Consider the following 53,623-nt stretch of genomic DNA (forward strand, 5'->3'; position numbering starts at 1 on the left):
CGAGGACACCACCCCTCTCGCCGCCGAGACGGTCCCTCCGACGGCGGCCCCGGAGTACGCCGACCCCGGCCGCCCGACCCTGAAGGAACCCTTCCGGGGCTCCCCGGCCCTGCGCTGGGCCGACGGCGCGGCGGGCATCGAGCCGCCGGCGGCGAAGGCGACCGGCTGGATGTCGAAGTCCCAGGTCGAGGCCGCCCTGAAGCGCTCCAAGGACTTCCTGGTGGCGGCGAACCTGGACCCGGAGGTGCTCAGGGGCGGCAGGCCGGAGCGTGCGCTCGGCCTGCTCGACCCGAAGCAGCCGGACCTGGTGTCGGGCATGGAGAAGGCCCTCGCCAAGCCCTCGGAACGGGACGACCCCACGCTGCTCTTCAGCCGCTTCTCCCCGGCCGAGGTCCGGCCCGTCGGCACGGTCGTCAAGGTCCGCGGCCGGATGAGCGTCGAGAACGGCACGGGCGAGCACGCGGGCGAGGTGCTGATCCACACCGACTACACCTTCGTCTACCCCGTCGCGAAGGCCGGGCCGGGAGCCGGGGCGGTGACCCGCACGGTCGTCCGCCGGCAGATCACCTTCTCCCTGGCCGACCCGGCGCGGTTCCAGGCCACCCGGGGCAAGCTCGGCGTGAACGCGTGGGACGCGAACGTGGGCAACGACGCCTGCGACCGGCCCGAGGACGGCTATTTCCACCCCACGTTCGCCGAGGACCGCATCGCCGACCCGTCCGGCCCGGCGGTCGACCCGTACGACCGCAGCAAGGACCTCGACCAGCTCCCGAAGGAGTGCGGAACGGTGACCCGTGTCTGACGGTCGTCGTCGCACCCGCCTGCGTGCGGCCATGGTGGGCGGAGCGCTCGCCCTCGCCCTGCTCGGAGGTCTGGCGGTCTGGTCCCCGCCCGGAGCCGCGACGCGCTTCGCGGCCGGGGGGCCGCCCAGTGCCACCCAGCCCTTCCGCGGCTCTCCCGCCGCCTCGTGGGCCGACGGGGCCGCCGGCATCGAGCTGCCCGAGGCGCGGGCGGTGAGAGGGATGTCGGAGTCCCAGGTGGCCGACGCGCTGCGGCGGGTGAAGGAGTTCCTCGTCGCCACGAATCTGGGTCCCTCGGTGTTCCGGGGCGAGAACCCGCCGCCCGCGCTGTACATGATCGAGTCCTGGGACGGGCTCCGGGCCGGCTACCAGGACTGGCTGAACCGGCCGAGCGACGAGCGGGACCCCCTCACGCTCTTCACCCGGTTCGACCCGGACGAGGCCCGCCCGGTCGGCGGGACGGTCAAGACCCGGGGAAAGATGACCTTCGAGGCCGGCGACGAGCCCGGCATCGTGCGGATCAGGGCGGAGTACGCCTTCGTCTACGCGATGGCGGACGCGATGCCCGGCCGTGACCGGGTGGCGCGGGTGGTCATGCGTCGCGACATGATCTTCGAGGTGTACGACCCCGAGGAATGGGACACGCTCCCCGGCACCCTGAGCCCCGTGCAGCACAGGTACTTCGTCTCCAACATCGACTGTGGTGCCTTCGACGGGGTCGTCCACCCCTGGTTCCAGGGAGGGGCCGCCGACGACTCCGGTGGCGGCGTCGATCCGTACGCGGCCGATCTGGATCTCGCCGACCCGTCGGAGGACTGCGGGACACTGTCGCGCACCTGAGCGCCGACGGAGGGGCACGTCCACGTCCGGGCGTGCCCCCGTGGTTACCGCGGCGTGACGTGGGGTACAGTCTTCGCCCCCGATTGGCGGCCGGTAGGTCCCGTATGGCAGACTGTCGGGGTTGCTCGGTTGAGTGCCGATGCTGCGCGCCTCCCGCCGGGAGGACCGGAAGCGAGTCCCACAGTACTCGTCGCCCCTTCTCAGGGGCGGACGTACGGGAATCTTCCGGGAAGCGTCAGCGGGGTGCCGACCAGGCACCCGGTGGGTGTTCCGCCCCCGGCTTCGCGGGTTTGTGGGCCCGCACCCCCTTGGTTGGGAAATCCTTCGGGACTTCTTCGTAGAGGGAGTGCGACACGCCCGACCGCGTGGGTCGGAGGAGGAGTCAGGAGAACCCCCGGGTTCCAGAGCGTTACGAGAGACAGGACTACTGAGTAGCCATGGCGGGACAGAAGATCCGCATCCGGCTCAAGGCCTACGACCACGAGGTCATCGACTCCTCGGCGAAGAAGATCGTCGAGACGGTGACGCGCACTGGTGCGTCGGTCGCGGGCCCGGTGCCGCTGCCCACTGAGAAGAACGTGTACTGCGTCATCAAGTCGCCGCACAAGTACAAGGACTCGCGCGAGCACTTCGAGATGCGCACGCACAAGCGCCTCATCGACATCCTCGACCCCACGCCGAAGACGGTTGACTCGCTCATGCGCCTCGACCTGCCGGCGGGCGTCGACATCGAGATCAAGCTCTGAGGTGACGCGCGAGATGGCTAAGAACATCAAGGGCATCCTGGGCGAGAAGCTCGGCATGACGCAGGTCTGGGACGAGAACAACCGGGTCGTCCCGGTGACCGTCGTCAAGGCCGGCCCGAATGTCGTGACCCAGGTGCGTACGAACGACACCGACGGCTACGAGTCGGTCCAGATCGCCTTCGGCGAGATCGACCCGCGCAAGGTGAACAAGCCCCTCAAGGGTCACTTCGCCAAGGCCGACGTCACCCCGCGCCGCCACCTGGTGGAGCTCCGCACCGCTGACGCCTCCGAGTACACGCTCGGCCAGGAGATCACCGCCGAGGTCTTCGAGGCCGGCGTGAAGGTCGACGTCACCGGCAAGAGCAAGGGCAAGGGCTTCGCCGGTGCCATGAAGCGCCACAACTTCCGTGGTGGCAAGGCGTCGCACGGTGCCCACCGCGTGCACCGCAAGCCCGGTTCGATCGGTGGCTGCGCCACCCCGGGCCGCGTCTTCAAGGGCATGCGCATGGCCGGCCGTATGGGCAACGAGCGCGTGACCACCCAGAACCTGACCGTTCACGCCGTTGACGCGGAGAAGGGCCTGCTCCTGATCAAGGGCGCGGTTCCTGGTCCGAACGGCGGCCTCGTCCTGGTCCGCACCGCGGCCAAGGGGGCCTGAGGATATGAGCACCATTGACATTCTGTCGCCCTCCGGCGACAAGACCGGGACCGTCGAGCTCCCGGCCGAGATCTTCGAGGCCAAGGTCAGCATCCCGCTGATCCACCAGGTCGTCGTCGCGCAGTTGGCCGCCGCCCGCCAGGGCACGCACAAGGTCAAGTCGCGTGGCGAGGTCCGCGGTGGTGGCCGGAAGCCGTACCGCCAGAAGGGCACCGGCCGCGCCCGTCAGGGTTCGACCCGCGCCCCGCAGTTCGCCGGTGGTGGCGTCGTGCACGGTCCCGTGCCGCGTGACTACTCGCAGCGGACCCCCAAGAAGATGAAGGCCGCCGCCCTCCGCGGTGCCCTCTCCGACCGGGCGAACCACTCCCGCATCCACGTCGTCACCGGCGTGGTCGAGGGTGGCATCTCCACCAAGGCCGCGAAGACGCTGTTCGGCAAGATCTCGGAGCGCAAGAACCTGCTCCTGGTCGCCGAGCGCTCCGACGAGGCCGCGTGGCTGTCCGCCCGCAACCTGCCCCAGGTGCACATCCTGGAGCCGGGCCAGCTCAACACGTACGACGTGATGCGATCCGACGACGTGGTCTTCACCCAGGCCGCCCTCGAGTCCTTCGTGTCTGGCCCCAAGGCCGATGAGACCGAAGGGAGCGAGGCCTGATGTCCGAGGCCACGATCACGAGCAAGACCTTCACGGACCCGCGTGACGTCCTCGTCAAGCCGGTTGTCTCCGAGAAGAGCTACGCGCTGCTCGACGAGAACAAGTACACGTTCATCGTCGCGCCGGGCGCCAACAAGACCCAGATCAAGCAGGCCGTCGAGGCGGTCTTCTCGGTCAAGGTCACCGGGGTCAACACGATCAACCGTCAGGGCAAGCGCAAGCGCACCCGCACCGGTTTCGGCAAGCGCGCCAACACCAAGCGCGCCATCGTGACCCTTGCCGAGGGCAACCGAATCGACATCTTCGGCGGCCCGACCGCCTGACGGCGGTCGAGTCGTCCGATATCGGACGAGGACTGAGAAATGGGTATCCGCAAGTACAAGCCGACGACGCCGGGCCGCCGTGGCTCCTCCGTCGCCGACTTCGTCGAGATCACGCGGTCCACGCCGGAGAAGTCGCTGGTCCGCCCCCTGCACAGCAAGGGCGGCCGTAACAACACCGGTCGTGTGACCGTCCGCCACCAGGGCGGTGGCCACAAGCGCGCCTACCGCGTGATCGACTTCCGTCGTCACGACAAGGACGGCGTGCCGGCCAAGGTCGCTCACATCGAGTACGACCCCAACCGCACCGCGCGCATCGCGCTGCTCCACTACGCGGACGGCGAGAAGCGCTACATCATCGCCCCGCGTGGTCTGGCGCAGGGTGACCGGGTCGAGAACGGCCCCACGGCCGACATCAAGCCCGGCAACAACCTGGCCCTCCGCAACATCCCGGTCGGTACCACGATCCACGCGATCGAGCTCCGTCCCGGCGGTGGCGCCAAGTTCGCCCGCTCCGCAGGTGCCTCCGTGCAGCTGCTCGCGAAGGAGGGCTCGATGGCCCACCTCCGCATGCCGTCCGGCGAGATTCGTCTGGTCGACGCCCGCTGCCGCGCCACCATCGGCGAGGTCGGCAACGCCGAGCAGTCGAACATCAACTGGGGTAAGGCCGGCCGCAAGCGCTGGCTGGGCGTTCGCCCGACCGTTCGCGGTGTGGCGATGAACCCGGTTGACCACCCGCACGGTGGTGGTGAGGGCAAGACCTCCGGTGGTCGCCACCCGGTGTCCCCGTGGGGCCAGAAGGAAGGCCGTACTCGTTCGCCCAAGAAGGCGTCGAACAAGTACATCGTCCGCCGCCGCAAGACGAACAAGAAGCGCTAGGAGCGGGTTTAGATGCCGCGCAGTCTCAAGAAGGGGCCCTTCGTCGACGACCACCTCATCAAGAAGGTGGACGCCCAGAACGAAGCCGGCACCAAGAACGTCATCAAGACCTGGTCCCGTCGCTCGATGATCGTCCCGGCCATGCTGGGCCACACGATCGCGGTGCACAACGGCAAGACCCACGTCCCGGTGTTCGTCACCGAGTCGATGGTCGGCCACAAGCTCGGCGAGTTCTCGCCGACGCGCACCTTCCGGGGTCACGTCAAGGAAGACCGGAAGTCGAAGCGCCGCTAAGGCGCGGATCGCAACAGACACGTAAGTAACTGGAAGGACAACCATGGAAGCCAGGGCCCAGGCGCGGTACATCCGCGTCACGCCCATGAAGGCCCGCCGCGTGGTGGACCTCATCCGTGGCATGGACGCCACGGAGGCCCAGGCCGTCCTGCGATTCGCCCCGCAGGCCGCCTCCGTGCCGGTCGGCAAGGTGCTCGACAGCGCCATCGCCAACGCCGCGCACAACTACGACCACACGGACGCCTCTTCGCTGTTCATCAGCGAGGCGTACGTCGACGAGGGCCCGACCCTGAAGCGGTTCCGTCCGCGTGCTCAGGGCCGTGCCTACCGGATCCGCAAGCGGACCAGCCACATCACCGTGGTCGTCAGCAGCAAGGAAGGAACCCGGTAATGGGCCAGAAGGTAAACCCGCACGGGTTCCGGCTCGGCATCACCACGGACTTCAAGTCCCGGTGGTACGCCGACAAGCTGTACAAGGACTACGTCAAGGAAGACGTCGCCATCCGTCGGATGCTGACGTCCGGCATGGAGCGCGCCGGCATCTCGAAGGTGGAGATCGAGCGCACCCGTGACCGTGTCCGCGTGGACATCCACACCGCTCGCCCGGGCATTGTCATCGGTCGCCGTGGCGCCGAGGCCGACAAGATCCGCGGCCAGCTCGAGAAGCTGACCGGCAAGCAGGTCCAGCTCAACATCCTCGAGGTCAAGAACCCCGAGGTCGACGCTCAGTTGGTGGCCCAGGCCGTCGCCGAGCAGCTTTCCTCGCGCGTCTCCTTCCGTCGGGCCATGCGCAAGAGCATGCAGTCCGCCATGAAGGCCGGCGCCAAGGGCATCAAGATCCAGTGTGGTGGCCGTCTCGGCGGCGCCGAGATGTCCCGCTCGGAGTTCTACCGCGAGGGTCGTGTGCCGCTGCACACGCTCCGCGCGAACGTCGAGTACGGCTTCTTCGAGGCCAAGACGACCTTCGGCCGCATCGGCGTGAAGGTCTGGATCTACAAGGGCGACGTCAAGAACATCGCCGAGGTCCGCGCCGAGAACGCCGCTGCCCGCGCCGGCAACCGCCCGGCCCGTGGTGGCGCTGACCGCCCGGCCGGCCGTGGTGGCCGCGGTGGCGAGCGTGGCGGTCGCGGTCGCAAGCCGCAGCAGGCTCCGGCTGCCGAGGCCCCCAAGGCCGACGCTCCCGCCGCCGCTCCGGCTGCTGAGAGCACCGGAACGGAGGCCTGACCGAAATGCTGATCCCCCGTAGGGTCAAGCACCGCAAGCAGCACCACCCGAAGCGCAACGGTATGTCCAAGGGTGGCACGCAGGTTGCGTTCGGCGAGTACGGCATTCAGGCCCTCACCCCGGCCTACGTGACCAACCGCCAGATCGAGGCCGCGCGTATCGCGATGACCCGCCACATCAAGCGTGGCGGCAAGGTCTGGATCAACATCTACCCGGACCGCCCGCTCACGAAGAAGCCTGCCGAGACCCGCATGGGTTCCGGTAAGGGTTCTCCGGAGTGGTGGATCGCGAACGTCAAGCCCGGTCGGGTGATGTTCGAGCTGTCCTACCCGAACGAGAAGATCGCGCGTGAGGCCCTGACTCGAGCGGCTCACAAGCTGCCGATGAAGTGCAAGATCGTTAAGCGCGAGGCAGGTGAGCTGTGATGTCGGCCGGTACCAAGGCGTCCGAGCTGCGCGAGCTGGGCAACGAGGAGCTTGTCGCCAAGCTCCGCGAGGCCAAGGAAGAGCTGTTCAACCTCCGCTTCCAGGCGGCGACGGGCCAGCTCGAGAACCACGGTCGGCTCAAGTCCGTCCGTAAGGACATCGCCCGGATCTACACCCTGATGCGTGAGCGCGAGCTGGGCATCGAGACGGTGGAGAACGCCTGATGAGCGAGAACAACGTGACTGAGAAGACCGAGCGCAACGCCCGCAAGGTCCGTGAGGGCCTCGTCGTCAGCGACAAGATGGACAAGACCGTCGTCGTCGCTGTCGAGGACCGCGTCAAGCACGCGCTGTACGGCAAGGTCATCCGCCGTACGAACAAGCTCAAGGCTCACGACGAGCAGAACCAGGCCGGCGTCGGCGACCGCGTCCTCCTCATGGAGACCCGGAAGCTGTCCGCCACGAAGCACTGGCGCGTCGTCGAGATCCTCGAGAAGGCCAAGTAATCCCTCCTAGGGGGACCCCCTAGGAACAGTTCCGCCAGGCTCGGCGTGGGGCCTCATGCGAATGAGGCCCCCGCCGGGAACCGGCAGACAATCAGGAGATAGACGTGATCCAGCAGGAGTCGCGACTTCGCGTCGCCGACAACACTGGTGCGAAGGAAATCCTTTGCATCCGTGTGCTCGGTGGCTCGGGTCGCCGCTACGCGGGCATCGGTGACGTCATCGTCGCCACCGTCAAGGACGCGATCCCCGGTGGCAACGTGAAGAAGGGTGACGTCGTCAAGGCGGTCATCGTTCGCACCGTCAAGGAGCGCCGCCGCCAGGACGGCTCGTACATCCGCTTCGACGAGAACGCCGCCGTCATTCTGAAGAACGACGGCGACCCTCGCGGCACCCGTATCTTCGGCCCCGTCGGCCGTGAGCTGCGCGAGAAGAAGTTCATGAAGATCATCTCGCTCGCGCCGGAGGTGCTGTAAGCATGAAGATCAAGAAGGGCGACCTGGTCCAGGTCATCACCGGCAAGGACAAGGGCAAGCAGGGCAAGGTCATCGCGGCCTTCCCCGCCGAGTCCCGCGTCCTCGTCGAGGGTGTCAACCGGGTCAAGAAGCACACCAAGGCCGGCCCGAACCAGGCCGGCGGCATCGTGACCACCGAGGCCCCGGTCCACGTCTCCAACGTCCAGTTGGTCGTGGAGAAGGACGGCAAGAAGGTCGTCACGCGTGTCGGTTACCGCTTCGACGACGAGGGCAACAAGATCCGCGTTGCCAAGCGGACGGGTGAGGACATCTGATGGCTACCACCACTCCGCGTCTCAAGACGAAGTACCGCGAGGAGATCGCGGGCAAGCTGCGTGACGAGTTCAAGTACGAGAACGTCATGCAGATCCCCGGCCTCGTGAAGATCGTGGTCAACATGGGTGTCGGCGACGCCGCCCGTGACTCGAAGCTGATCGAGGGCGCGATCCGCGACCTCACCACGATCACCGGTCAGAAGCCGGCCGTCACCAAGGCCCGCAAGTCCATCGCGCAGTTCAAGCTGCGCGAGGGTCAGCCGATCGGTGCCCACGTCACGCTCCGTGGCGACCGCATGTGGGAGTTCCTGGACCGCACCCTGTCGCTCGCGCTGCCGCGCATCCGCGACTTCCGCGGCCTGTCCCCGAAGCAGTTCGACGGCCGTGGCAACTACACCTTCGGTCTCACGGAGCAGGTCATGTTCCACGAGATCGACCAGGACAAGATCGACCGCGTCCGGGGTATGGACATCACCGTGGTCACCACGGCGACCAACGACGACGAGGGCCGTGCCCTTCTGCGTCACCTCGGCTTCCCGTTCAAGGAGGCGTAAGCGAGATGGCGAAGAAGGCTCTCATCGCGAAGGCTGCCCGCAAGCCCAAGTTCGGTGTGCGTGCGTACACCCGCTGCCAGCGCTGCGGTCGCCCCCACTCCGTGTACCGCAAGTTCGGCCTCTGCCGCGTGTGCCTTCGTGAGATGGCTCACCGTGGCGAGCTGCCGGGCGTGACCAAGAGCTCCTGGTAATTCCCCCTCGCCCGTAGGGCGTCAGGGAACCACAGGAGTCTCTCGGTAAGCAGAGGGTTGGCGGAGGCCCACCCCCGCATGGCTTAGGCTTGTGGGGTTGGGCGTCCGCCGCCCGTACGACTTACTACGCCGTAGGTCCACCGCACCGCACCCGCCCCGTCTCGGATCGGGGAGAGGGATGGTGCACCAGGAAACCCCGGCGAGAGAGGCCGAAGGCCAATTCATGACCATGACTGATCCGATCGCAGACATGCTCACGCGTCTGCGTAACGCGAACTCGGCGTACCACGACTCCGTGACGATGCCGCACAGCAAGATCAAGTCTCACATCGCGGAAATCCTCCAGCAGGAGGGCTTCATCACGGGCTGGAAGGTCGAGGACGCCGAGGTCGGCAAGAACCTCGTGCTCGACCTCAAGTTCGGTCCGAACCGTGAGCGCTCCATCGCGGGCATCAAGCGGATCTCGAAGCCGGGCCTCCGGGTTTACGCGAAGTCCACCAACCTGCCGAAGGTCCTCGGCGGCCTGGGCGTGGCGATCATCTCCACGTCCCACGGTCTCCTGACCGGCCAGCAGGCTCAGAAGAAGGGCGTGGGTGGGGAAGTCCTCGCCTACGTCTGGTAGTCGGGAACGGAGGAAAAGCCAATGTCGCGTATCGGCAAGCTCCCCATCACGGTTCCCGCCGGCGTGGACGTCACCATCGAGGGCCGCACGGTCACGGTCAAGGGTTCCAAGGGCACCCTGACCCACACCGTCGCCGCGCCGATCGAGATCGTCAAGGGTGAGGACGGCGTTCTGAACGTCACCCGCCCCAACGACGAGCGTCAGAACAAGGCCCTTCACGGCCTGTCCCGCACGCTGGTGGCCAACATGATCACCGGTGTGACCCAGGGGTACACGAAGGCGCTCGAGATCAGCGGTGTCGGTTACCGCGTGGCCGCGAAGGGCTCCAACCTGGAGTTCCAGCTCGGCTACAGCCACCCGATCCTGGTGGAGGCCCCCGAGGGGATCTCCTTCAAGGTCGAGTCGCCGACCAAGTTCTCGGTCGAGGGCATCGACAAGCAGAAGGTCGGCGAGGTCGCCGCGAACATCCGCAAGCTTCGCAAGCCCGACCCGTACAAGGCCAAGGGCGTGAAGTACGCGGGCGAGGTCATCCGCCGCAAGGTCGGAAAGGCTGGTAAGTAAGCCATGGCATACGGTGTGAAGATCGCCAAGGGCGACGCTTACAAGCGCGCTGCCAAGGCGCGCCGTCACCTGCGCATCCGTAAGAGCGTGTCGGGTACGGCGGAGCGTCCGCGCCTCGTCGTGACGCGTTCCAACCGCGGTATCACCGCGCAGGTCATCGACGACCTGAAGGGCCACACCCTGGCGTCGGCGTCCCACCTGGACGCTTCGATCCGCGGTGGCGAGGGCGACAAGTCCGCGCAGGCCAAGCAGGTCGGCGCCCTGGTCGCCGAGCGCGCCAAGGCCGCCGGCGTCGAGGCCGTCGTGTTCGACCGTGGTGGCAACAGGTACGCCGGGCGCATTGCCGCTCTGGCTGACGCCGCCCGCGAAGCCGGGCTGAAGTTCTAAGCCCCGGTTCCGGGACTAACGGACGTAACAGAGAGAGGTATTCCAATGGCTGGACCCCAGCGCCGCGGAAGCGGTGCCGGTGGCGGCGAGCGGCGGGACCGGAAGGGCCGCGACGGTGGCGCTGCCGCCGCCGAGAAGACCGCGTACGTTGAGCGCGTAGTCGCGATCAACCGCGTCGCCAAGGTTGTCAAGGGTGGTCGTCGTTTCAGCTTCACCGCGCTGGTCGTGGTGGGCGACGGTGACGGCACCGTGGGTGTCGGTTACGGCAAGGCCAAGGAGGTGCCGGCCGCCATCGCCAAGGGTGTGGAGGAGGCCAAGAAGCACTTCTTCAAGGTCCCCCGTATCCAGGGCACCATCCCGCACCCGATCCAGGGTGAGAAGGCCGCGGGCGTCGTCCTGCTCAAGCCGGCTTCCCCCGGTACCGGTGTTATCGCCGGTGGCCCGGTGCGCGCCGTGCTCGAGTGCGCCGGCGTTCACGACATCCTGTCGAAGTCGCTCGGCTCCGACAACGCGATCAACATCGTGCACGCGACCGTGGAGGCCCTCAAGGGCCTGCAGCGTCCCGAGGAGATCGCGGCCCGCCGCGGTCTGCCCCTCGAGGACGTCGCTCCCGCGGCTCTGCTCCGTGCGCGTGCCGGGGCGGGTGCGTAATGGCTCGCCTCAAGATCACGCAGACGAAGTCGTACATCGGCAGCAAGCAGAACCACCGCGACACGCTGCGTTCGCTCGGGCTCAAGCGCCTGAACGACGTGGTCGTCAAGGAGGACCGCCCCGAGTTCCGCGGAATGGTGCACACCGTCCGCCACCTCGTGACGGTCGAGGAGGTCGACTGACATGGCGGAGAACAACCCGCTGAAGGTCCACAACCTCCGTCCCGCCCCGGGCGCCAAGACCGCCAAGACCCGTGTGGGTCGTGGTGAGGCGTCGAAGGGTAAGACGGCCGGTCGTGGTACGAAGGGCACGAAGGCCCGCTACCAGGTTCCGGAGCGCTTCGAGGGTGGGCAGATGCCCCTCCACATGCGTCTCCCGAAGCTGAAGGGCTTCAAGAACCCCTTCCGCACCGAGTACCAGGTCGTGAACCTGGACAAGCTGGCCGCGCTCTACCCGCAGGGTGGCGAGGTCACGGTGGCCGACCTGGTCGCCAAGGGTGCGGTGCGCAAGAACCAGCTCGTCAAGGTCCTCGGCCAGGGCGAGATCTCCGTGGCGCTGCAGGTGACGGTCGACGCCGTCTCCGGCTCCGCCAAGGAGAAGATCGCCGCCGCCGGCGGCACCGTCACCGAGCTCGTCTGAGACGACTCGATGGCCTGAACATCCCACCGGGGATGCCTCCCAAAAGGGGCATCCCCGGTTGGTCGTTCCTAGGGGGCCATGGTCGCCGGTAAGGTGGCGTCCACTGTCTAGAGTGCGTGCGGTATGCCCGCGGGTGCTCGAGGCAGGCAACTCTCATCGTCGAACCTCAAGACCGTCACCTCTGACGCACGTGCGCGGGGGTCGCAGGAGGCACCGTGCTCACCGCGTTCGCCCGGGCGTTCAAGACGCCCGACCTGCGCAAGAAGCTGCTCTTCACGCTCGGCATCATCGTGCTGTACCGGCTCGGGGCACACATCCCCGTCCCCGGTGTCAGCTACGAGGCCGTCCAGCAGTGTGTGGATCAGGCGAGCCAGGGCAACAACAGCCTGTTCGGCCTGGTCAACATGTTCAGTGGCGGGGCGCTGCTCCAGATCACCATCTTCGCGCTCGGCATCATGCCGTACATCACGGCGAGCATCATCCTGCAGCTGCTGACCGTCGTGATCCCCCGCCTGGAAGCCCTCAAGAAGGAGGGGCAGTCCGGCACCGCCAAGATCACGCAGTACACGCGTTATCTGACGGTCGCCCTCGCCATCCTCCAGGGCACCGGCCTCGTCGCCACCGCCCGCACCGGCGCGCTCTTCAGCGGCTGCACGGTCGCGAACCAGGTCGTCCCGGACCAGTCGATCTTCGTCACCGTCACCATGGTCATCACCATGACCGCGGGCACCGCCGTCACCATGTGGCTCGGTGAGCTCATCACCGACCGCGGCATCGGCCAGGGCATGTCGATCCTCATGTTCATCTCGATCGCCGCCGGCTTCCCCGGCGCCCTGTGGGCCATCAAGGAGAGCGGCAAGCTCGCCAAGGGCTGGATCGAGTTCGGCACCGTCATCCTCATCGGCTTCGTCATGGTCGCCCTCGTCGTCTTCGTCGAGCAGGCCCAGCGCCGCATCCCGGTGCAGTACGCGAAGCGGATGATCGGCCGCAGATCGTACGGCGGTACGTCCACTTACATCCCGTTGAAGGTGAACCAGGCAGGTGTGATTCCTGTCATCTTCGCGTCGTCGCTGCTCTACATCCCGGCGCTGGTCTCGCAGTTCTCGAACAGCACCTCGGGCTGGAAGACCTGGATCGAAGCCCACTTCGTCAAGGGTGACCACCCCTACTACATCGCCACGTACTTCCTTCTGATCGTGTTCTTCGCCTTCTTCTACGTGGCGATCTCGTTCAACCCCGAGGAAGTCGCCGACAACATGAAGAAGTATGGTGGCTTCATCCCGGGTATCCGGGCTGGTCGACCTACTGCCGAGTACCTGAGCTTCGTGCTCAACCGGATCACTTGGCCGGGCTCGCTGTATCTGGGTCTGATCGCTCTTGTGCCGACGATGGCGTTGGCAGGCTTCGGCGGTGCCAATGCCAACTTCCCGTTCGGCGGGACGAGCATCCTCATCATCGTGGGTGTCGGGCTCGAGACCGTGAAGCAGATCGAGAGCCAGCTCCAGCAGCGCAATTACGAAGGGTTCCTCCGCTGATGCGAATCGTCCTCGTCGGACCGCCCGGGGCCGGCAAGGGAACGCAGGCCGCGTTCCTTGCCAAGAACCTGGACATCCCGCACATCTCCACGGGCGACCTGTTCCGTGCCAACATCTCCAAGGGCACGGAGCTGGGGCGCAAGGCGAAGGCGTTCATGGACGCCGGGGACCTCGTACCGGACGAGGTCACCATCGGGATGGCCAAGGACCGCATGGAGCAGGACGATGCCGCAGGCGGCTTCCTGCTCGACGGGTTCCCGCGCAACGTGGCCCAGGCCGAGGCTCTGGATGTGGTCCTCAAGGCGGAGGACATGCAACTGGACGCGGTTCTGGACCTGGAGGTCCCCGAGGACGAGGTCGTGAAGCGGATCGCGGGTCGCCGCATCTGCCGTAACGACTCCTCGCACGTGTTCCACGTGACGTACAACGCTCCGAAGACCGAGGGCGTCTGCGACGTCTGCGGCGGCGAGCTGTTCCAGCGCGACGACGACTCCGAGGAGACCGTCCGCCGGCGCCTGGAGGTCTACCACACGCAGACGGAGCCGATCATCGACTACTACCGGGCGCAGAACCTGGTCGTGACGATCTCGGCGCTCGGCAAGGTGGACGAGGTCACGGCGCGGGCGATGGACGCGCTGAAGAAGTAACCCACGGCTTGTGCGATACGGCCGCGGTGCCCGGGAGGGCGCCGCGGCCGTATCGTTGTTTCCGACCCCTTACGCGCAAGGAAAGGCCCCCGCCACGATGGTGCAGATCAAGACCCCCGAGCAGATCGCGAAGATGCGCGAGGCGGGGCTGGTCGTCGCGGCCATCCACGCGGCGACCCGCGAGGCGGCGGTGCCCGGCGCGACCACCCGGGACCTGGACGAGGTCGCCCGCAAGGTGATCGCCGACCACGGCGCGAAGTCGAACTTCCTCGGGTACGGCGGTTTCCCCGCCACCATCTGCACCTCGGTGAACGAGGTCGTCGTCCACGGCATCCCGGACGAGAAGACCGTCCTCAAGGACGGCGACATCATCTCCATCGACTGCGGCGCGATCGTCGACGGCTGGCACGGCGACGCCGCGTACACGGCCTTCGTGGGCACCGGCCACGCGCCGGAGCTGATCGAGCTGTCGCGGGTGACGGAGGAGTCGATGTGGGCCGGCATCGCGGCGATGAAGCTCGGCAACCGGCTGGTCGACATCTCGAAGGCGATCGAGACGTACATCAAGCGCCAGCCGCGCCCGGCGGTCGGTGACCACAGCCTGGGCCGCTACGGGATCATCGAGGACTACGGCGGCCACGGCATCGGCACCGAGATGCACATGGACCCGCACCTGCTGAACTACGTCTCCCGCAAGCGCGGCAAGGGCCCGAAGCTGGTCCCCGGCTTCTGCCTGGCCATCGAGCCCATGGTCTCCCTGGGCACCCCGAGGACCGAGGTCCTCGCCGACGACTGGACCGTCATCACGACCGACGGCACCTGGTCCTCCCACTGGGAGCACAGCGTCGCCCTGACCGAGCAGGGCCCCCTGGTCCTCACTGCGGTCGACGGCGGCAAGGCGAAGCTGGCCGAACTGGGCATCGAGGCGGCGCCGGACCCGCTGGGCTAGCGGGGGTGCCCCGGCGGCGTAACGATCTCCCCCGTTGGGCAGGCTCATCGGATTCGTCTTTTCCAGGGGCCTGACGTAGACTGATGCGTCGGCTCTCGTGTACCCGTGTGTCCGCATGCGGCGGCGAGAGTCGATCAAGGTAGCCGATTCGAAAGGCGAAGCGTGGCCAAGAAGCAAGGTGCCATCGAAATCGAGGGCACCGTGATCGAGTCCCTCCCGAACGCCATGTTCAAGGTGGAGCTCCAGAACGGTCACAAGGTCCTCGCGCACATCTCCGGCAAGATGCGGATGCACTACATCCGTATCCTTCCGGACGACCGGGTCGTCGTGGAGCTGTCTCCGTACGACCTGACGCGTGGCCGGATCGTCTACCGGTACAAGTAGATCTTGCCCGCACCCCGCCTCCGCGCGCGGGTGGTGGCACTGACCCGGAGAACCTCACATCCCATGAAGGTCAAGCCGAGCGTCAAGAAGATCTGCGACAAGTGCAAGGTGATCCGCCGCCACGGCCGGGTCATGGTCATCTGCGACAACCTGCGCCACAAGCAGCGCCAGGGCTGACGCACGCCGACCTACCTGCATCTCGCAGTTTCTTCGCGCGACGCACAGCAATACGTACATACGCAGAGCCCGCCCAGCCCAGACAGGGTCGGCGACACCTCCGGCGGGGGCCGGGGACCCGATTCGTACCTCGTACGGCGGTCGGGAGCGGTTCTGCGGCAGACCCCCGAGAACACAGGAGCCATTGAATGGCACGCGTTTCCGGTGTTGACATCCCGCGTGACAAGCGTGTGGTGGTCGCACTCACCTACGTCTTCGGTATCGGGCGCACCCGGTCCGAGGAGATCCTCGCCGCCACCGGCGTGAACCCGTCCACCCGTGTCCGCGACCTCGGCGAGGAAGACCTCGTCAAGATCCGCGAGTACGTGGACGCCAACCTCCAGACCGAGGGTGACCTCCGCCGCGAGATCGCCGCCGACATCCGCCGCAAGGTCGAGATCGGCTGCTACCAGGGTCTGCGTCACCGTCGTGGCCTGCCCGTCCGCGGTCAGCGCACCAGCACGAACGCTCGTACCCGCAAGGGCCCGCGTCGCGCCATCGCCGGCAAGAAGAAGCCGGGCAAGAAGTAGTCCACAGCGGACACCTGTCCACGGTCTTCGCTGTAGGACCGACCACCTCCCGTAGGAGAAATAGATGCCCCCCAAGGGACGTCAGGGCGCCGTCAAGAAGGTGCGCCGCAAGGAAAAGAAGAACGTCGCTCACGGCCACGCGCACATCAAGAGCACGTTCAACAACACGATCGTCTCGATCACGGACCCCTCGGGCAACGTGATCTCCTGGGCCTCCGCCGGCCACGTCGGCTTCAAGGGCTCGCGCAAGTCCACCCCCTTCGCCGCGCAGATGGCCGCCGAGTCGGCCGCCCGCCGCGCGCAGGAGCACGGCATGCGCAAGGTCGACGTCTTCGTCAAGGGTCCCGGCTCCGGCCGTGAGACCGCGATCCGCTCCCTCCAGGCCACCGGCCTCGAGGTCGGCTCGATCCAGGACGTCACCCCCACCCCGCACAACGGCTGCCGTCCGCCGAAGCGCCGCCGCGTCTGACGCACGGCGTCACGCAGGGTTTCCCGGGCGGTACGGCTCTTCGGAGGCGTGCCGCCCGTACCCTTGCACCATCCGAGGACGTCAAATAGCGGGCGTCCACGACTGAAGGAATCACAGACATGCTGATCGCTCAGCGTCCCTCGCTGACCGAAGAGGTCGTCGACGAGTTCCGCTCCCGGTTCGTCATCGAGCCGCTGGAGCCGGGCTTCGGCTACACCCTCGGCAACAGCCTCCGCCGTACCCTCCTCTCGTCGATCCCCGGCGCTGCTGTCACCAGCATCCGCATCGACGGTGTCCTGCACGAGTTCACCACCGTGCCGGGCGTCAAGGAGGACGTCACCGACCTCATCCTGAACATCAAGCAGTTGGTCGTCTCCTCGGAGCACGACGAGCCGGTCGTGATGTACCTGCGCAAGCAGGGCCCGGGTCTGGTCACCGCCGCGGACATCGCCCCGCCGGCCGGTGTCGAGGTGCACAACCCCGACCTCGTCCTCGCCACGCTCAACGGCAAGGGCAAGCTGGAGATGGAGCTGACCGTCGAGCGCGGTCGCGGCTACGTCTCCGCCGTGCAGAACAAGCAGGTCGGCCAGGAGATCGGCCGCATCCCGGTCGACTCCATCTACTCGCCGGTCCTCAAGGTCACCTACAAGGTCGAGGCGACCCGAGTCGAGCAGCGCACCGACTTCGACAAGCTGATCGTCGACGTCGAGACCAAGCAGGCCATGCGCCCGCGCGACGCCATGGCGTCCGCCGGCAAGACCCTGGTCGAGCTGTTCGGTCTGGCCCGCGAGCTCAACATCGACGCCGAGGGCATCGACATGGGCCCGTCCCCGACGGACGCCGCCCTGGCCGCCGACCTGGCGCTGCCGATCGAGGAGCTCGAGCTCACCGTTCGGTCGTACAACTGCCTCAAGCGCGAGGGCATCCACTCCGTGGGTGAGCTCGTGGCGCGTTCCGAGGCCGACCTGCTCGACATCCGCAACTTCGGTGCGAAGTCGATCGACGAGGTCAAGGCGAAGCTGGCCGGCATGGGCCTGGCCCTCAAGGACAGCCCGCCCGGATTCGACCCGACCGCCGCCGCCGACGCCTTCGGCGCCGACGACGACGCGGACGCGGGCTTCGTCGAGACCGAGCAGTACTGACCCGCGCAGTACTGATTGATAGCTGCCCGTAGGCATCCGCCTGCGGGGCCCTGACACCGGTACCTGATACGGCCGGTGCAGATCTCAAGGAGAAACACCATGCCGCGTCCCACCAAGGGCGCCCGCCTCGGCGGCTCCGCCGCGCACGAGAAGCTGCTCCTCGCCAACCTGGCGAAGTCGCTCTTCGAGCACGGCCGCATCACGACGACCGAGGCTAAGGCCCGCCGCCTGCGTCCGGTCGCCGAGCGCCTGATCACCAAGGCGAAGAAGGGCGACATCCACAACCGTCGCCTGGTGCTGCAGACGATCACGGACAAGGGCGTCGTCCACACGCTCTTCACCGAGATCGCCCCGCGCTACTCCGAGCGCCCGGGTGGCTACACCCGCATCACCAAGATCGGCAACCGTCGTGGCGACAACGCCCCGATGGCCGTGATCGAGCTGGTCGAGGGCGAGATTGCCAAGAAGGCGACCGTCGCCGAGGCCGAGGCCGCCACCAAGCGCGCCGTCAAGGAGGCCGACGAGGCCCCCAAGGCCGAGGAGACCAAGGCCGAGGACGCGCAGGACGCCTGAGCGTTCTGACGTTCCCGTCTCGTGTGCGGGCCCGCACCCTCCGGGGTGCGGGCCCGTTCCCGTGTGTTTGAGAGGATTTACGGCGTGACTGACCAGCGTGACGACGTGCGGCCCGGGTTCGTACGGGTACGGCTCGACCTGTCGTACGACGGCAAGGACTTCTCCGGCTGGGCCAAGCAGGCCCGCGGGCAGCGGACCGTCCAGGGCGAGATCGAGGACGCCCTGCGGACCGTCACCCGCTCCCAGGAGACCTACGAGCTGACCGTCGCCGGCCGCACCGACGCCGGGGTGCACGCCCGCGGCCAGGTCGCCCACGTCGACCTGCCGGTCACGCTGTGGGAGGAGCACCGCGAGAAGCTGCTCAGGCGGCTCGCGGGGCGCCTGTCGCACGACGTCCGGGTGTGGAGCGTGGCGGAGGCCCCGGCGGGTTTCAACGCCCGTTTCTCGGCGATCTGGCGCCGTTACGCCTACCGGGTCACCGATCACCCCGGCGGGGTCGACCCGCTGCTGCGCGGACACGTCCTGTGGCACGACTGGGCCCTCGACATGGACGCCATGAACGCCGCCGCCGAGCGGCTGGTCGGCGAGCACGACTTCGCCGCGTACTGCAAGAAGCGCGACGGCGCCACCACCATCCGCACCCTCCAGGAGCTGCGCTGGCAGCGCCGCCCCGACGGCATCTTGGAGGCCACGGTCAAGGCCGACGCCTTCTGCCACAACATGGTCCGCTCCCTGGTGGGCGCCCTGCTGTTCGTCGGCGACGGCCACCGCCCGGTGGAGTGGCCGGGCAAGGTGCTGGCCGCGGGCGTCCGCGACTCGGCCGTCCACGTCGTCCGCCCGCACGGCCTCACCCTCGAGGAGGTCGGCTACCCGGCCGACGACCAGCTCGCCGCCCGCAGCCGCGAGGCCCGCAACAAGCGGTCACTCCCCGGGAGCACCGGCTGCTGCTGATGCCTGGGCGCGGCCGCGGGCGTAGAGCTGGTTGAAGGCGAAGGTGCCCAGGTCGTCGGCGGTCTGGAAGACCGGCTTGTCGGCGGTGGTGGCCTTCTTGCCGTTGGTGAAGCCGGTCTGGGTCAGGTAGACGTAGCGGCCGATCGAGTTGGTGCGCCGCAGGCAGACCGTCTTGTGGCAGAAGTCGCCGACGCCCGCGCCCACGAGCGGGGCGATGCCGCCGCTCGCCTGCTGCTTCGCCTTCGTGGCCTGCTCGTCGGTGGGGAAGACGGCGACGCCGACGGTGACGGCGACGCCGTCCTTCACGTAGGTGGCGCGGATCACGCGCGTGCAGCCGTTGTTCTTCAGGACCGGGCCGAGGCCGCCCTGGGTGACCGCCGCGCAGTTGGTCGTGGAGGAGGTCGCGCCCTTCTTGTAGACGCGGTCGTTCATGGTCAGCTTCTGGCCCGGGAAGAGGCCCTCAGGGCTCAGCGGCGCCTTGTCCTTCTTCGCGTCGGAGATGAAGTCCATCGGGTCGGGCGGCGGCAGCGGGGCGACGGAGGAGAACGTGGGGGCCGGTTCGACGGTGTCGGTGGGGGCGGCCGAGCCGGTCGGGGTGGCGCCGCCGCCGTTCTTGGCCTGGTCGTTGTTCTTGTTGGTGGCGACGACGGCGGTGGCGACGACCGCGCCGACGGCCACCGCGGCGACGGCCGCGCCGACGATCATCAGCCGGCGCTTGCGCCTGCCGCGGGCCTCGGAGGCCGCGGCCAGGGCGCTCCAGTCGGGGGTGTGGGCGGCCTGGGCGCCCGGGAAGGGGTCCGGCTGCGGGCCGCTCGGCGGCTGCCCGTACGGCGGCTGCTGCTGCGGCGGGTACCCGTACCCGTACGGCTGCTGCGGCTGCTGCGGGTAGCCGTACCCGTACCCCTGCTGTCCCTGCTGCTCGCCGCCCGGCTGCGGTCCCCCAAAGCTCATGCCGCGCATCCTAATCCGCTTGGGATCCGGGGCCGGCGGCGGCGACAATGCCCCGCATGGGACATGTCGAAGCCGCGCACCTCGAGTACTACCTGCCCGACGGGAGGGTGCTCCTGGGCGACGCCTCCTTCCGGGTCGGCGAGGGCGCCGTCGTCGCCCTGGTCGGCGCGAACGGGGCGGGCAAGACGACCCTGCTCCGGCTGATCTCGGGGGAGCTCCAGCCGCACGGCGGCACCGTCACCGTCAGCGGCGGTCTCGGCGTGATGCCGCAGTTCGTGGGCTCCGTGCGGGACGAGTCCACCGTCCGCGACCTGCTGGTCTCGGTCGCCCCCGACCGCATCCGCGCGGCCGCGCAGGCGGTCGACGAGGCCGAGCACCGGATCATGACGGTCGACGACGAGGCCGCGCAGATGGCGTACGCGCAGGCGCTGAGCGACTGGGCCGAGGTGCAGGGGTACGAGTTCGAGACCCTGTGGGACATGTGCACGACGGCCGCGATGGGCGTGCCGTACGACAAGGCGCAGTTCCGGCAGGTGCGCACGCTCAGCGGCGGCGAGCAGAAGCGGCTGGTCCTGGAGTACCTGCTGCGCGGGAACGACGAGGTGCTGCTGCTCGACGAGCCGGACAACTATCTGGACGTGCCGGGCAAGCGGTGGCTGGAGGAGCGGCTGCGGGAGACCCGCAAGACGGTGCTGTTCATCTCCCACGACCGGGAGCTGCTCGCCCGGGCGGCGCAGAAGATCGTGGCCGTGGAGCCGGGTCCGGCCGGCTCGGACGTGTGGGTGCACGGCGGGGGCTTCGACACCTTCCACGAGGCGCGGCGGGAGCGGTTCGCCCGCTTCGAGGAGCTGAAGCGGCGCTGGGAGGAGAAGCACGCCCAGCTCAAGAAGCTGGTGGTCACGCTGCGGCAGGCGGCGGCGGTCAGCCATGAGATGGCCTCCCGGTACGCGGCGGCGCAGACCCGGCTGCGGAAGTTCGAGGAGGCCGGCCCGCCGCCGGAGCCGCCGCGCGAGCAGGACATCCGGATGCGGCTGCGCGGCGGCCGGACCGGGGTGCGGGCGGTCACCGTGGAGAACCTGGAGCTCACCGGCCTGATGAAGCCGTTCTCCCTGGAGATCTTCTACGGGGAGCGGGTCGCCGTCCTCGGCTCGAACGGCTCCGGGAAGTCGCACTTCCTGCGGCTGCTGGCCGGCGACGAGAGCGTGGCCCACACGGGCACGTGGAAGCTGGGCGCCCGGGTGGTGCCGGGCCACTTCGCGCAGACCCACGCCCATCCCGAGCTCTTCGGCCGCACGCTGGTCGACATCCTGTGGACCGAGCACGCCAAGGACCGGGGCGGGGCGATGTCGGTGCTGCGGCGCTACGAGCTGGAGCGCCAAGGCGACCAGCCCTTCGAGAAGCTCTCCGGCGGCCAGCAGGCCCGCTTCCAGATCCTGCTCCTGGAGCTGGCCGGCACGACGGCCCTCCTCCTGGACGAGCCGACGGACAACCTGGACCTGGAGTCGGCGGAGGCCCTCCAGGACGGCCTGGAGTCCTACGAGGGCACGGTCCTCGCCGTGACCCACGACCGCTGGTTCGCGAAGAGCTTCGACCGCTACCTCGTCTTCGGCTCGGACGGCGTGGTCCGGGAGACGAGCGAGCCGGTCTGGGACGAGCGGCGGGTGGAGCGGGCGCGGTGAGCTGGCGGTGAGCTGGGGCCTTCCGGCGTTTTGACCCGCCGGGGGTGGCGCGGGTACCGTAGCCGTTTGTTATGCGTATTGGCTTCGTCGTTCTCACGCGAAGGGGCCCTACGCAGGTTCCCTGGAGCAGTTACCAGTGGCTCGCATACGGGCGGCGTCCCGGCAGTGTGGGCCCCAGCTGCATGATCGCTTCAGGTGTGTCTGGACTCCATCCACTGAAGAAGCGAAGGCTACGAAGTGCGTACGTACAGCCCCAAGCCTGGCGATGTGACTCGCCAGTGGCACATCATCGACGCTCAGGACGTCGTCCTGGGTCGTCTGGCGACGACGGCTGCGAACCTCCTGCGAGGCAAGCACAAGCCCGTCTACGCGCCGCACATGGACATGGGCGACTTCGTCATCATCATCAACGCTGACAAGGTCCACCTGTCCGGCAACAAGAAGACCCAGAAGATGGCCTACCGCCACTCTGGCTACCCGGGTGGTCTGCGCTCCGTCCGTTACGACGAGCTGCTGGACAAGAACCCCGAGAAGGCCGTCGAGAAGGCCATCAAGGGCATGATCCCCAAGAACTCCCTGGGCCGTCAGATGCTCTCGAAGCTGAAGGTCTACGCGGGTGAGAACCACCCGCACGCTGCGCAGCAGCCGGTCCCGTTCGAGATCACCCAGGTCGCGCAGTAGTTCCGGCCACACCCCCTAAGAACGAAAGAAATCTGAGGAGCATCGTGGCCGAGACCACCCCCGAGACCCCCGTCGACGAGTTCGAGGGCGTCGAGGAGTACACCACCGAGACCGAGATCGTCGAGGGCGACTACACCTCCGAGTCGCTCGCGTCCCGCTTCGGCGACCCGCAGCCGGCCGCCGGCCTGGGCCGTCGCAAGAACGCCATCGCCCGCGTCCGGATCGTTCCGGGCACCGGCAAGTGGAAGATCAACGGTCGCACCCTCGAGGATTACTTCCCGAACAAGGTGCACCAGCAGGAAGTCAACGAGCCCTTCAAGGTGCTCGAGCTCGACAACCGCTACGACGTCATCGCCCGCATCGCGGGTGGCGGCGTCTCCGGCCAGGCCGGCGCCCTGCGCCTCGGCGTGGCCCGCGCCCTCAACGAGGCGGACGTGGAGAACAACCGCGGCCCGCTGAAGAAGGCCGGCTTCCTCTCCCGCGACGACCGTGCGGTCGAGCGCAAGAAGGCCGGTCTCAAGAAGGCCCGCAAGGCCCCGCAGTACAGCAAGCGTTAATCGCCTGCTCGGTCTGTTCGTAAGGTACGCCCCGGCGGCACATTCTCTGTGCCGCCGGGGCGCGCCCCTTTCAGGGGCCGGTGGCGGGCGTCGCTGGTGACGTCCGGGGATCGCAATGGAGGACACCTGTGGGACGACTCTTCGGCACGGACGGGGTACGCGGCGTGGCCAACGCCGACCTGACGGCGGAGCTGGCGCTCGGTCTGTCGGTCGCGGCCGCGCACGTGCTCGCCGAGGCGGGCACCTTCGAGGGCCATCGGCCGACCGCCGTGGTGGGCCGCGACCCGCGCGCCTCGGGAGAGTTCCTGGAGGCCGCCGTGGTGGCGGGCCTCGCCAGCGCCGGCGTGGACGTGCTGCGGGTCGGCGTGCTGCCGACCCCGGCCGTGGCGTACCTCACCGGCGCGCTCGGCGCCGACCTCGGCGTGATGCTGTCCGCCTCCCACAACGCCATGCCCGACAACGGGATCAAGTTCTTCGCCCGCGGCGGCCACAAGCTCGCCGACGAGCTGGAGGACCGCATCGAGGCCGTCTACGAGGAGCACCGCACCGGCGCCCCCTGGGACCGCCCCACCGGCGCGGGCGTGGGCCGGGTCCGCGACTACGACGAGGGCTTCGACAAGTACGTCGCCCATCTGATCGCCGTCCTCCCCAACCGGCTCGACGGGCTGAAGATCGTTCTCGACGAGGCCCACGGCGCCGCCGCCCGCGTCTCGCCCGAGGCGTTCGCCCGGGCCGGCGCCCAGGTCGTCACCATCGGCGCCCAGCCCGACGGTCTCAACATCAACGACGGCTGCGGCTCCACCCACCTCGACCTGCTGAAGGCCGCCGTCGTCGAGCACGGCGCCGACTTCGGCATCGCCCACGACGGCGACGCCGACCGCTGCCTGGCCGTGGACCACCGGGGCGAGGAGGTCGACGGCGACCAGATCCTCGCGGTGCTGGCCCTCGCCATGCGCGAGGCCGGGACGCTGCGCGGCGACACGGTCGTCGCCACCGTCATGTCGAACCTCGGCTTCAAGCTGGCGATGGAGCGCGAGGGGCTCTCGCTGGTGCAGACCGCGGTCGGCGACCGCTATGTCCTGGAGTCGATGAAGGAGCACGGCTACGCCCTCGGCGGCGAGCAGTCCGGCCACGTCATCGTCCTGGACCACGCCACCACCGGCGACGGCACCCTGACCGGCCTGATGCTGGCCGCCCGGGTCGCCGCGACCGGCAAGTCCCTCGCCGAGCTCGCCTCGGTCATGGAGCGCCTGCCGCAGGTCCTGGTCAACGTGCCGGACGTGGACAAGAGCCGGGTCGGCACCTGCGCCGAGCTGGCCCACGCCGTCGCCGAGGCCGAGCGCGAGCTGGGCTCCACGGGCCGCGTGCTGCTGCGCCCCTCGGGCACCGAGCCGCTGGTGCGGGTCATGGTCGAGGCGGCCGACATCGAGCAGGCCCGGTCGGTGGCCGGGCGGCTCGCCGACGTCGTGAAGTCGACGCTCGGCCAGACCGGCTGACACTCCCTCGGCCCGTGGGACGACACCCGTCGGCCCCCTTCCGCTCCGGAAGGGGGCCGACGGCGTTCTCACGCCTTGCGCCTGCTCCGCAGCCACCGGCCGCGCTGGGTGCGCCACAGCAGCTTCTGGGCGAGGAGGGTCACGGTGCCGGCGAGGATGATGCCCAGCAGGTTGAGCAGCAACTGCTCGGTCGAGCCCCACATCTGACCGAACTCGCCGTAGGAGAGGGCCACGGCCGCGTTCGCGGCGGCCGGGACCGTGGTCACCGAGATCGCGACGCCGATCAGCGCACCGGACTTGGTCGAGGTCAGCGAGAGCGTGCCGGCCGCGCCCGCCAGCAGGGCGACGACGAACGAGAACGGGTCCGGCTGCCAGATGAAACCGGTGTTGGGGCGCTCGCCGTCCAGCAGATCGCGGCTGAACAGATCGAGCCCGTCCATGCACAGGCTGAACACGGTCGTCGCGGCGATCGCCGCCGCGAAGCCGACGAGCAGCGCGATCAGCGAGCGCAGCACCAGCCTCGGGGCGCGCCGCACGATCCCCGTGCAGACGCCGGCGAGGGGGCCGAACTCCGGGCCCACCGCCATCGCGCCCACGATGAGGATCGCGTTGTCGAGGACGACACCGCAGGCCGCGATCATCGTCGCCAGGATCATGAAGGCGCTGTAGGTGGCGCTGAGCGTCGACTCCTCGTGGGTGGCGTCGGTCAACTGCTCCCAGATCACCGCGTCCGCGGCCTCTCCGGGCGCCTCCTTCTCGGCCTTCGCGGCCCGCTCCGACAGCGACAGATCGATGTCCTCGACGGCGATCGAACCGTCCTGGTCGATCTTCAGCTCCCGCATCCCGTGCAGGAGTTCCTGCCCGGCCTCGCGGGCCACGTCGCACAGCACGAGGTCACCGCTCGGCTCGCGGGCGGCGCCCCGCAGCACCACCACGTGCGTCGTGCCGACCGTCCGCTCGATGAGGTCGACGGCCGCCTCGGTGCGGTCGGGCGGGACGATCAGTCGTAGATGCAGCATCCTCCGAGCTTACGGAGCTCAGAGCTTGCGCAGGCTCAGCCGCTGCACCTTGTGGTCCGGTCCCTTGCGGACCACGAGCGTCGCCCGCCCGCGCGTCGGGGCCACGTTCTCCAGGAGGTTGACCTTGTTGACGGTCCGCCACATCGTGCGGGCGTAGTCCAGGGCCTCCTCCTCGGAGACCTGGGTCCAGCGCCGGAAGTACGAGGACGGGTCCTGGAAGGCGGTCTCGCGCAGCTTGCGGAAGCGGTTGAGGTACCAGACCTCGATGTCCTCGGGCCGGGCGTCCACGTACACGGAGAAGTCGAAGTAGTCGGCCAGACCGACCCGGGTGCGGCCGTCCTTGCCGGGCAGGGCCGGCTGGAGGACGTTCAGGCCCTCCACGATGAGGATGTCGGGGCGGCGCACGACGAGCCGCTCGTCCGGGACCCGGTCGTAGATCAGGTGGGAGTAGACGGGCGCGGTGACCTCGTCCTTGCCCGCCTTGACGTCCGCGACGAAGCGGGTCAGGGCCCGGCGGTCGTAGGACTCGGGGAAGCCCTTGCGGGACATCAGCCCGCGCGCCTTCAGCTCCTCCATCGGGTAGAGGAACCCGTCGGTGGTCACGCGCTCCACCCGCGGGTGCTCGGGCCAGCGGGCGAGGAGGGCTTCGAGCAGTCGGGCCACGGTCGACTTGCCGACGGCGACCGAGCCGGCCACCCCTATGACGAACGGGGTGCCACGCTGCTCGCCCCGCTCCCCGAGGAAGGTGTTGAGCGCGCCGCGCAGCCCGCTGGTGGCCTGCACGTACAGGTTGAGCAGCCGCGACAGCGGCAGATAGATGTCCCGCACCTCGTCGAGGTCGATGACGTCCCCGAGGCCGCGGAGCTGCTCGACCTCGTCGGCGGTCAGCGGCAGGGGCGTCTTGTCGCGCAGTGCGCTCCACTCGGCCCGCGTGAGATCGACGTACGGCGTCGGCTCGGCGGCCCGTCGGGGGCCGGCGCCGTTTCCGTTGGGGCTTCGTGGCGGCGAAGTGATCACCCCGCCATTGTCGTGGGTGCGGGCCGATCGTGGGTCCCCGGAGCCCGTGGGCTGGGTCACGTGGGAATCGGCTTGTCGGGCACCTGCCCGGACCCTGATCATGCGGTCATGCGCATGACTGTACGTACCGTGACCGCCGCGACCGCCGCCGCCTCGCTGGCCCTGCTCCTGACCGCCTGCGGCGGCGAGGAGAAGAAGACCGAGGACACCGGCAAGGCCGACGCGTCCGCCTCCGCCGCCGCCAAGCCCGACGTGAAGGCGCTGACCGCCGCCGAGCTGGAGAAGCTGCTGGTGACGCAGGCCGACCTCAAGACGCACAAGGTGCAGAAGGCCAAGGACGCGGGCATCCTCAACCCCGGTGACGTCAGCGCCGACAAGCCCGCCTGCGAGCCGCTCGCCGAGCTCCTGTCCGGTGTCGCGCCCGGCACCCCCGGCGCCAGCGCGCAGGTCCAGGCGGTCGAGGTCAAGCAGAAGAAGGCCGCGTCCCCCGATGACGTCATCGGGGCGCTCAAGGCGCCGACGACCACGGTCACCCTCGGTTCGTACGCCGGTGAGGGCGCCCAGCAGGCCCTCGCCTCCCTCAAGACCGCCGGGACCGACTGCGCCGCAGGCTTCACCCTCCACGCCGGCGGCGAGAAGACGAAGGTCACCAAGGTGGCCCCGGAGACCCTGACCGCCGGTGACGAGGCCCTGGCCTGGACCGTCACCAGCGACATGGACGGCGAGCCGTTCGTCAGCAAGCTCGTCGTCCTCCGCAAGGGCAACAACCTCGCCGGCTTCGGCACCATCAGCCTCGCGGGCGAGGTCAAGGAGCTCCCCAAGGCCGTGGTCGACGCGCAGGCGGCCAAGCTGCGCTGAGTCCGGCTCCGGGCGGCCGTCGCGCCGTAGGCTGCCGCCATGTGCGGAATCGTGGGATACGTCGGCGGACAGTCGGCGCTCGATGTGGTGATCGCCGGCCTCAAGCGGCTCGAGTACCGCGGCTACGACTCGGCCGGAGTCGCGGTGCTCTCCGACGGGGGACTGGCCGCGGCGAAGAAGGCCGGGAAGCTGGTCAACCTGGAGAAGGAGCTGGTGGGCCGCCCGCTGCCGAGCGGGTCCACCGGCCTCGGGCACACCCGGTGGGCCACCCACGGCGGCCCCACCGACACCAACGCGCATCCGCACCTCGACAACGCGGGCCGCGTCGCCGTCGTCCACAACGGCATCATCGAGAACTTCGCCGCCCTGCGCGCGGAGCTTGCCGAGCGGGGCCACGACCTGCTGTCCCAGACGGACACCGAGGTCGTGGCCCATCTGCTCGCCGAGGAGTTCTCCTCCGTCGGCGACCTCGCCGAGTCCATGCGGCTGGTCTGCCGGCGGCTCGACGGGGCGTTCACCCTCGTCGCCGTCCACGCCGACCAGCCGGACGTCGTCGTCGGCGCCCGCCGCAACTCGCCCCTCGTGGTCGGCGTCGGCGAGGGCGAGAACTTCCTCGCCTCCGACGTCTCCGCCTTCATCGCCCACACCCGCTCGGCCATCGAGCTCGGCCAGGACCAGGTCGTCGAGCTCACCCGCGAGAGCGTCACCGTCACCGACTTCGACGGCGCCCCCGCCGACGTCCGGGCCTACCCCGTCGACTGGGACGCCTCCGCCGCCGAGAAGGGCGGCTACGCCTCCTTCATGCTCAAGGAGATCGCCGAGCAGCCCAAGGCGGTCGCCGACACCCTCCTCGGCCGGATCGACGCCGACGGGCACCTCCGCCTCGACGAGGTGCGCATCCCCGACAGCGTGCTCCGCGAGGCCGACAAGATCGTCATCATCGCCTGCGGCACCGCCTTCCACGCCGGACTGATCGCCAAATACGCCATCGAGCACTGGACCCGCATCCCCTGCGAGGTCGAGCTGGCCAGCGAGTTCCGCTACCGCGACCCCATCCTCGGCCAGCGCACCCTGGTCATCGCCATCTCCCAGTCCGGCGAGACCATGGACACCCTGATGGCGCTGCGGCACGCCCGCGAGCAGGGCGCCAAGGTCCTCGCCGTCTGCAACACCAACGGCTCGACCATCCCGAGGGAGTCCGACGCCGTGCTCTACACGCACGCCGGACCCGAGGTCGCCGTCGCCTCCACCAAGGCGTTCCTGACCCAGCTCGTCGCCTGCTACCTGCTCGCCCTCTACCTCGGGCAGGTCCGCGGCACCAAGTGGGGCGACGAGATCCACGCCGTCGTCCGCGAGCTGGCCAGGATCGCCGACGAGGTGGAGCGGGTCCTCGCCACCATGGAGCCGGTGCGCGCCCTCGCCCGCACGCTCGCCGACAAGGACACCGTGCTCTTCCTCGGGCGGCACGTGGGCTACCCGGTCGCCCTGGAAGGCGCGCTGAAGCTCAAGGAACTGGCGTACATGCACGCCGAGGGCTTCGCCGCCGGCGAGCTCAAGCACGGGCCGATCGCCCTCATCGAGGACGACCTGCCGGTCGTCGTGGTGGTGCCCTCGCCCCGGGGCCGTTCCGTCCTCCACGACAAGATCGTCTCCAACATCCAGGAGATCCGGGCCCGGGGAGCGCGGACGATCGTCATCGCGGAGGAGGGCGACGAGGCCGTCGTCCCGTACGCCGACCACCTCATCCCCATCCCCGCCACGCCTACGCTGCTCCAGCCGCTGGTCTCCACCGTGCCGCTCCAGGTGTTCGCCTGCGAACTGGCGACGGCACGGGGCAACGAGGTCGACCAGCCGCGCAACCTGGCCAAGTCCGTGACGGTGGAGTGAGTGAACAGATGATCATCGGGGTGGGGATCGACGTGGCGGAGATCGACCGGTTCGCCGCGTCGCTGGAGCGGACGCCGGGACTGATCCGCCGTCTCTTCGTGGAACGCGAGGTGCTCCTGCCGAGCGGCGAACGGCGCGGCCCCGCCTCCCTGGCGGTCCGTTTCGCCGCCAAGGAGGCCCTGGCCAAGGCCCTGGGCGCGCCGGGCGGCCTGCACTGGACGGACGCCGAGGTGTACGTGGAGGACAGCGGGCAGCCCCGCCTGCGCGTCCGGGGCACGGTCGCGGCCCGGGCCGCCGAACTGGGCGTACGGAACTGGCACGTGTCCTTGAGCCACGACGCGGGGGTGGCGTCGGCGGTGGTGATCGCGGAGGGGTGAGGCGGGGCTGAGGGGACCGGGGGGCGGCGACCTCCGCGCGGGCGCCGGGGGACTGCGGCAGACTGCTGGCCATGCGTACCGCTTATCGCGTGGAGACCGTACGGGCCGCAGAGGCCGAACTGATGGCCCGCCTTCCCGAGGGCGCGCTGATGCAGCGGGCCGCGGCAGGGCTCGCCGCCGCGTGCGTCTCGCTGCTCGGGCGGGGGCGGGTGTACGGGGCGCGGGTCGTCCTCCTCGTCGGGTCCGGCGACAACGGCGGCGACGCGCTCCACGCCGGTGCCCGGCTCGCCCGGCGCGGGGCCGGGGTCACGGCCGTGCCGCTCGGCGCGCGGGTCCACGAGGGCGGACTCGCGGCGCTGCGGGCCGCCGGCGGGCGGGTGGTCGGCCCGCACGACGATCCGTACGACGTGCTCGCCCGCGCCGATCTCGTCCTCGACGGGATCACCGGCATCGGCGGGCGGGGCGGGCTGCGGCCCGACGCCGTGCCCGTCGCCCGGGCCGCGCGCGGCTCCGACGCCGTCGTCGTCGCCGTCGACCTGCCGAGCGGTGTCGACGCCGACACCGGCGAGGTCGCGGGAGAGGCCCTGCGGGCCGACGCCACCATCACCTTCGGCGCGTACAAGCCGGGCCTGCTCGTGGACCCGGCGCGGGAGTACGCCGGAGCCCTGCGGCTCGTCGACATCGGGCTGGGCGCCACGCTGCCCTCGGTGCCGGACCTGGAGGCGCTCCAGCACGAGGACGTGGCGCGACTGCTGCCGGTGCCGGGCGCCGAGAGCGACAAGTACCGGCGCGGTGTCGTCGGTGTCGTCGCCGGTTCCGCCCGCTACCCCGGCGCCGCCGTCCTCGCCGTCGAGGGGGCGCTGCGGGGCGGGGCGGGCGCCGTACGGTACGTCGGTCCCGCGGGCGACGCGGTCGTCGCCGCGCACCCCGAGACCCTGGTGCACGCGGGGCCGCCGGCGAAGGCCGGCCGCGTCCAGGCGTGGGTGGTCGGGCCGGGCCTCGGCGACGGGCCGGGTGTGGCGGAGGTCCTCGCCTCGGACGTGCCGGTCCTGGTCGACGCGGACGGTCTGCGGGACCTCTCCCCGGAGGCCGTCAAGGCGCGCACCGCCCCCACGCTGCTCACCCCGCACGCGGGCGAGGCGGCCGCGCTCCTCGGGGCGTCCCGGGAGGACGTGGAGGCGGGGCGGCTCGCGGCGGTCCGCGAACTGGCGGGCCGCTTCGGCGCGACGGTGCTCCTGAAGGGCTCGACGACGCTGGTGTGCGGGGCGGGCGGGGCGGGGCCGGTCCGGGTGAACCCGACGGGGACGGCCTGGCTGGCCACGGCCGGCAGCGGCGACGTCCTCTCCGGCCTCGCCGGCTCCCTCCTCGCGGCGGGCCTGCCGGCGCTCGACGCCGGGTCCGCCGCCGCCTACCTCCACGGCCTCGCGGCCCGCCGGGCGTCCGACGCCCGCGCCCCGATCACCGCCACGGACGTGGCCCGCGCCCTCCCGGCCGCCTGGCACGACACCACCACCTGACCCCCCGGCCCCGACCGGGCCGGCGCCCGCCCGTTCCCCCGGCGCTGCGCGCCATGGCTTTGGCCCCGCCGGGGCGGTGCCCGCCCGTTCCCCCGGCGCTGTGCGCCAGGGCCTTGGTCCCGCCGGGGCGGTGCCTTACCGCCCCACTCCGTTGTGGGCATTCGTTCCGCTGGGGCGGAACGGGTGGGCACAACGGAACGGCGCCCCTTGCCGGGCCTAGGCTCCTGGTGCTTTGACCCGCACCACGAGTGCGGCCCCGTTGTGGTGCGGGTAGGTGCAGGTGCGGAACGCGCCCGCAAGGGGCGCCGTCCCGTGTGCCCACCCGTCCCGCCCCAGCGGGACGAATGCCCACACGGGCGCGGGCCGCAGGCCGCACGGAACGTGCCCGCTTTGGGCGCCGTCCCGTGTGCCCACCCGTCCCTCCCCCTAGGGCTTCGCCCTGGGGGGACCCCCAAGCGGGACGATTGCCCACACGGGGCGGGCCGCAGGCCGCACGGAGGGCCTGGGGCGGGGCCCGGCGCGGGGGCTCGGCGCCTAGGAGCGAGTGGGCCGCTTGAGGGAAACGGTTGCTCCGCCGGTGGGGTTGGGCGGGCGGGGCCGGGCCGGGCGGCGTGGGATGGGGCGCGTGATCAGAACATGCCGCTCCAGCGCCGTCGCGCTGCTCGCCCTGACCCTCCTCGCCCTCCCCGGCCCCGCCCCCGCCCTCGCCGCCACCCCCGACCCCGCCGAACCCCTCGTGCCCGGCGTCCCCGGCGCCGGCCGCGCCGAGTACCCGATGGACACACCCGACCAGGTCCTGCCGCCCGACCGGGCGGACCACGGCGAGCCCGTACCCGTACCCGTGCCCGCCCCCACCGGCGAGGTCGAGGAGCTCGTGGAGTACCTGCCGCGCAGCGCCCTCGCCGCCGCCTGCACCGCCAAGACCGGCCCCCACCAGCGCCGCGTCGAGCGGCTGTTGAAACTCAAGGTCGACGGCAAGCAGTCCCGCGCCGACTGCGAGGCCATCCGCGCCTTCCAGACCAAACAGGGCATCAAGCCCGCCAACGGCTACGCCGGCCCCGTCACCTGGTCCCGGGCCGAGCTCCTCGCCGCCCGCCCGAACCCCAACGCCGCCGGCCGGTGCCCGGTCCGCTCGTACGTCGTCGCGTGCGTCGACCTCGACCGGGAGCTGATGTGGGTGCAGAAGGGCACCCGCGTGACGTACGCGGTGGTGAACATCCGCAGCGGGCGCCCCGGATACCGCACCCGCACCGGATGGCACTCCATCTACTGGCGGAACAAGGACCACTGGTCGACGATCTACGACACCCCGATGCCCTTCGCCCAGTTCTTCGACGGCGGCCAGGCATTCCACGGCGTCTACGGACAGATCGCCACCCCTGTCGGCAGCCGCGGCTGCGTGAACCTGTCGTACGCGAACGCCAAGAAGCTGTGGGACGTGCTGCGCAAGGGTGACCGGGTCTACATCTGGGGTAAGCGGCCCGAAAGCTGAGACCTGAGAGACTGGGGCGCGATGACTCAGACACCACAGCCCCGACGAGCCCGCGCCGAGATCGACCTCGGCGCGCTGCGTGCGAACGTCCGCGCGCTGCGCGCCCGCGTCGCCCCCCACGTCCAGGTCATGGCCGTGGTCAAGGCCGACGCGTACGGCCACGGTGCCGTGCGCTGTGCCCGCGCCGCCCTGGAGGCGGGGGCGACCTGGCTCGGCACGGCCACCCCGCACGAGGCGCTCGCGCTGCGGGCCGCCGGGCTGACCGAGGCGCGGATCATGTGCTGGCTGTGGACGCCGGGCGACCCGTGGGCCGAGGGCATCGAGGCCGGGCTCGACATGTCCGTCAGCGGCATGTGGGCGCTGGAGGAGGTCGTCGAGGCGGCGCGGCTCACCGGGCGGCGGGCCAGGATCCAGCTCAAGGCCGACACCGGCCTCGGGCGCAACGGCTGCCAGCCCGCCGACTGGCCCGAGCTGGTCACCGCGGCCCTCGAGGCCGAGGCACAGGGGCTGGTGAAGATCACCGGCCTGTGGTCGCACCTCGCCTGCGCGGACGAGCCGGGGCATCCGTCCATCGCCGGCCAGCTCGACGTCTTCCGCACCATGCTCGACCACGCGGAGAAGGCCGGCGTCGAGCCGGAGGTGCGGCACATCGCCAACTCCCCGGCCACGCTCACCCTGCCCGAGGCCCACTTCGACCTGGTCCGGCCCGGCATCGCCCTGTACGGCGTGTCGCCCGACCCGGCGGTCGGCACCTCCGCCGAGCTGGGGCTGCGGCCGGTGATGTCGCTGAAGGGGAGCGTCGCCCTGGTCAAGCACGTGCCGGGCGGCCACGGCGTCTCGTACGGGCATCACTACACCACCCCGGGCGAGACGACCCTCGGCCTGATCCCCCTCGGTTACGCGGACGGCGTCCCCCGGCACGCCTCGGGGCGCGGGCCCGTCCTCGTCGGCGACCGGATCCGTACGGTGGCCGGGCGGGTCGCCATGGACCAGTTCGTCGTCGACCTCGGCGGCGACACGCCGGAGCCCGGCAGCGAGGCGGTGCTCTTCGGGCCCGGCGACCGGGGCGAGCCGACCGCGCAGGACTGGGCGGAGGCCGCCGACACCATCGCGTACGAGATCGTCACGCGGATCGGCGCGCGCGTCCCGCGCGTCTACGTGGGGGAGTGAGAGGGGCGGCCGTGGGGGACGAGACCTGGCGGCGGGCCGGCTGGGCCGGTGCCGCGATAGGCGTGCTGGCCGCCGGCGTGGCGGCCGGGGTGGCCGTCGAGCGGCTCACGGTGGGCCGGTCGGTACGGGAGAAGGCGCGGCTCGCGCTGGACTCCGAGGGCCCGTACGGCGCCCTGCGCGGCACACCCGGGCGTGCGCTCGCCGACGACGGCACCGAGCTCTACTACGAGATCGACGAGATCGACGACGTCGACGCGGCCGACGAGGCCGACGAGGCCGACGCGTCGGCCACGCGGCGGCGCCGGCTCTTCGGACGCAAGGCGCCCGCCCCGGTCACCGTCGTCTTCAGCCACGGCTACTGCCTCAACCAGGATGCCTGGCACTTCCAGCGGGCGGCGCTGCGCGGTCTCGTCCGCACCGTCCACTGGGACCAGCGCAGCCACGGCCGGTCCGGGCGGGGTGCCGCCCAGGCCGGTCCCGACGGGGTGCCGGTCTCGATCGACCAGTTGGGGCGCGACCTGAAGGCCGTCCTCGACGCCGCCGCGCCCGAGGGGCCGCTGGTCCTGGTCGGGCACTCGATGGGCGGGATGACGATCATGGCGCTCGCCGACCGCTACCCGGAGCTGATCCGGGAGCGGGTCGTGGGCGTCGCCTTCGTCGGGACCTCCGCGGGCCGGCTCGGCGAGGTCAACTACGGGCTGCCGACGGCCGGGGTGAACGCGGTGCGCCGGGTGCTGCCCGGGGTGCTGAGGGCGCTCGGCGCGCGGGCGGAGCTGGTGGAGCGGGGGCGGCGGGCCACCGCCGACCTGTTCGCCGGGCTGATCAAGAAGTACTCGTTCTCGTCGAAGGACGTGGACCCGGCGGTCGCCCGCTTCGCGGAGCGGATGATCGAGTCGACGCCGATCGACGTGGTCGCCGAGTTCTATCCGGCCTTCGCCGAGCACGACAAGGCGGCGGCCCTGGCCGTCCTCGCCGGGCTGCCCGTGCTCGCCCTCGCCGGCGACCGCGACCTGGTCACCCCCAGCTCGCACACCGAGGCCATCGCCGGTCTCCTGCCGGACGCGGAGCTGGTGATCATGCCCGACGCGGGGCACCTGGTGATGCTGGAGCACCCCGAGGCGGTCACCGACCGCATCGCGGACCTGCTCGTGCGGGCGGGGACCGTCCGCACGAGCAGGTCCGGGACGGGTCCGGGGATCGGCGGCCCGGCGAATCGGTAGGTTGGCGGCCATGGACACACCGCACAACCAGGCCACCCTCGCCGTCGACTCGCCCGAGCGGATGCAGGAGCTCGGCCGCCGCCTCGCGAAGCGCCTGCGCCCCGGCGACCTCGTGATGCTCACCGGCGAACTGGGGGCCGGCAAGACCACCCTGACCCGCGGCCTCGGCGAGGGACTGGGCGTCCGGGGCGCCGTCACCTCCCCGACCTTCGTGATCGCCCGCGTCCACCCCTCGCTGGTCGGCGGCCCGGCGCTGGTCCACGTCGACGCGTACCGGCTCGGCGGCGGACTGGAGGAGATGGAGGACCTGGACCTCGACGTCTCGCTGCCCGACTCAGTCGTCGTGGTCGAGTGGGGCGACGGCAAGGTCGAGGAGCTGACCGACGACCGGCTGCACGTGCTGATCCACCGCGTCGTGGGCGACACGGCCGACACGGACGACGACGACCGCCGCACGGTGATCCTGAACGGCATCGGCGCCCGCTGGGCCGACGAGGACCTCCGGCTGGACTGAACACCGCACCGCGCGCGGGACGCGGGGCGTCTCCCGGAACCGTACGTAGGTTCCGACAACGTGTCGGGAAAATGTTGCGCCGGTGCTCCCGGGCGTGGTGACATGGAACCACGAACTGGTTAGGTCTACCTAACCTACGGGAGGCATGCATGGCGACGCCGGAGCACACCGGTCAGGCGGACCGTACGGAGGAGCGCGTCTCGATGAGAGATCTGCTCGCGTCCTGCGTCGCGGCCAGCGCCGTGTCGACCCCGCCGCGCGCGACCGGAACCGGAGCCGGCGCCGGGGGCGGAGCCGGGGCAGAGGCCGCCGAGGAGCGCGAGCCCGTCGTACGCGACGAGGCGGCCTGAGCCGTACGCGACGAGGCGGCCTGAGCGGAACGGCCGGAACGGCCTCCGGCGCACCCGCGCCGGACCCGCGCGCCCCGGACCCGCGCCCGCGCCCGGACCCGCGCGCCCGGACCCGCGCGCCCGGACCCGCGCGCCCCGCATCCGCGCGCCCTCGCCCGCGGCTACGGGACGACGACGACCTTCTCGCCGATCACCGCGAACTTCCACATCGCCTCGCCGTCCGCCCGCGTCATCCGGATGCCCCCGGTCTTCCGCGACGGGTCCGGCGACGGCGTCGAGCCGTCCACCGCCGCGCTGAAGCCGATCGACACGTCCTGGACGGTCGCGAAGCGCACCACGTGCTCGATCTGCACCCCGTCCGAGCCGCGCACCGCGCCGGAGCGCGAGGTCACCGCGTACGTCCCCGGCGGCGGGGACACCGTGCTCGGCATGACGGCGCAGGTGTGGGTCACCCGGCCCCGCTCGTCGACCAGCCACACCCGGCGGTCGGCAAGGGCGTACACCACGCGCTCGCCCTTGCCGGAGTTCGCGGGCAGTGCCAGCGGGTCCTTCCTCGGCTGCTGCGGTGCGCCCGTGGCCGGGGCCGACGGCGCCGTGCTCGGCGCCCCGCCCGGCCGCTCGGCGAGCTCGGCCGGGGACGGGGCCACGGCCGCGGCCTGATAGGCGAGGAAGGCGACGGCCACGAGCGCCGCCGCGGTGAGCCCGGCCACGAATCCCGAGCTGCTCCTAGCCACCGTGCGCCCACCTTCTGTCGTCTGTCCGGCATGGATGTATCGGTGGCCCGACGGTAGCAGCCGCCGGGCCGCGGGGAGCGGGGCGCCGCACCCCCCTGCCGGGCGCCGTAGGCTGTTCGCGTGCTCTTGCTCGCCATGGATACCGCCACACCCGCCGTCACCGTCGCCCTCCACGACGGCGAGACCGTCGTCGCCGAGTCGAGCCAGGTCGACGCCCGTCGCCACGGGGAGCTGCTGCTGCCCGCCGTCGACCGGGTCCTCGCCGAGGCGGGGCTGAAGCTCGACGCCGTTACCGGGCTCGTGGTCGGCGTCGGCCCCGGCCCGTACACCGGGCTGCGCGTCGGCCTCGTCACCGCCGCGACCTTCGCCTCCGCGCTCGGCGTCCCCGTGCACGGCCTGTGCACGCTCGACGGACTCGCCTACGCCTCCGGGATCGACGAGCCGTTCGCCGTCGCCACCGACGCGCGTCGCAAGGAGGTCTACTGGGCGCGCTACGACGACGCCCGTACGCGCGTGACGGACGCGGCCGTCGACCGGCCCGCCGACATCGCCGAGGAGCTCGCCGGGCTGCCCGTCGTCGGCGCCGGCGCCCGCCTCTACCCCGAGGTCTTCCCGGACGCCCGCGGCCCCGAGCACCAGTCGGCCGCCGCGCTCGCCGCCCTCGCGGCCGAGAAGCTGGCGGCGGGCGGCGACGGCTTCCTCGACCCGCTGCCCCTGTACCTGCGCCGCCCCGACGCGCAGGTCCCCAAGAACTACAAGGTGGTCACGCCCAAGTGAGCGGCGCCGTGACCGAGGCCGTGCTGCGCGGGATGCGCTGGTGGGACATCGCACCGGTGCTCGCGCTGGAGGCGGAGCTGTTCCCCGAGGACGCCTGGTCCGAGGGCATGTTCTGGTCCGAGCTCGCCCACGCCCGCGGCCCGCGCGCCACCCGCCACTACGTCGTCGCCGAGGAGCCCTCCCCGGACGGCTCCGGACGGCTCGTCGGCTACGCGGGCCTCGCCGCCGCCGGCGGCCTCGGCGACGTCCAGACCATCGCCGTCGCCCGCGACCAGTGGGGCACCGGCCTCGGCGCGCGGCTGCTCACCGACCTCCTCCAGGCCGCCACCGCCTTCGAGTGCGACGAGGTCCTCCTCGAGGTGCGCGTGGACAACACCCGGGCCCAGAAGCTCTACGAGCGCTTCGGCTTCGAGCCCATCGGCTTCCGCCGCGGCTACTACCAGCCCGGCAACGTGGACGCCCTCGTGATGCGACACACCGTTCAAGGAACAGAGACTGATTCAGATGGCTGCTGACGAACCGCTCGTACTCGGCATCGAGACCTCCTGCGACGAGACCGGAGTCGGCATCGTCCACGGAACGACCCTCCTCGCCGACGCCGTCGCCTCCAGCGTCGACACCCACGCCCGCTTCGGCGGCGTCGTGCCCGAGATCGCCTCCCGCGCCCACCTGGAGGCGATGGTCCCGACGATCGAGCGCGCCCTGAAGCAGGCCGGCGTGTCCGCGAAGGACCTCGACGGCATCGCCGTCACCGCCGGCCCGGGCCTCGCGGGCGCGCTGCTGGTCGGCGTCTCCGCCGCCAAGGCGTACGCGTACGCCCTCGGCAAGCCGCTCTACGGCGTCAACCACCTCGCCTCGCACATCTGCGTCGACCAGCTCGAGCACGGCAAGCTGCCCGAGCCGACGATGGCGCTGCTCGTCTCCGGCGGCCACTCCTCGCTGCTGCTGTCCAGCGACATCACCAGCGACGTCCGCCCCCTGGGCGCGACCATCGACGACGCCGCCGGCGAGGCGTTCGACAAGATCGCCCGGGTGCTCGACCTCGGCTTCCCCGGCGGCCCGGTCATCGACCGGCTCGCCAAGGAGGGCGACCCGGAGGCCATCGCCTTCCCGCGCGGCCTGACCGGTGCCAAGGACCCCGCGTACGACTTCTCCTTCTCCGGCCTGAAGACCGCCGTGGCCCGCTGGATCGAGGCGAAGCGCAACGCGGGCGAGGAGGTGCCCGTACGGGACGTCGCCGCGTCCTTCCAGGAGGCGGTCGTCGACGTGCTCACCCGCAAGGCCGTCCGGGCCTGCAAGGACGAGGGCGTCGACCACCTGATGATCGGCGGCGGAGTGGCCGCCAACTCGCGGCTGCGGGCGCTCGCCGAGGAGCGCTGCGAGCGGGCCGGCATCCGGCTCCGCGTCCCCCGGCCGGGCCTGTGCACCGACAACGGCGCCATGGTGGCGGCGCTCGGCGCCGAGATGGTGGCCCGCAACCGGGCCGCGTCCGACCTGGAGCTGTCGGCGGACTCCTCGCTGCCGGTGACCGACCCGCACGTGCCCGGCGCCCACCGCCACGGCCACGCACACGAGCACGACCACGACCACGTGCACGAGGTCAGCAAGGAGAACCTCTACCCGTGAGGATCACCCTGATGTGGGAGGCACGCGCCGCCCGGGGCCGGGGCGCCGAGCTCCTGGAGTGGGCGCGCACGCGGGTCCTGGCGCGCGAGCCGGTGCGCCGCGAGACCTTCCGCGCCCCGCAGGACCGGGTCCTGGTGATGACCTGGTGGGACACGGCGGACGGGGAGGGGCTCGACGCGGAGCTGCCCGAGCTGCCGGAGCCGGACGCGGAGCTGATCACCCGTCCGGTGCACCGCTGGCGCTTCGAATCAGTCGGATAGGCGTACCGCAGGCAACCTTTCGTTCGAAACGGGCATCCCACAGCGCGTGAAGAAGACCCTCGCGCTGTGGGCGGCGCTGACCGCCGTGGCTCTGTTCGCGACCGGTTGCGCGGCCGCCGACGCCGACACCCCCGCCCCGACCGCACCGAAGACCGCGCCCGCCCAGGGCACCCCCGCGGCCGGGAACAAGGCCCCGCCGCCCCCGACGCGCGCGCCGCGGCCTTCGGCCGGTGGGGCCTGAAGCCCTTCGCGCCCGCGCCGCCCCCGCCCGCGGTCAAGCCCGTCGTCCGCGCGCCCGGCGCACCCGTCCCGGTCATCAGCGACATCCCCACCACCGACAAGGTCGTCTTCCTCACGATCGACGACGGCGCCGAGAAGGACCCCGAGTTCGTCGCGATGCTGCGCGACCTCGAGGTGCCCGTGACGATGTTCCTCACGGACTCCGCGATCCGCGGCGACTACCCGTACTTCGCCCCGCTCGTCGCCCAGGGCCACGGCCTCGCCAACCACACCCTCACCCACCCCAACCTGCGCACCCTCTCCCCGGAGGCCCAGCGCAGGGAGATCTGCGGCCAGCAGGACCGCCTCACCGAGCGCTACGGCAAGCGCCCGCGGCTCTTCCGCCCGCCCTACGGCAACTGGAACGAGGCCACCCGGGCCGCCGCCGCGCGGTGCGGGGTCGACGCGATCGTGCTGTGGCGCGAGTCCATGCAGATCAAGAACATGCAGTACCAGCGCGGCGACCGGAAGCTGCACCCCGGCGACATCATCCTGGCCCACTTCCGCGGCCCGTCCGAGCTCAAGGGCACGACGATGACCGAGATGACGGCCAACCTGCTGCGGCACATCCAGGAGCAGGGCTTCACCGTGGCGCGCCTGGAGGACTACGTCTAGGAGACGCCCGGAAAAAAATCTCCCGGCGGGTGTCGATGCGGCCGGCTCCCGTTCGACGTATGAGTGAGAGGCGGGGAACGGCCCCGCCACCGCACTCCGAGGAGCCACCATGCCCCGCTACCTCTCCCTCGTCCGCATCGAGGAGAACACCATCGACATGGAGTCGGCCGACCCCGGCTTCGAGGAGCGCATGGGCGCGCTGTTCGAGGAGATCACCAAGGCGGGCGCCATGGTCGACACCGCCGGTCTGCGGCCGACCGCCGAGGCCACGCGGATCACCTGGTCGGACGGGAGGCTGTCGTACACGGACGGGCCGTTCACCGAGACCAAGGAGGTCGTCGGCGGCTACGCGATGCTCCAGTGCAAGGACATGGCCGAGGCCGTCGAGTGGGGGAAGCGGTTCCTGGCCGTCCACCCGCCGCACTGGAAGGTCGGTCTGGAGGTCCGCGAGGTCGAGGAGATGCCGGAGGGCTGACCGCCGGTGTGCTGTCATGTGAGGCGTGACGGTGGAGAGCACGCTGGAGACGGTCTTCCGGATGGAGTCGGCGCGGATCGTCGCCACGGCGGCGCGGATCGTCCGTGACGTCGGCATCGCCGAGGAGATCGCCCAGGACGCCCTCGTCGCCGCCCTCGAACAGTGGCCGCGGTCGGGCGTCCCGGACAGCCCGGGCGCCTGGCTGACGGCCACCGCCAAGCACCGCGCCGTCGACCTCGTGCGGCGGCGCGAGACGTACGCCCGCAAGCTCGCCGAGGTGGGCCGGACGCTGGAGGAGGAGTCGTACGACCCCGAACCCTCCGGCCCCGGTGACATCGACGACGACGTGCTGCGGCTGATCTTCACCACCTGCCATCCGGTGCTGTCCGCCGAGGCGCGCGCCGCGCTCACCCTGCGGCTCGTCGGCGGGCTGCGCACGGACGAGATCGCGCGCGCCTTCCTCGTGCCGGAGGCGACGGCGGCGGCCCGGATCACCCGCGCCAAGCGGACGCTGGCGAAGGCGGGCGTCGCCTTCGAGGTGCCCTACGGCCCCGATCGGGCGGCCCGGCTGGGTTCCGTCCTGGAGGTCGTCTACCTGATCTTCAACGAGGGGTACGCGGCCACCGCCGGCGACGACCTGCTGCGGCCCGGGCTCTGCGAGGACGCGCTGAGACTGGCCCGGGGCCTCGCCGCGCTGATGCCGGAGGAGGGCGAGGCGCACGGCCTCGCCGCCCTGCTGGAGATCCAGGCGTCGCGGACCGCCGCCCGCACCGGGCCCGGCGGCGAGCCGGTGCTGCTCGCGGACCAGAACCGCGGGCGCTGGGACCGGCTGCTGATCCGGCGCGGCTTCGCGGCCCTGGAGCGGGCCGTCGAGGCGGGCGGCGCGGGCGGGCCGTACGCCCTCCAGGCCGCCGTCGCCGCCTGTCACGCGCGGGCGGCGACGTACGAGGAGACGGACTGGCGCACCATCGCCGCCCTGTACGGGCGGCTCGCCACCGTCGCGCCCTCGCCGGTCGTCGAGCTCAACCGCGCGGTCGCCGTGGCGCGGGCCGAGGGCCCGGCCGCCGCCCTCACGATCGTCGACGCGCTCGCCGCCGAACCGGCCCTCGCCCGCTACCACCTGCTGCCGAGCGTCCGCGGCGACCTGCTGGCCGGGCTGGGGCGCACGGCCGAGGCCCGGGCGGAGTTCGAGCGGGCCGCGGAGCTGACCCGGAACGAGCGGGAGCGGGCCCTGCTGCGGCGGCGGGCCGGTGAACTCGGCCCGCAGGCAAGGGAGAAGGGCCTGCCCGCCGCTGATCGACAGGACACTCCCACCCCTTAGGCTTGCTCTCCATGTCCTCGCGCATACCGATGCCTCCGCCGCCTCCGCCCGCCGAGATCCGGAACTGGCCCGACCGGGCGGCGCGGCTCGCCGACCGGGCGCTGGCGCTCGACGCGTTGGGGCGGCGGCTGCTCGGCGGCGCGCGGCTCGCGCTGTTCCTGGCCTGGTTCCTGATGCTCCAGCTCGGCTGGGGCATGGTCGGCGTGCTGCTCGCCTCGCTCGGCGGCCCGATCCTCGACCCGGTCACGATGCTCCTCGGGCTGATCGTGGCCGCGCTCGGGATCGGCGTGCTCGTGCCGGCGGTGTGGCTGACCGCGCGGTCCGTGCGGCAGGACCGGATCGTGCGCGAGCGGCTCGTCCAGTGGGCGCTCCTGGACCGGCACGGCCCCACGGACGCCCGGCTGCGGGCGCCGGTCCTGAGCGCCTGCTGGATGCTGCTGTCCGCCGTGATGTGCGGCATCGGCCTGTGGCTGGGCTTCGCCGTCCCGGCCGGTGTGAGCCGGGAGGGCGCCGTCTCCTACCTGGACGGCGGCTACGGCCTCGTCGCGTACGGCATGGGCGCCGCGCTCATCTTCTGGATCAACGGCCTGATCGGGCTGACGAAGGCGGTATCCCACCTCCGCCTTGCGCTCCGGGTCACCGGCCCCGTCACCCGCCGGCAGGACCCCCGATCAGCATCGTCGGAGCCCCCGCGACCCGCGTGAGCAGCACGGTCGCCGCGTGGGGGCCCTTCGGCTTGACCCGGCGGCGGATCTCCTCGGGTTCGACGGCCGAGCCGCGCTTCTTCACGGTCAGGTTGCCGACCTCCCGTTCACGCAGCAGGGCCTTCAACTTCTTCAGGTTGAAGGGGAGTTCGTCGGTGATCTCGTAGGCGGTGGCGTACGGGGTCGGGGTGAGGGTGTCGGCGGTGATGTAGGCGATGGTCTCGTCGATCAGCCCGCCGCCGAGGTCCCGCGCCACCTCGGCGACCAGGTGGGCGCGGATGACGGCGCCGTCCGGTTCGTAGAGGTAGCGGCCGACGGGCCGGACCTCGGGGTCGGGGAGCGTGCCGCCGGTGAGCGTGGCGCCGCCGGGCAGCAGGGTCGCGCGGCGGGCGCCGGGCTCGGTGCCGAACCAGAGGACCGCCTCCTTCACGTCCCCGCCGTCCGAGATCCACTCCGCCTCGGCCTCGTCGGGCACCGCCTCGTGCGGGATGCCCGGGGCGATCTTCAGGGCCGCGTGCGGGGCCTTGCGGGCCGCCTCGACCGCCCAGGACAGCGGCGGCGAGTACGCCTCGGGGTCGAAGATCCGGCCCCGGCCGCCGCGCCGGGCCGGGTCCACGAACACGGCGTCGTACGGGCTGGTGTCGATCTCGGTGACGTCGGCGCAGCGCACCTCGATCAGGTCCGCGAGCCCGAGCGCCTCGGCGTTGGCGCGGGCGGCCGCGGCGGTCAGTGGGTCGCGGTCGACGGCGAGGACGGAGATCCCGGCGCGGGCGAGCGCGAGGGCGTCGCCGCCGATGCCGCTGCACAGGTCGGCGACGCTGCGCACGCCCAGCGCCTTCAGCCGCTCGGCGCGGTACGCGCCCACGGTCGCCCGCGTGGACTGCTCGACGCCGTTCGGCGTGAAGTACATCCGGTGGGCGTCCTCCGCGCCGAACTTCGCCACCGCCCGCTGCCGCAGCCGGGCCTGCCCGAGGGCCGCGGAGACCAGCTCGGTGGGGTGGTCGCGGCGCAGCCTGGAGGCCACCGCCAGTTCCCGGGCGGGGTCGTAGTCGCGCAGGGCGTCGAGGAGGGCCTGCCCCTCGGGGGCGAGCAGGGCGGTGAAGGCGGCGAGGTCGGTCACCCCTCCCATTGTGGTGGTCGGGGCGGGTGTGGGCCGCCCGGGGGACGGTGGGCGCCCTCCGGTGGTGTCGGCGCCCCGGAGGGGCGTGCCGCTGACAGGATGCGGCGCCATGCAGCTAGTACGACAAAACGAACAGTCCCGCTCATTTCCCCGCTCGTCGCGGTCGACGCGGTCGTCGCGGGGTGTGCGGGTGGTCGGGGCCGCCCTGGTCGTCGCCGCGCTCGCCTCGGCCTGCGCCGAGCCCGGCGCCGGCGAGCGGACCGGATCCGGCTCGGGCCCGGCCCGGCCGGCCGCCGGCCAGCAGCCCCGCGCCGAGGCGCAGGGCGCGGCCGGCGCGCTCAACGCGTACGTGGAACGGGTCCGCAAGGCGCGCGCCGCCCGCGTGGCCGCCGCCAAGAAGTGGGGCCTGGCGCAGCCGCCGCTCGAAGCGCCCGAGCCGCCCGCCGTGAAGCCGCGGATCACCACCCGCAAGGGCTTCGAGACCGACGGGACGAACCTGCCCCCGGTCTTCACCACCGTGCCGACCAAGCAGAAGATCGTCTTCCTGACGATCGACGACGGCGCGGAGAAGGACCCCGAGCTGCTGCGGATGATGAGCGAGCTGAGGATCCCGTACAGCGCGTTCCTCAGCGACTACCTCGTCAAGGAGGACTACGGCTACTTCAAGAAGATGCAGGACTCCGGGGTGGCCCTGCACAACCACACCCTGACCCACCCCTATCTGCCGGGCCTCGACTACGCGGACCAGAAGCGGCAGATCTGCGGCATGCAGGACGTCATCGAGAAGCGGTTCGGCAAGCGGCCGCCGCTCTTCCGCCCGCCGTACGGCAACTACAACGAGGACACCCTGCGCGCGGCGAAGGCGTGCGGCGTCAAGGCCGTCCCGCTGTGGGCGTCCGAGGCGTTCCCCGACCACATGGAGTGGCGCGAGTGGGACCGGGACCTGCACCCCGGCGACATCATCCTCACCCACTTCCGGGGCAAGGGGGACTGGAAGGGCAGCATGCCGGACATGATCCGGCGGGTGATGAAGACGGTCACGGCCAAGGGATACGCGGTGGCGAAGCTCGAGGACTACGTGTGAGCCGGGCGCGCCGGCTCACCGCCGCCCTGGCCCTGGCCGGCGCGCTGGCCGCCCTGCCGGGCTGCGCGTCCTCGGTCGACCCGATCGAACGGCTGGGCCGCAAGGCGGCGGAGAAGGTCACCCCGCTCGTACGGAACCACCAGATCCGGCCGAGCGTTCCCCCGGATCGGAGGGAATCCGCCCTGCCGTTCGCGCCACGGGGTCGTGAATTGGCACTCCGCTTGACCGAGTGCTAATCGCGGTCATAGTCTCGGCTCTGGCACTCCCCACCGGAGAGTGCCAACACAGCGACGGGCAGGTCCGGCACCCGCGACGACGGATCCACCTGGTCGCCACCTCAGACAGTTAACCCCGTGAGATCTCCGAAGGGGGAGGTCGGATCGTGACGACCACCAGCTCCAAGGTTGCCATCAAGCCGCTCGAGGACCGCATCGTGGTCCAGCCGCTCGACGCGGAGCAGACCACCGCCTCTGGCCTGGTCATCCCGGACACCGCGAAGGAGAAGCCCCAGGAGGGCGCCGTCCTCGCCGTGGGCCCGGGCCGCTTCGAGAACGGCGAGCGCCTTCCGCTCGACGTGAAGGTCGGCGACGTCGTGCTGTACAGCAAGTACGGCGGCACCGAGGTGAAGTACAACGGCGACGAGTACCTCGTCCTCTCGGCTCGCGACGTGCTCGCGATCATCGAGAAGTAAGTCACCCCAAGGCACCTGCAGAGATGCTTTGAACTGCGCCCCTGACCCCCTGGCTTCTCCGCGGGCGTCCAGGGGCGCAGTCTTTTTCAACGATTTCCGAGAGGGCTGAATCGCTCCCATGGCGAAGATCCTGAAGTTCGACGAGGACGCCCGTCGCGCCCTTGAGCGCGGCGTCAACAAGCTGGCCGACACGGTGAAGGTGACGATCGGCCCCAAGGGCCGCAACGTCGTCATCGACAAGAAGTTCGGCGCCCCCACCATCACCAACGACGGTGTCACGATCGCCCGCGAGGTCGAGATCGAGGACCCGTACGAGAACCTCGGCGCCCAGCTCGTGAAGGAGGTGGCGACCAAGACCAACGACATCGCGGGTGACGGCACCACCACCGCCACCGTGCTCGCCCAGGCCCTGGTCCGCGAGGGTCTGCGCAACGTCGCCGCCGGTGCCTCCCCGGCCGCCCTGAAGAAGGGCATCGACGCCGCCGTGAAGGCCGTCTCGGACGAGCTGCTCGCCACCGCGCGCCCGATCGACGACAAGTCCGACATCGCCGCCGTCGCCGCGCTCTCCGCGCAGGACCAGCAGGTCGGCGAGCTCATCGCCGAGGCGATGGACAAGGTCGGCAAGGACGGTGTCATCACCGTCGAGGAGTCCAACACCTTCGGCCTGGAGCTCGACTTCACCGAGGGCATGGCCTTCGACAAGGGCTACCTCTCCCCGTACATGGTGACCGACCAGGAGCGTATGGAGGCCGTCCTCGACGACCCGTACATCCTGATCAACCAGGGCAAGATCTCCTCCATCCAGGACCTCCTGCCGCTGCTCGAGAAGGTCATCCAGGCCGGCTCCTCCAAGCCGCTGCTGATCATCGCCGAGGACGTCGAGGGCGAGGCCCTCTCCACCCTCGTCGTCAACAAGATCCGCGGCACCTTCAACGCCGTCGCCGTCAAGGCGCCCGGCTTCGGTGACCGCCGCAAGGCGATGCTCCAGGACATGGCCACCCTCACCGGTGCCACCGTCATCTCCGAGGAGGTCGGCCTCAAGCTCGACCAGGCCGGTCTGGACGTGCTGGGCAGCGCCCGCCGCGTGACCGTCACCAAGGACGACACCACGATCGTGGACGGCGCCGGCTCCTCCGAGGACGTCCTCGGCCGCGTCAACCAGATCAAGGCCGAGATCGAGGCCACGGACTCCGACTGGGACCGCGAGAAGCTCCAGGAGCGCCTCGCGAAGCTGGCCGGCGGCGTGTGCGTGATCAAGGTCGGCGCCGCCACCGAGGTGGAGCTGAAGGAGAAGAAGCACCGCCTGGAGGACGCCATCTCCGCGACCCGCGCCGCGGTCGAGGAGGGCATCGTCTCCGGTGGTGGCTCCGCGCTGGTCCACGCCGTCAAGGTCCTCGAGGGCAACCTCGACAAGACCGGCGACGAGGCCACCGGTGTCGCGGTCGTCCGCCGCGCCGCCGTCGAGCCGCTGCGCTGGATCGCCGAGAACGCCGGCCTCGAGGGCTACGTCATCACCGCGAAGGTGGCGGAGCTCGACAAGGGCCAGGGCTTCAACGCCGCCACCGGCGAGTACGGCGACCTGGTCAAGGCCGGCGTCATCGACCCGGTGAAGGTGACGCGCTCCGCCCTGGAGAACGCCGCCTCGATCGCCTCCCTGCTCCTCACCACCGAGACCCTCGTGGTGGAGAAGAAGGAGGAGGAGCCGGCGGACCACGGCCACGGCCACGGTCACGGCCACTCCCACTGACGCACGAACGCGGTCACTGACGCACGAACGCGGTGCGTGAGGCCCGGTGCTCCCGCCAGGGAGCACCGGGCCTCGGCCTTTCCCGGAGGACTACGCCTCGACCGCGCCGAGCTGCCCCATCAGCCCCAGCAGGTCGTACTGCCACCAGCCCTCGGCGATCTTGCCGTCGTCGCGGAAGCGGTGGATGACCGTGCCGGTCATCTCGACCTCCATGCCGGTGGGCTGGAGCCCCATGAAGTCACCGCTGTGGGTGCCCCGCCAGGTCCAGCGGGTGCACACCCGGTCGCCCTCGGCGATCTGGTCGTCGACGGTGAAGGAGAAGTCGAAGCCGCCGCGCCACATCTCCACCTCGCGCCGGACCGCGTCCATGCCGATGACGTCCTGCTCGTTGGTGGGATCGTGGTCGTGGTACCCCTCGGCGATCACCTCGTCGAGCAGCGCCAGCTCCGGCTCGCCCGCGATCATCTCCAGGAGCCGCCGGGCGTTCGCCTTGTACAGCGCCTCGTCCCGGACGACGTCCAGGTCGGTGAAGGTCGGCATCTCGTCGCAGAGCGCGACCATCTCCCGGAAGATCCGGTCGGTCTCGGGGAGCTGCGAGTTGCGCATGGCGACGTCGTAAGAGGGGAATTCGACGATCTCCACGACATGGGAGGCGTCGGAGCGGTCCTTGCCGACGATGCTGTGGGTGGCGGTGCGCTTGCCCCGGGTCTGCTCGACCCAGCGGTCCATCAGCGCGTTCAGGTCGTCGACCCGGCTGGTCTTGCAATCAATGATCTGTACGAAGCTCATGACGCCTCCCGGACCCGGTAGGACCCTTCCAGTCTAGGCGCGCCGCCCTCAGGGGGAGCGGTCACGCCGAGCGGCCCAGGTCTGCGGCCCTGACCTCCTCCGCGAACGGCTCCCCGCGCCCGTAACGCGCCACCTCCTCCAGGGCCCGGTCGGCCATCCGGTGCAGCTCGTTGCCGAGCGAACCGGCCACGTGCGGGGTGAGCAGGACGTTCGGGAGCGTGTAGAGGGGGGAGTCGGGCGGCGGGAGCTCCGGGTCGGTCACGTCCAGGACGGCGTGCAGGCGGCCGGCCACGAGGTGGGGGAGGAGGGCCTCCTCGTCCACGAGGGAACCGCGGGCGGTGTTGATCAGGGTCGCCCCGTCCGGCATCGAGGCGATCCGGGCCGCGCTGATCATGCGGTACGTGGCGGGGAGCTGGGGCGCGTGGACGGAGACGACGGTGCTGCGGGCGCAGAGCTCGTCGAGGCCGACGCCCTCGGCGCCGAGCGCGCGGGCCTCGGCCGGCGTCACGTACGGGTCGTGGAGCAGGACGTCGAGGTCGAAGGGGCGGAGCAGTTCGAGGACGCGGCGGCCGATCCGGGAGGCGCCGACGATGCCGATGGTCCTGCGGTAGTTGCCCGAGTCCGCGGAGTCGGTGAGCCAGTCGTGGCCGGTGCGCAGCTCGGCGTACCGCTGGGCGGAGCGGAGGACCCGCTTCCCGGCGAAGAGGATCGCGGCGAGGGTGTATTCGGCGACGGGCAGGGCGTTGGCGGCGGCGGCCGAGGTGACGGCGATGCCGCGCTCCCAGCAGGCGTCGGTGATGTGGTGCTTGACCGAACCGGCGGCGTGGACGACGGCCTCGAGGCGCGGGGCGCGCTCCAGCACCTCGGCGGTGAGCGGGGTGGCGCCCCAGCAGGTGAGGAGGAGTTCGGCCTCGGCGAGCGCGGCGGCGACCTCGGGCGTGGGCGTGGCGAGGTCGTGGGCGACCAGGTGCGGGTCGGTGCGGGTCAGCGCGGCGAGGCGGGCGCGGTGGGTGTCGGTGAGGAGGCGTTCGGCGACGCCGGGGCCCATCGCGAGCAGGAGCCGCGGGCGGGGGCCGGGGGCGTTGTCGGTGGTCGAGTGCATCCTGGGATCCGTGTTCCTCACTTGACGCTGCCGGCGGTCAGACCGGCCTTCCAGTGGCGCTGGAGGGAGACGAAGGCGACGACGAGGGGGACGACCGCGAGCAGGGAGCCGGTGACGACGAGGGGGTAGTAGTCGGGTTCGGCGTGGGCGTTGCTGTTCCACGCGTAGAGGCCGAGGCTCAGCGGGAAGAGCTTCTGGTCCGAGAGCATCACCAGGGGGAGGAAGAAATTGTTCCAGATGGCGGTGAACTGGAAGAGGAAGACGGTCACGAAGCCGGGCATGACCATGCGCAGGCCGATGGACCAGAAGGTGCGCAGTTCGCCGGCCCCGTCGATACGGGCGGCCTCCAGGGCCTCGTCGGGGATGTAGCCGGCGCTGAAGACCCGGGCGAGGTAGACCCCGAAGGGATTGACGAGGACGGGGACGAGCACGGCCCAGTAGGTGTTGACGATGCCGACCTCGCTGGCGAGGAGGTACATCGGCAGGGCGAGCGCGGTGGTGGGGACGAGCACGCCGAGCAGGACGACGCCGAACAGCTTCTCCTTGCCGCGGAAGTCGTATTTGTCGAAGGCGTAGCCGGCGGCGACGCTGATCAGCGAGCAGGCGAGGGCGCCGAGGCCCGCGTAGAGCAGGCTGTTGAGGTACCAGTGGAAGTAGATGCCGTCGTTGTAGTCGGCGAGGCGGCGGAGGTTGCCGCCGAGGTCGAAGCCCTCGAAGGAGAAGGCGTTTCCGGCGAGGAGTCCGCCGGCGTCCTTGGTGGCGGCGGTGAGCAGCCACACGAGGGGGAAGAGCATGTAGACGACGGCGAGGACGAGGGCGCCGTTGACGGCGGTCTTCGACAGCCAGACGTTCGTGGGGCGTCGGGTGCTCATGCGCGCTTCCCCTTCCGGCCGGTGAGACGGGTGACGGCGAAGGACAGCAGCGCGGCCGTGAGGGCGAGCAGGACGGACGCGGCCGCGGCCAGTCCGTAGTCGTTGCGGTCGAACGCGGCGGTGTACGCGTACATGTTGGGCGTCCAGGTCGAGGTGACGGCGGATCCGGTGCCCTTGTTGAGGATGAGCGGCTCGGTGAAGAGCTGGAGCGAGCCGATGACGGTGAAGAGGGCGACCATCGCGAGCGAGGCCCTGATCAGCGGGATCTTGATGCTGAAGGCGATCCGCCAGGAGCCGGCGCCGTCGACGGTGGCGGCTTCGAGCACGGAGCGGTCGATGGCCTGGAGGGCCGCGTAGAAGATCACCATGTTGTAGCCGAGCCACTCCCACAGCGCGATGTTGACGACGGAGGGGAGGGCGCCCTCGGGGGAGAAGAAGTCGAAGCCGACGCCGCCGGCCTCCATGGCCTGGACGACCGGGCTGAGCTGGGGGGTGTAGAGGTAGACCCAGATCAGCGCGGCGATGATGCCGGGGACGGCGTGCGGCAGGAAGAGCGCGAGCTGGAAGAAGCGGCGGGCGCGGGCGAGGGCCGAGTCGAGCAGCAGGGCGAGGCCGAGGGCCCCGGCGAGCAGCAGCGGAATGTAGAGCAGGCAGTATCCGAGCAGCACGCCGAAGCCCTCGAGGAAGGCCGGGTCACCCAGCGCCGCGGTGTAGTTGTCGAGTCCGCTGAAGACGGTCTCGGCGCCGCCGAAGCCGAGTCCCGACTGCTTCTCGGTGAAGAGGCTGAGCCAGACCGCGTAGCCGATCGGCACCACCATCACCGCGGTGAACAGCAGGAAGAACGGGGTCAGCAGGGTCGCCGCCGCGCGGGTGCGGGCCTTCATCGCTGTCAGCCCTCGACCTTCAGACCGCGCTTGGTCAGCTCGGCGACGGTCGCCCTGTGGCCGGCCTCGACGGCGTCGGCGATGCCGGGGCCACCCTTGGTGATCTTGCCGAAGTGGTCCTTGATGGTGGTGTTGGTGGTGCCGGTGGTCGGCCCCCAGGCCCAGTTCGGGTCGATGGAGGCGCCGGCCTGCTCGAACAGGGCGTAGATGTCCTGGCCGCCGTAGTAGCTCGCGTCGAAGACCTGCTTGGCGACCGGGCGCAGGGCGGTGGCGGCGGGGAAGGCGCTGGAGGTGCCGGAGGCGATACGGGCCTTCACACCGGCCTCGGTGGTGGACATCCACTCGGCGAACTCGACCGCGGCGGCCTTCTTGTCGCTGTCCTTGGTGACGGCGAAAGAGGTGCCGCCGAGCATGCCGCTGGCGGGGGTGCCCCAGTGCGGCATGGGGGCGATGGCCCACTTGCCGCTCTGCTCGGGCAGGGTGCCCTTGAGGACGCCGGCGCCCCAGGAGGCGCCGAGGTAGCCGATGGTGGTGCCGTTCTTGAGGGAGCCGGTCCACTCGGGGCTGAAGGAGGCGTTCTTGTGGACGAGGTCGGCGTCGAGGAGGCCCTGCCAGTAGCCGGTGACCTTGGTGGTGGCCGGGTCCGTGGTGTCGATCTTCCACGTGTCGTTCTCGGCCTTGAACCACTGGGCGCCGGCCTGCCAGGCCACGGCCTCGAAGGTGGTCGGGTCGTCGGGGAAGAAGGTGGCGATGCGCGTCCTGGGATCGGCCTTCTTCACCTTCTCGGCGGCCGACTTGAACTCGTCCCAGGTCGTGGGGACGGCGATCCCGTACTTCGCGAAGAGGTCCTTGCGGTAGTAGAAAGCCTGCGGGGCGGCGTCGAAGGGCACCGCCCAGTTCTTGCCGCCGAGCGTGGTGAGCTCCACCGCCTGCGGCAGCAGCTTGGCGCGGTCCTGCTCGGTGAACTCGGCCCCGATGTCCTGGAGGGCGCCGGAGGCGACGAACTCGGGGAGCGAGGCGTATTCGATGGACACGAGGTCGGGGGCGTTGCCGGCCTTCACGGCGTTGGAGATCTTGGCGTAGCCGCCGGCGGTGCCGGAGGGGATCTCCTCGAAGGTCACCCGGATGTTCTCGTGGGAGGCGTTGAAGGCGTCGACGACGTCCTTGGAGCCCTTGGCCCAGCCCCAGAAGGTGAGGGTCACGGGCCGGTCGGCGGTGCCCTTGCCGGCGGTGTCGTCACCACCGCCGCAGGCCGTGAGGACGGCCAGGGCGGAGGCGGTGACGGCTATGACGCGGGTGGTTCTGCTCCTGCTGCTCCAACTACGGCTCACGGCACGGCTCCTGTACGGCGGCGTGGACGGGGTTGGCCGTGATCCTGAGCCGCTTCATGAGCGAAGTCAAGAGCGAAAGATTGATTGAGCGAAAAAAGATCAGGCAGGGCTAGCGCTTCCGCGCCCCGCAGGAGTCCCGCACGCGCAGCCGCGGCAGCAGGCTCAGATGGCGCCGCGCCGGCTCGTCCTCACCGGCCCCGGCCGCCGTCGCGCCCTGCTCCACCAGCCGCTCCACCAGCAGTTCCGTGGCGTGCCGGCCCACCTGGCGCTTCGGCGGGGCGACCGCCGTGAGCGGGATGTCGGCGAGCGCGGCGACCTCGTCGTCGTACGCGATCAGGGCCAGGTCCTCCGGCACCCGCACCCCGAGCTCGGCGAGCCGCTGCACGATCTGGATCGCGTCCACGTCGTTGTGGACCAGGGCCGCGCTCGCACGCCCCGACGCCACCGCCTCGTGCAGGGCCCGCACCGCCCGCTCGAAGCCCTCCGGATCGCTCTCCGCCGGTACGGAGTCGATGACCGCCCGCGGCTCCTCCAGGCCCAGCGCGGCCAGCGCCTCGGCGTACCCGGCGCGCACCGCGAGCGCCGTCGGGCTGTCCCCGCGCGCCACGAGGAGCGGGGTGGTGCGGCCGAGCCCGAGCAGGTGGCGCAGGGCGAGCAGCACGCCGTGCGCGTGGTCCGACGACACCCGGTCGAGGCCGTCCAGCCGGGTGCCCGGGTCGGCCCTGCGCTCCAGGAGCACGGCCGGCACCGGCAGTTCGGCCAGCCAGTCGCCGTAGCCGAGCCGGTCCTCGGGGCCCCGCCAGCCGGGCGCGACGAGCACGCCCTCGGCGCCCGCCGCGATCAGGCCCTCGGTGCGGGCCCGGTCCTCCTCGGGCCGGTAGTCGGAGATCCGCAGGACGAGCCGGGCGCCCGCCCGGGCCGCGGCCTCGTGCGCACCCCGGATGACCTCGGCGAAGTAGTACGTGGCGGAGGGCGCGAGCAGTCCCAGCACCAGGCCGCCGGCCCCGCCCCGGGCGCCTGGCGCGCCCTGGCCGCGGGGCCAGGAGACCTGGCCGTGCACCCGGTCGAGCCGGCCCTGGGCGGCCAGCGCCTCGACGTCCCGGCGGGCGGTGACGGGGGAGACCCCGAGCAGGCCGGCCAGGTCGGAGACGCGGGCCGTGCCGCGCTCGCGCACCAGGGCCAGCAGTCGGTCGTGTCGTTCGGCAGCACTCTCGCGCACGGCGCAGTTCCCCCTCGCGGTGGTGGTGGTCTCCCGACCTTAGACCAGGCCGGGCGTCGAAATGATCGAACGGA

Annotated in this window: 69 protein-coding genes (1 of these 69 only partly in view); 58 read left to right on the forward strand and 11 right to left on the reverse strand. The window is 70.9% G+C overall.

The features are described 5' to 3' along the window. The 33 genes from ABZ135_RS02285 to truA all read left to right on the forward strand — a co-directional run. Positions 1-802, forward strand: the 3' portion of a protein-coding gene (locus ABZ135_RS02285) for a hypothetical protein (protein ID WP_356690917.1). It extends 380 nt beyond the left edge of the window; the window shows 802 of its 1,182 coding nt (coding positions 381-1,182); the start codon falls outside the window, past its left edge; the stop codon is at positions 800-802. Continuing rightward, complete coding sequence (locus ABZ135_RS02290) at positions 795-1,640, forward strand: hypothetical protein (RefSeq protein WP_356690919.1); 846 nt, start codon at positions 795-797, stop codon at positions 1,638-1,640. The genes ABZ135_RS02285 and ABZ135_RS02290 overlap by 8 nt, the downstream gene beginning before the upstream one ends. A gap of 437 nt (positions 1,641-2,077) precedes the next feature. After that, the gene (gene rpsJ / locus ABZ135_RS02295) at positions 2,078-2,386 is read left to right on the forward strand and encodes a 30S ribosomal protein S10 (protein ID WP_003948644.1); all 309 of its coding nucleotides are present in this window, start codon (positions 2,078-2,080) and stop codon (positions 2,384-2,386) included. A gap of 13 nt (positions 2,387-2,399) precedes the next feature. After that, the gene (gene rplC / locus ABZ135_RS02300; RefSeq protein ID WP_137993938.1) at positions 2,400-3,044 is read left to right on the forward strand and encodes a 50S ribosomal protein L3; all 645 of its coding nucleotides are present in this window, start codon (positions 2,400-2,402) and stop codon (positions 3,042-3,044) included. A 4-nt stretch (positions 3,045-3,048) separates the two neighbouring features. Continuing rightward, positions 3,049-3,699 carry a 50S ribosomal protein L4 gene (rplD, locus tag ABZ135_RS02305; RefSeq protein WP_345486248.1) on the forward strand — a complete coding sequence of 217 codons (651 nt, stop codon included), beginning with the start codon at positions 3,049-3,051 and terminating at the stop codon, positions 3,697-3,699. Beyond that, positions 3,699-4,022, forward strand: coding sequence for a 50S ribosomal protein L23 (gene rplW, locus ABZ135_RS02310; RefSeq protein ID WP_265864044.1), 324 nt, complete (start codon positions 3,699-3,701; stop codon positions 4,020-4,022). The genes rplD and rplW overlap by 1 nt, the downstream gene beginning before the upstream one ends. Positions 4,023-4,061: 39 nt before the next feature. Continuing rightward, positions 4,062-4,898: a 50S ribosomal protein L2 gene (gene rplB / locus ABZ135_RS02315; protein ID WP_352079964.1), complete on the forward strand. Its 837-nt coding sequence runs from the start codon at positions 4,062-4,064 to the stop codon at positions 4,896-4,898. A 12-nt stretch (positions 4,899-4,910) separates the two neighbouring features. Continuing rightward, positions 4,911-5,192: a 30S ribosomal protein S19 gene (gene rpsS, locus ABZ135_RS02320; protein WP_282694361.1), complete on the forward strand. Its 282-nt coding sequence runs from the start codon at positions 4,911-4,913 to the stop codon at positions 5,190-5,192. A 43-nt stretch (positions 5,193-5,235) separates the two neighbouring features. Then, complete coding sequence (gene rplV, locus ABZ135_RS02325; RefSeq protein WP_009327087.1) at positions 5,236-5,583, forward strand: 50S ribosomal protein L22; 348 nt, start codon at positions 5,236-5,238, stop codon at positions 5,581-5,583. Then, positions 5,583-6,416 (forward strand): 30S ribosomal protein S3, encoded by an 834-nt coding sequence (gene rpsC / locus ABZ135_RS02330; RefSeq protein WP_356690923.1) that lies wholly within the window; start codon positions 5,583-5,585, stop codon positions 6,414-6,416. The genes rplV and rpsC overlap by 1 nt, the downstream gene beginning before the upstream one ends. Positions 6,417-6,421: 5 nt before the next feature. Next, positions 6,422-6,841 carry a 50S ribosomal protein L16 gene (gene rplP, locus ABZ135_RS02335; RefSeq protein ID WP_030494257.1) on the forward strand — a complete coding sequence of 140 codons (420 nt, stop codon included), beginning with the start codon at positions 6,422-6,424 and terminating at the stop codon, positions 6,839-6,841. Next, on the forward strand, positions 6,841-7,065 hold the full coding sequence (gene rpmC, locus ABZ135_RS02340; protein WP_128985131.1) for a 50S ribosomal protein L29: 225 nt from the start codon (positions 6,841-6,843) through the stop codon (positions 7,063-7,065). The genes rplP and rpmC overlap by 1 nt, the downstream gene beginning before the upstream one ends. Further along, entirely contained in the window at positions 7,065-7,346 is a 282-nt protein-coding gene (gene rpsQ / locus ABZ135_RS02345) for a 30S ribosomal protein S17 (RefSeq protein WP_345486246.1), read from the forward strand. The genes rpmC and rpsQ overlap by 1 nt, the downstream gene beginning before the upstream one ends. Positions 7,347-7,450: 104 nt before the next feature. Beyond that, on the forward strand, positions 7,451-7,819 hold the full coding sequence (gene rplN / locus ABZ135_RS02350) for a 50S ribosomal protein L14 (protein ID WP_003956455.1): 369 nt from the start codon (positions 7,451-7,453) through the stop codon (positions 7,817-7,819). A 2-nt stretch (positions 7,820-7,821) separates the two neighbouring features. Beyond that, a complete protein-coding gene (rplX, locus tag ABZ135_RS02355; RefSeq protein ID WP_128985129.1) occupies positions 7,822-8,133 on the forward strand; it encodes a 50S ribosomal protein L24 in 312 nt (103 codons plus the stop codon). Continuing rightward, positions 8,130-8,687, forward strand: a complete 558-nt coding sequence (gene rplE, locus ABZ135_RS02360) for a 50S ribosomal protein L5 (RefSeq protein ID WP_265864084.1) — start codon at positions 8,130-8,132, stop codon at positions 8,685-8,687. The genes rplX and rplE overlap by 4 nt, the downstream gene beginning before the upstream one ends. 5 nt (positions 8,688-8,692) lie before the next feature. Further along, positions 8,693-8,878: a type Z 30S ribosomal protein S14 gene (locus ABZ135_RS02365; RefSeq protein WP_003956452.1), complete on the forward strand. Its 186-nt coding sequence runs from the start codon at positions 8,693-8,695 to the stop codon at positions 8,876-8,878. A 223-nt stretch (positions 8,879-9,101) separates the two neighbouring features. Then, the gene (gene rpsH / locus ABZ135_RS02370; protein WP_041130779.1) at positions 9,102-9,500 is read left to right on the forward strand and encodes a 30S ribosomal protein S8; all 399 of its coding nucleotides are present in this window, start codon (positions 9,102-9,104) and stop codon (positions 9,498-9,500) included. Between the two features lie 21 nt (positions 9,501-9,521). After that, positions 9,522-10,061: a 50S ribosomal protein L6 gene (rplF, locus tag ABZ135_RS02375; protein ID WP_031076678.1), complete on the forward strand. Its 540-nt coding sequence runs from the start codon at positions 9,522-9,524 to the stop codon at positions 10,059-10,061. Between the two features lie 3 nt (positions 10,062-10,064). Next, positions 10,065-10,448 (forward strand): 50S ribosomal protein L18, encoded by a 384-nt coding sequence (rplR, locus tag ABZ135_RS02380; RefSeq protein WP_345486245.1) that lies wholly within the window; start codon positions 10,065-10,067, stop codon positions 10,446-10,448. 45 nt (positions 10,449-10,493) lie between these two features. Further along, the gene (gene rpsE, locus ABZ135_RS02385) at positions 10,494-11,099 is read left to right on the forward strand and encodes a 30S ribosomal protein S5 (protein ID WP_030201551.1); all 606 of its coding nucleotides are present in this window, start codon (positions 10,494-10,496) and stop codon (positions 11,097-11,099) included. Continuing rightward, the gene (gene rpmD / locus ABZ135_RS02390; RefSeq protein ID WP_005313525.1) at positions 11,099-11,281 is read left to right on the forward strand and encodes a 50S ribosomal protein L30; all 183 of its coding nucleotides are present in this window, start codon (positions 11,099-11,101) and stop codon (positions 11,279-11,281) included. The genes rpsE and rpmD overlap by 1 nt, the downstream gene beginning before the upstream one ends. 1 nt (position 11,282) lies before the next feature. After that, entirely contained in the window at positions 11,283-11,738 is a 456-nt protein-coding gene (rplO, locus tag ABZ135_RS02395) for a 50S ribosomal protein L15 (RefSeq protein WP_356690927.1), read from the forward strand. A 215-nt stretch (positions 11,739-11,953) separates the two neighbouring features. Further along, entirely contained in the window at positions 11,954-13,273 is a 1,320-nt protein-coding gene (gene secY / locus ABZ135_RS02400; RefSeq protein WP_356690929.1) for a preprotein translocase subunit SecY, read from the forward strand. Next, positions 13,273-13,920, forward strand: a complete 648-nt coding sequence (locus ABZ135_RS02405; protein ID WP_356690931.1) for an adenylate kinase — start codon at positions 13,273-13,275, stop codon at positions 13,918-13,920. Before secY ends, ABZ135_RS02405 begins: the two co-directional genes overlap by 1 nt. 97 nt (positions 13,921-14,017) lie before the next feature. After that, a complete protein-coding gene (map, locus tag ABZ135_RS02410; protein ID WP_356690933.1) occupies positions 14,018-14,869 on the forward strand; it encodes a type I methionyl aminopeptidase in 852 nt (283 codons plus the stop codon). Positions 14,870-15,031: 162 nt separating this feature from the next. Continuing rightward, the gene (gene infA, locus ABZ135_RS02415) at positions 15,032-15,253 is read left to right on the forward strand and encodes a translation initiation factor IF-1 (protein ID WP_003956442.1); all 222 of its coding nucleotides are present in this window, start codon (positions 15,032-15,034) and stop codon (positions 15,251-15,253) included. 63 nt (positions 15,254-15,316) lie between these two features. Further along, positions 15,317-15,430, forward strand: coding sequence for a 50S ribosomal protein L36 (gene rpmJ, locus ABZ135_RS02420; RefSeq protein WP_003956441.1), 114 nt, complete (start codon positions 15,317-15,319; stop codon positions 15,428-15,430). Positions 15,431-15,618: 188 nt separating this feature from the next. Continuing rightward, positions 15,619-15,999 carry a 30S ribosomal protein S13 gene (gene rpsM / locus ABZ135_RS02425; protein ID WP_356690935.1) on the forward strand — a complete coding sequence of 127 codons (381 nt, stop codon included), beginning with the start codon at positions 15,619-15,621 and terminating at the stop codon, positions 15,997-15,999. Positions 16,000-16,063: 64 nt separating this feature from the next. Next, the gene (rpsK, locus tag ABZ135_RS02430) at positions 16,064-16,468 is read left to right on the forward strand and encodes a 30S ribosomal protein S11 (RefSeq protein WP_017949643.1); all 405 of its coding nucleotides are present in this window, start codon (positions 16,064-16,066) and stop codon (positions 16,466-16,468) included. Between the two features lie 119 nt (positions 16,469-16,587). After that, positions 16,588-17,610, forward strand: a complete 1,023-nt coding sequence (locus tag ABZ135_RS02435; RefSeq protein WP_003966937.1) for a DNA-directed RNA polymerase subunit alpha — start codon at positions 16,588-16,590, stop codon at positions 17,608-17,610. 99 nt (positions 17,611-17,709) lie between these two features. Beyond that, positions 17,710-18,183: a 50S ribosomal protein L17 gene (gene rplQ / locus ABZ135_RS02440; protein WP_345486241.1), complete on the forward strand. Its 474-nt coding sequence runs from the start codon at positions 17,710-17,712 to the stop codon at positions 18,181-18,183. A gap of 63 nt (positions 18,184-18,246) precedes the next feature. Continuing rightward, positions 18,247-19,134: a tRNA pseudouridine(38-40) synthase TruA gene (gene truA, locus ABZ135_RS02445; protein ID WP_356690938.1), complete on the forward strand. Its 888-nt coding sequence runs from the start codon at positions 18,247-18,249 to the stop codon at positions 19,132-19,134. Here the strand turns inward: truA and ABZ135_RS02450 are convergent. Then, a complete protein-coding gene (locus ABZ135_RS02450) occupies positions 19,105-20,085 on the reverse strand; it encodes a hypothetical protein (RefSeq protein WP_356690940.1) in 981 nt (326 codons plus the stop codon). The two genes, truA and ABZ135_RS02450, sit on opposite strands and share 30 nt — an antisense overlap. Before the next feature lie 56 nt (positions 20,086-20,141). On the opposite strand from ABZ135_RS02450, the gene ABZ135_RS02455 reads away from it, so the two are divergent. From ABZ135_RS02455 to glmM, 4 genes are all read left to right on the forward strand, one after another. Continuing rightward, on the forward strand, positions 20,142-21,764 hold the full coding sequence (locus ABZ135_RS02455; protein ID WP_356690942.1) for an ATP-binding cassette domain-containing protein: 1,623 nt from the start codon (positions 20,142-20,144) through the stop codon (positions 21,762-21,764). Between the two features lie 237 nt (positions 21,765-22,001). Beyond that, positions 22,002-22,445, forward strand: a complete 444-nt coding sequence (gene rplM / locus ABZ135_RS02460) for a 50S ribosomal protein L13 (protein WP_031076703.1) — start codon at positions 22,002-22,004, stop codon at positions 22,443-22,445. Positions 22,446-22,489: 44 nt separating this feature from the next. Beyond that, the gene (gene rpsI, locus ABZ135_RS02465; protein WP_128985116.1) at positions 22,490-23,002 is read left to right on the forward strand and encodes a 30S ribosomal protein S9; all 513 of its coding nucleotides are present in this window, start codon (positions 22,490-22,492) and stop codon (positions 23,000-23,002) included. A 128-nt stretch (positions 23,003-23,130) separates the two neighbouring features. After that, positions 23,131-24,498: a phosphoglucosamine mutase gene (gene glmM / locus ABZ135_RS02470; protein ID WP_356690944.1), complete on the forward strand. Its 1,368-nt coding sequence runs from the start codon at positions 23,131-23,133 to the stop codon at positions 24,496-24,498. 68 nt (positions 24,499-24,566) lie between these two features. Here glmM and ABZ135_RS02475 read toward each other — a convergent pair whose 3' ends face one another. Beyond that, positions 24,567-25,517 carry a DUF389 domain-containing protein gene (locus ABZ135_RS02475; protein WP_356690946.1) on the reverse strand — a complete coding sequence of 317 codons (951 nt, stop codon included), beginning with the start codon at positions 25,515-25,517 and terminating at the stop codon, positions 24,567-24,569. Between the two features lie 18 nt (positions 25,518-25,535). Beyond that, positions 25,536-26,531 carry a type I pantothenate kinase gene (coaA, locus tag ABZ135_RS02480; protein ID WP_352079975.1) on the reverse strand — a complete coding sequence of 332 codons (996 nt, stop codon included), beginning with the start codon at positions 26,529-26,531 and terminating at the stop codon, positions 25,536-25,538. Positions 26,532-26,642: 111 nt separating this feature from the next. Here coaA and ABZ135_RS02485 point away from each other — a divergent pair, with 111 nt between their 5' ends. From ABZ135_RS02485 to ABZ135_RS02525, 9 genes are all read left to right on the forward strand, one after another. Beyond that, a complete protein-coding gene (locus ABZ135_RS02485; protein WP_356690948.1) occupies positions 26,643-27,392 on the forward strand; it encodes a hypothetical protein in 750 nt (249 codons plus the stop codon). Positions 27,393-27,431: 39 nt separating this feature from the next. Continuing rightward, on the forward strand, positions 27,432-29,279 hold the full coding sequence (gene glmS / locus ABZ135_RS02490; RefSeq protein ID WP_356690950.1) for a glutamine--fructose-6-phosphate transaminase (isomerizing): 1,848 nt from the start codon (positions 27,432-27,434) through the stop codon (positions 29,277-29,279). Positions 29,280-29,287: 8 nt separating this feature from the next. Continuing rightward, the gene (locus tag ABZ135_RS02495) at positions 29,288-29,656 is read left to right on the forward strand and encodes a holo-ACP synthase (protein WP_356690952.1); all 369 of its coding nucleotides are present in this window, start codon (positions 29,288-29,290) and stop codon (positions 29,654-29,656) included. A gap of 71 nt (positions 29,657-29,727) precedes the next feature. Continuing rightward, the gene (locus ABZ135_RS02500) at positions 29,728-31,173 is read left to right on the forward strand and encodes an NAD(P)H-hydrate dehydratase (RefSeq protein WP_356690954.1); all 1,446 of its coding nucleotides are present in this window, start codon (positions 29,728-29,730) and stop codon (positions 31,171-31,173) included. Positions 31,174-31,798: 625 nt separating this feature from the next. Further along, on the forward strand, positions 31,799-32,665 hold the full coding sequence (locus tag ABZ135_RS02505; protein ID WP_356690956.1) for a L,D-transpeptidase family protein: 867 nt from the start codon (positions 31,799-31,801) through the stop codon (positions 32,663-32,665). Positions 32,666-32,686: 21 nt separating this feature from the next. After that, positions 32,687-33,835 (forward strand): alanine racemase, encoded by a 1,149-nt coding sequence (gene alr, locus ABZ135_RS02510; RefSeq protein WP_356690958.1) that lies wholly within the window; start codon positions 32,687-32,689, stop codon positions 33,833-33,835. An 11-nt stretch (positions 33,836-33,846) separates the two neighbouring features. Next, entirely contained in the window at positions 33,847-35,055 is a 1,209-nt protein-coding gene (locus ABZ135_RS02515; protein WP_356690960.1) for an alpha/beta hydrolase, read from the forward strand. Positions 35,056-35,065: 10 nt separating this feature from the next. Then, positions 35,066-35,569, forward strand: coding sequence for a tRNA (adenosine(37)-N6)-threonylcarbamoyltransferase complex ATPase subunit type 1 TsaE (gene tsaE, locus ABZ135_RS02520; RefSeq protein WP_356690962.1), 504 nt, complete (start codon positions 35,066-35,068; stop codon positions 35,567-35,569). A 149-nt stretch (positions 35,570-35,718) separates the two neighbouring features. After that, positions 35,719-35,919, forward strand: coding sequence for a hypothetical protein (locus ABZ135_RS02525; RefSeq protein ID WP_356690964.1), 201 nt, complete (start codon positions 35,719-35,721; stop codon positions 35,917-35,919). 161 nt (positions 35,920-36,080) lie between these two features. On the opposite strand, the gene ABZ135_RS02530 is transcribed toward ABZ135_RS02525, so the two are convergent. Next, positions 36,081-36,653, reverse strand: coding sequence for a L,D-transpeptidase (locus ABZ135_RS02530; RefSeq protein WP_356690966.1), 573 nt, complete (start codon positions 36,651-36,653; stop codon positions 36,081-36,083). Between the two features lie 120 nt (positions 36,654-36,773). Here ABZ135_RS02530 and tsaB point away from each other — a divergent pair, with 120 nt between their 5' ends. The 8 genes from tsaB (at position 36,774) to ABZ135_RS02570 (ending at position 42,710) form a co-directional block, all read left to right on the forward strand. After that, complete coding sequence (gene tsaB / locus ABZ135_RS02535; protein WP_356690968.1) at positions 36,774-37,430, forward strand: tRNA (adenosine(37)-N6)-threonylcarbamoyltransferase complex dimerization subunit type 1 TsaB; 657 nt, start codon at positions 36,774-36,776, stop codon at positions 37,428-37,430. Between the two features lie 32 nt (positions 37,431-37,462). Beyond that, the gene (gene rimI / locus ABZ135_RS02540; RefSeq protein ID WP_356691098.1) at positions 37,463-37,945 is read left to right on the forward strand and encodes a ribosomal protein S18-alanine N-acetyltransferase; all 483 of its coding nucleotides are present in this window, start codon (positions 37,463-37,465) and stop codon (positions 37,943-37,945) included. Further along, on the forward strand, positions 37,935-39,056 hold the full coding sequence (gene tsaD / locus ABZ135_RS02545; protein ID WP_356690970.1) for a tRNA (adenosine(37)-N6)-threonylcarbamoyltransferase complex transferase subunit TsaD: 1,122 nt from the start codon (positions 37,935-37,937) through the stop codon (positions 39,054-39,056). Before rimI ends, tsaD begins: the two co-directional genes overlap by 11 nt. Continuing rightward, positions 39,053-39,316: a hypothetical protein gene (locus tag ABZ135_RS02550; protein WP_356690972.1), complete on the forward strand. Its 264-nt coding sequence runs from the start codon at positions 39,053-39,055 to the stop codon at positions 39,314-39,316. The genes tsaD and ABZ135_RS02550 overlap by 4 nt, the downstream gene beginning before the upstream one ends. Positions 39,317-39,382: 66 nt before the next feature. After that, positions 39,383-40,210, forward strand: a complete 828-nt coding sequence (locus ABZ135_RS02555) for a polysaccharide deacetylase family protein (protein WP_356690974.1) — start codon at positions 39,383-39,385, stop codon at positions 40,208-40,210. Positions 40,211-40,319: 109 nt separating this feature from the next. Beyond that, positions 40,320-40,685, forward strand: a complete 366-nt coding sequence (locus ABZ135_RS02560) for a YciI family protein (RefSeq protein WP_356690976.1) — start codon at positions 40,320-40,322, stop codon at positions 40,683-40,685. Between the two features lie 25 nt (positions 40,686-40,710). Continuing rightward, positions 40,711-42,006, forward strand: coding sequence for an RNA polymerase sigma factor (locus ABZ135_RS02565; protein ID WP_356690978.1), 1,296 nt, complete (start codon positions 40,711-40,713; stop codon positions 42,004-42,006). A gap of 11 nt (positions 42,007-42,017) precedes the next feature. Then, positions 42,018-42,710, forward strand: a complete 693-nt coding sequence (locus tag ABZ135_RS02570; protein WP_356690980.1) for a hypothetical protein — start codon at positions 42,018-42,020, stop codon at positions 42,708-42,710. Here the strand turns inward: ABZ135_RS02570 and ABZ135_RS02575 are convergent. Next, a complete protein-coding gene (locus ABZ135_RS02575) occupies positions 42,655-43,839 on the reverse strand; it encodes a class I SAM-dependent methyltransferase (RefSeq protein ID WP_356690982.1) in 1,185 nt (394 codons plus the stop codon). The two genes, ABZ135_RS02570 and ABZ135_RS02575, sit on opposite strands and share 56 nt — an antisense overlap. Positions 43,840-43,939: 100 nt before the next feature. Here ABZ135_RS02575 and ABZ135_RS02580 point away from each other — a divergent pair, with 100 nt between their 5' ends. The 4 genes from ABZ135_RS02580 (at position 43,940) to groL (ending at position 47,352) form a co-directional block, all read left to right on the forward strand. Beyond that, positions 43,940-44,914: a polysaccharide deacetylase family protein gene (locus ABZ135_RS02580; RefSeq protein ID WP_356690984.1), complete on the forward strand. Its 975-nt coding sequence runs from the start codon at positions 43,940-43,942 to the stop codon at positions 44,912-44,914. Further along, the gene (locus tag ABZ135_RS02585; protein WP_356690986.1) at positions 44,911-45,150 is read left to right on the forward strand and encodes a hypothetical protein; all 240 of its coding nucleotides are present in this window, start codon (positions 44,911-44,913) and stop codon (positions 45,148-45,150) included. The genes ABZ135_RS02580 and ABZ135_RS02585 overlap by 4 nt, the downstream gene beginning before the upstream one ends. 146 nt (positions 45,151-45,296) lie before the next feature. Continuing rightward, positions 45,297-45,605 (forward strand): co-chaperone GroES, encoded by a 309-nt coding sequence (gene groES / locus ABZ135_RS02590; protein WP_066995800.1) that lies wholly within the window; start codon positions 45,297-45,299, stop codon positions 45,603-45,605. Between the two features lie 118 nt (positions 45,606-45,723). After that, on the forward strand, positions 45,724-47,352 hold the full coding sequence (gene groL / locus ABZ135_RS02595) for a chaperonin GroEL (RefSeq protein ID WP_356690988.1): 1,629 nt from the start codon (positions 45,724-45,726) through the stop codon (positions 47,350-47,352). Positions 47,353-47,442: 90 nt separating this feature from the next. Here groL and ABZ135_RS02600 read toward each other — a convergent pair whose 3' ends face one another. The 6 genes from ABZ135_RS02600 to ABZ135_RS02625 form a co-directional block, all read right to left on the reverse strand. Next, positions 47,443-48,141 (reverse strand): ester cyclase, encoded by a 699-nt coding sequence (locus tag ABZ135_RS02600; protein WP_356690990.1) that lies wholly within the window; start codon positions 48,139-48,141, stop codon positions 47,443-47,445. A 61-nt stretch (positions 48,142-48,202) separates the two neighbouring features. After that, the gene (locus ABZ135_RS02605; protein WP_356690992.1) at positions 48,203-49,243 is read right to left on the reverse strand and encodes a hydroxyacid dehydrogenase; all 1,041 of its coding nucleotides are present in this window, start codon (positions 49,241-49,243) and stop codon (positions 48,203-48,205) included. 17 nt (positions 49,244-49,260) lie between these two features. Beyond that, a complete protein-coding gene (locus tag ABZ135_RS02610) occupies positions 49,261-50,115 on the reverse strand; it encodes a carbohydrate ABC transporter permease (RefSeq protein WP_356690994.1) in 855 nt (284 codons plus the stop codon). Beyond that, a complete protein-coding gene (locus ABZ135_RS02615) occupies positions 50,112-50,999 on the reverse strand; it encodes a sugar ABC transporter permease (RefSeq protein ID WP_356690996.1) in 888 nt (295 codons plus the stop codon). Before ABZ135_RS02615 ends, ABZ135_RS02610 begins: the two co-directional genes overlap by 4 nt. Positions 51,000-51,004: 5 nt before the next feature. After that, entirely contained in the window at positions 51,005-52,330 is a 1,326-nt protein-coding gene (locus ABZ135_RS02620; RefSeq protein ID WP_356690998.1) for a sugar ABC transporter substrate-binding protein, read from the reverse strand. Between the two features lie 109 nt (positions 52,331-52,439). Continuing rightward, positions 52,440-53,549, reverse strand: coding sequence for a substrate-binding domain-containing protein (locus ABZ135_RS02625; RefSeq protein ID WP_356691000.1), 1,110 nt, complete (start codon positions 53,547-53,549; stop codon positions 52,440-52,442). Positions 53,550-53,623: the final 74 nt, after the last annotated feature.

It is taken from the genome of Streptomyces sp. NPDC006339 (genome assembly GCF_040612775.1).
Classification (GTDB): Bacteria; Actinomycetota; Actinomycetes; order Streptomycetales; family Streptomycetaceae; genus Streptomyces.

Coding starts and splice junctions, on each gene's coding strand:
- rpsJ (WP_003948644.1), top strand. CDS start 2,078: ATGGCGGGACAGAAGATCCGCATCCGGCTCAAGGCCTACGACCACGAG.
- rplC (WP_137993938.1), top strand. CDS start 2,400: ATGGCTAAGAACATCAAGGGCATCCTGGGCGAGAAGCTCGGCATGACG.
- rplD (WP_345486248.1), top strand. CDS start 3,049: ATGAGCACCATTGACATTCTGTCGCCCTCCGGCGACAAGACCGGGACC.
- rplW (WP_265864044.1), top strand. CDS start 3,699: ATGTCCGAGGCCACGATCACGAGCAAGACCTTCACGGACCCGCGTGAC.
- rplB (WP_352079964.1), top strand. CDS start 4,062: ATGGGTATCCGCAAGTACAAGCCGACGACGCCGGGCCGCCGTGGCTCC.
- rpsS (WP_282694361.1), top strand. CDS start 4,911: ATGCCGCGCAGTCTCAAGAAGGGGCCCTTCGTCGACGACCACCTCATC.
- rplV (WP_009327087.1), top strand. CDS start 5,236: ATGGAAGCCAGGGCCCAGGCGCGGTACATCCGCGTCACGCCCATGAAG.
- rpsC (WP_356690923.1), top strand. CDS start 5,583: ATGGGCCAGAAGGTAAACCCGCACGGGTTCCGGCTCGGCATCACCACG.
- rplP (WP_030494257.1), top strand. CDS start 6,422: ATGCTGATCCCCCGTAGGGTCAAGCACCGCAAGCAGCACCACCCGAAG.
- rpmC (WP_128985131.1), top strand. CDS start 6,841: ATGTCGGCCGGTACCAAGGCGTCCGAGCTGCGCGAGCTGGGCAACGAG.
- rpsQ (WP_345486246.1), top strand. CDS start 7,065: ATGAGCGAGAACAACGTGACTGAGAAGACCGAGCGCAACGCCCGCAAG.
- rplX (WP_128985129.1), top strand. CDS start 7,822: ATGAAGATCAAGAAGGGCGACCTGGTCCAGGTCATCACCGGCAAGGAC.
- ABZ135_RS02365 (WP_003956452.1), top strand. CDS start 8,693: ATGGCGAAGAAGGCTCTCATCGCGAAGGCTGCCCGCAAGCCCAAGTTC.
- rpsH (WP_041130779.1), top strand. CDS start 9,102: ATGACCATGACTGATCCGATCGCAGACATGCTCACGCGTCTGCGTAAC.
- rplF (WP_031076678.1), top strand. CDS start 9,522: ATGTCGCGTATCGGCAAGCTCCCCATCACGGTTCCCGCCGGCGTGGAC.
- rplR (WP_345486245.1), top strand. CDS start 10,065: ATGGCATACGGTGTGAAGATCGCCAAGGGCGACGCTTACAAGCGCGCT.
- rpsE (WP_030201551.1), top strand. CDS start 10,494: ATGGCTGGACCCCAGCGCCGCGGAAGCGGTGCCGGTGGCGGCGAGCGG.
- rpmD (WP_005313525.1), top strand. CDS start 11,099: ATGGCTCGCCTCAAGATCACGCAGACGAAGTCGTACATCGGCAGCAAG.
- rplO (WP_356690927.1), top strand. CDS start 11,283: ATGGCGGAGAACAACCCGCTGAAGGTCCACAACCTCCGTCCCGCCCCG.
- ABZ135_RS02405 (WP_356690931.1), top strand. CDS start 13,273: ATGCGAATCGTCCTCGTCGGACCGCCCGGGGCCGGCAAGGGAACGCAG.
- map (WP_356690933.1), top strand. CDS start 14,018: ATGGTGCAGATCAAGACCCCCGAGCAGATCGCGAAGATGCGCGAGGCG.
- rpmJ (WP_003956441.1), top strand. CDS start 15,317: ATGAAGGTCAAGCCGAGCGTCAAGAAGATCTGCGACAAGTGCAAGGTG.
- rpsM (WP_356690935.1), top strand. CDS start 15,619: ATGGCACGCGTTTCCGGTGTTGACATCCCGCGTGACAAGCGTGTGGTG.
- rpsK (WP_017949643.1), top strand. CDS start 16,064: ATGCCCCCCAAGGGACGTCAGGGCGCCGTCAAGAAGGTGCGCCGCAAG.
- ABZ135_RS02435 (WP_003966937.1), top strand. CDS start 16,588: ATGCTGATCGCTCAGCGTCCCTCGCTGACCGAAGAGGTCGTCGACGAG.
- rplQ (WP_345486241.1), top strand. CDS start 17,710: ATGCCGCGTCCCACCAAGGGCGCCCGCCTCGGCGGCTCCGCCGCGCAC.
- ABZ135_RS02450 (WP_356690940.1), bottom strand. CDS start 20,085: ATGAGCTTTGGGGGACCGCAGCCGGGCGGCGAGCAGCAGGGACAGCAG.
- ABZ135_RS02455 (WP_356690942.1), top strand. CDS start 20,142: ATGGGACATGTCGAAGCCGCGCACCTCGAGTACTACCTGCCCGACGGG.
- ABZ135_RS02475 (WP_356690946.1), bottom strand. CDS start 25,517: ATGCTGCATCTACGACTGATCGTCCCGCCCGACCGCACCGAGGCGGCC.
- ABZ135_RS02485 (WP_356690948.1), top strand. CDS start 26,643: ATGCGCATGACTGTACGTACCGTGACCGCCGCGACCGCCGCCGCCTCG.
- glmS (WP_356690950.1), top strand. CDS start 27,432: ATGTGCGGAATCGTGGGATACGTCGGCGGACAGTCGGCGCTCGATGTG.
- ABZ135_RS02495 (WP_356690952.1), top strand. CDS start 29,288: ATGATCATCGGGGTGGGGATCGACGTGGCGGAGATCGACCGGTTCGCC.
- ABZ135_RS02500 (WP_356690954.1), top strand. CDS start 29,728: ATGCGTACCGCTTATCGCGTGGAGACCGTACGGGCCGCAGAGGCCGAA.
- alr (WP_356690958.1), top strand. CDS start 32,687: ATGACTCAGACACCACAGCCCCGACGAGCCCGCGCCGAGATCGACCTC.
- tsaE (WP_356690962.1), top strand. CDS start 35,066: ATGGACACACCGCACAACCAGGCCACCCTCGCCGTCGACTCGCCCGAG.
- ABZ135_RS02525 (WP_356690964.1), top strand. CDS start 35,719: ATGGCGACGCCGGAGCACACCGGTCAGGCGGACCGTACGGAGGAGCGC.
- rimI (WP_356691098.1), top strand. CDS start 37,463: ATGCGCTGGTGGGACATCGCACCGGTGCTCGCGCTGGAGGCGGAGCTG.
- tsaD (WP_356690970.1), top strand. CDS start 37,935: ATGGCTGCTGACGAACCGCTCGTACTCGGCATCGAGACCTCCTGCGAC.
- ABZ135_RS02560 (WP_356690976.1), top strand. CDS start 40,320: ATGCCCCGCTACCTCTCCCTCGTCCGCATCGAGGAGAACACCATCGAC.
- ABZ135_RS02570 (WP_356690980.1), top strand. CDS start 42,018: ATGTCCTCGCGCATACCGATGCCTCCGCCGCCTCCGCCCGCCGAGATC.
- ABZ135_RS02575 (WP_356690982.1), bottom strand. CDS start 43,839: ATGGGAGGGGTGACCGACCTCGCCGCCTTCACCGCCCTGCTCGCCCCC.
- ABZ135_RS02580 (WP_356690984.1), top strand. CDS start 43,940: ATGCAGCTAGTACGACAAAACGAACAGTCCCGCTCATTTCCCCGCTCG.
- groL (WP_356690988.1), top strand. CDS start 45,724: ATGGCGAAGATCCTGAAGTTCGACGAGGACGCCCGTCGCGCCCTTGAG.
- ABZ135_RS02600 (WP_356690990.1), bottom strand. CDS start 48,141: ATGAGCTTCGTACAGATCATTGATTGCAAGACCAGCCGGGTCGACGAC.
- ABZ135_RS02605 (WP_356690992.1), bottom strand. CDS start 49,243: ATGCACTCGACCACCGACAACGCCCCCGGCCCCCGCCCGCGGCTCCTG.
- ABZ135_RS02610 (WP_356690994.1), bottom strand. CDS start 50,115: ATGAGCACCCGACGCCCCACGAACGTCTGGCTGTCGAAGACCGCCGTC.
- ABZ135_RS02615 (WP_356690996.1), bottom strand. CDS start 50,999: ATGAAGGCCCGCACCCGCGCGGCGGCGACCCTGCTGACCCCGTTCTTC.